We start from the raw sequence: 57671 nt of genomic DNA, 5'->3' as shown, positions 1-57671 counted from the left end.
ATGTCGCCTACACCAACCCGTTCCCGCCGACGCTCGCCGCGGACAACCGGATCGCCCTGGTGCCGTGGCGGATGACCGGCACCCATCTGGGCCCGATCGACCCGCCCGGTTTCGGCCCGACCGGCAAGCGAATCGACCTGCTGGTCATCGACGCGTGGCAGTTCCGCTCCGGGCTGATCTGGCGCAGCCAGGCCACCTGGGACCTGACCGAGATGCTGCTGCAACTGGGTCTGATGCCGCCGCGCGGGAGCGCCGCCGAGCGCGCGATGGCACGCGCCCAGCGGTTGCGGTCCCGGCTGCCGTTCTGACCGGTACCCGGCTACGCGGGGTTCAGTCGCCGAACTTTTCGGCGAAGCGCTCCACCGCGAGTAGGACCGAGGCGCCGACGGTCTCCAGTTCGGCGCCCATACCGACGAGAAGATTCACGATCGCGGGCACCAGTACTTCGAGTAGGCCGTCGTCGCCCAGGTGGCCGGCCATCTCCAACTGGACGAAGCCGAACAGTCCCATCCACAGCTGCGCCGCGGCCGAACGGACGTCGGGCGTGTTGATCAGTCCGGCGTCCTGTGCGCGCTGTACCGCGCCGACCACGTGGTCGAAGGTCTCCGCGTAGTGCTCGAACTCCGAATCGTGCCCGGCCACGAGGACATTGCCGCGGTTGATCTTCATGTCGATGCGCGTGCCGGTGCCGAACATCAGCTGGAACAGCTCCGGCCTGCGCTGGGCCTCGTCCCGGAACACCAGGCCGAGCACGAGCAGATCGGTGATCGGCTCCTCGCTCACCCCGGCCGCGTTCATCCGCTCGGCCAGCTGGGCGAATCCGGCGGAGCCCGCCGCCCGGATCAGCCCGGGCATGCCGCCGAAGTTGGAATACACCGCCATCGTGGAGACCCCGCACATGCGCGACACGCGGCGGACGGTGAGTGCGTGCAAACCCTCGGTCGACACCACCTCGACGGTCGCGTCGATCAGGCGATCGCGCAGCGCGGTGTTCATCGTGTCCGTCCCGGCCGGGCGCACGGCTAGTTCAGTTGTTCCGGCAGTTTGCTTGCTCATCGCTTCCGTTTCCCCAGCACGGTCACGCCGTGACGCATAGATCCGCTAGTGCGCTGTCTTCGGGAAGGCGGTACCGCCGCGCGGGCGCCCCGGCCCCCGGTCTCGGGGCGGTGAATCGCGGCCGGAATGGTCGGCCGTGGCTCGGCAGTGCCGCGGCGGCGATGTCTATTTCGATCGATGCACCATCGATTCGCTCGGTCCGGAAAGCTGATCGTGGTTCATCGCGCACAGAAATCTCCGTTCTTGCCGCACGAACGGGCGGGCAGAGCATGAGGGGGAGCCGCGTTCGCGGGCTACGAAGAGCAGGCGCACTCGCCGGGAGATGCGTGTCGGAGGTGGGTGTCGTCACCGAAACTCTATGTGATACAGCGTAACATCCACAGGCGAACGGCCAAATGTTCTGCGTTGTTTCCGCATTCGCTGCGCGGCGCTCGACTGTGGCATCCGGTGACCGAAGTGGCAAACTTCTGGATGCGGCGATAATGTCGCAAAGCGGACAAATGGGGCCGCTGCCGATTCTCCAGCCGCACGGTCGTGAAGACGCGGCAACGGTATGCTTCGGCGGGGACAGTTTCGTGGGTGGGGAGGCCGGCCGATGTCGTCATCGATCTCGGGAATCATCGCGTGGCCGGTCATCGGTTTCGTCGCCGCTGTGCTCGCGGGCCGGTGGTTGCTGGTCCGCGACACCATCGTCGACAAACTGCTGAACAAGCTGTTCTTCTGGGGCTTGCTGAGTCTGCTGCTGTATCGCTGCACCATGACCCCCGGCATCGCGAGCCTCGCCCATCAGCTCTCGCTCGGCTGCACGGTGATGGCGTCGATGTGCCTGCAAGGGATCGTCCGCATCTGGGCCTTCGATGAGGACCCGGCGGCGGTACGGCGCAGGCACCGCGTCTGCCGCGTGCTCGCGGCCGCGGCCACCGGCGCGATGCTGCTGGCGGGCACGGCGGCCCGGCAGGAAGGCAGACTCGTCGACCTGACCCTGAACGCCGAGGGATTGGTGGTGTGGACCGCCTTCGGTCTGCCGCTGCTGGTGAACGTCTCGCTGCTGGCCCGCATGTGCCTGCGTGAGCTGCGGGCGGGCGGCATCGGCATGGCGGAGAAGCTGGTGTGCGCCCTGATGATCTGGGCGGCAACACTTTTCGGTGTGAACCTGGTGCTGTCGACGGTGCGGGCGGTCACCGGATGGCAGCGCTGGGGTACGCATCTTATCCGGATCGAAGCGACGGTCACCATCTGTCTGGCGGTCGACGCGACGGTGATCGCCATTCCGCTGATCCGGTCGCTGCTGGCCACGGCGGAACTCGATCGAGCAGGACGATCGTGCCGCAGATTGCGCCCGCTGTGGCGGGATCTCACCACCGCGGTCCCGGAGATCGTGCTGCGGCCGGCTGCGGGCGAGCGGGCCGACCCGGGGACCCAGCTGTTGCGGATGACGGTGGAGATCCAGGACGCGCTGCTGCATCTGGGCCGCTACGCCCCGGCACACGGGGCATCGGCCGAGTCGGGATGTCCGATGATCCACTACGCGCAGCAATTGGCGTGCGCGGCGGTCGCGCGCCAGGAGGGTTCGGCGCCGCTCGGATCGATCTCGGCCCGGCTGCCGGTGCCCGCGGCGGATTTCGACGCCGAGCTACGGCAACTGCTCGATCTGGCCCGCGTGTGGCCCGCTGCCCGCGCGGCGGCGGGCGAGCGGGCAGCGGTGGCCGTCGGCTAGAGCACCGCTTGGGTCTGGGTGACCTTCGCGACCAGCTTGTCCGCGTCGTCCCGGATCACCGTCTCCACCACGATGAACGAGCGTCCGGCATGCAACGGCGTCGCCGACGCGATGGCATGCCCGGAGCGAACCGCGCGCAGGAAATTCGTCTTCGATTCCACCGTGGTGGTGCCCTGCTTGCCTTCCGGCAGGTTCAGGAACGCACAGACCGCGCCGGTGGCGTCGGCGAGCGACATCAGCACCCCGCCGTGCAGCATGCCGCCCAGCGTGCACAGCGATTCGTCCCAGGCCAGGCGGCTGCGGACCAGCTCGGGGCCGTGTTCGAGCACCTCGACGCCGAGGCGTTCGGTGAACGGCATGGTCTGGTGGAACAGCTTGGTGCCGGTCTCATCGATCATGGCCGTGATCTTGCCCGCCGCCGGTCGCGGAGTCGATTACCACGCGGGTAATCATCGGCCTGCCCGTTGCCGGATGGAGACCTGCGCATCGGTTCCGTATCGGTCCGTGGTCGGTGAAACGCGGCGACGGCTGGTGGGTATCAGCTCATGAACCCGATGAACAGGAGAAACGCGATGACCGGACTCCAGCCGTTCTATCGGCAAGTGCAGGCCCACTACGACCTCTCCGACGAGTTCTACGCGCTGTTCCTCGACCCCACCATGACCTACAGCTGCGCCTACTTCGAGCGACCCGACATGACGCTCGAGCAAGCGCAGCGCGCGAAGATCGATCTGGCGCTCGGCAAGCTCGACCTGCGGCCGGGGATGACCCTGCTGGACGTCGGGTGCGGGTGGGGTTCGACCATGCTGCGTGCCGCCACCGCCTACGGCGCGCAGGTCGTGGGGCTGACGCTCAGCCGCCACCAGTGCGAGTACGTCGCGGACAAGATCGAACGCGAGCGCGTCGCGGGCGCGCAGGTGCGGTTGCAGGGCTGGGAGGAATACGACGGCGAAGCCGATCGCATCGTCAGTATCGGCGCCTTCGAGCACTTCCGGCGTTCCCGCTACGAGACATTCTTCGAACGATGTCACCGGATGCTGCCGCCGGACGGCAGGATGCTACTGCACACGATCGTCGCGTACACGCTGAAAGACCTGCGGCGCATGGGCATTCCCGTGACGCGGGAAGACGCGCTGTTCCACATCTTCATCAAGCGGGAGATCTTCCCCGGCGGACAGCTGCCGCACCCCGCCGAGGTGACGCGCCTGGCCGGCCGCGCTGGGCTGGGCACGGAGAAGATCCAGGAGCTGCGGCCGCACTACGCGCACACCCTCGACTGCTGGGCCGAGGCGTTGCGGGCGCACCGGGACCGGGCGATCGCCCTCGCGTCCGAAGAGGTCTATCAGCGGTACCTGAAGTATCTGACCGGGTGCGCGCGGCAATTCCGCGAGGGCCGCATCGACGTCATGCAGTTCACGCTGGTCAAGTGAGCGGCGGCCGGTTCAGCTCAGCCGTGCCACCAGGGCGTCGGGCAGGTGGGGGAGCGCGAGATCGATCAGCCGCCAGGGCCACCCGGGCACACACGCTCGTCGCTGCTCCTTCTCGATGGCGGAGACCATCGATGCGACGCCTTTGTCCAGGGGCGCGACCATCCGCGCGTCACCCGCCTTGGCCGCCATGTCGGTGGCGATGAAACCCGGCAACAACGTGGTCACGGCGATCGGCGACCGCGCCAATTCGGTGGCCAGTGCGGCACCGAGCGCGGCGAGGCCCGCCTTGCTCGCCGAATAGGCCGCCTTCTTGCCGGGAAGCCCACGCACCGCGCTCATCGATGCGACGAGCACCAGGTGGCCGGCCTGCTGCGCGCGGAAGATCTCCAGCGCCGCCTCCGCCTGCGCCAGCGCGCTGACGAAGTTCGTCGTCGCCGTCGCGAGGTTCGCGTCGGCCCGCCCGCTGCCGATCGGCGCTCCCTTGCCGATACCGGCGTTGACGATCACGCGATCCAGGCCGCCGAGTTCGTCGCGCAGCTCGGCGAAGACGATCGGCACCGCGGCGTGGTCGTCCACGTCGAGGGCGCGTACCGCGACGGTGACTTCCGGGTGCGCCGCCACCAGCTCGTCGCGCAGCGCCGTGAGTGCGTCCAGCCTGCGGGCGCACAGCGCGAGATCGCGGCCCTTTCCCGCGAAGTCGCGCGCCATGGCTGCCCCGAGGCCCGCGCTCGCGCCGGTGATCAGAATCCTCTTCCGCGTCATGCGGCTGACCCTAGCTTCTGTTGAACGTGAGTCAATACGCCGCCCGTCGGGATGCGCCGCTCGGTCAGCCGCCGAACGAGCCGGTCGGCGGCGGTGTCGGCAGCAACCGCCACGGCCCGCAGTTCTCGGTCTTGAACCCCACGTCGGTCGGCTTGATCTGCACCCGGACCGGACCGAGCCGGGTGTAGTTGTTCGCGACGATGTACTGCATGTTCGTGTTGTCGCCCTCCACCTTCCACAGCCTGCGCCAATCGCACGCGTAGGCCGGGTCGGGGGTGCCGGGCGCCTCCCAGATTCCGGGCACGATGTCGACGCCGACCAAGTAGACGCCGTCGTGCGTCATGGTGTTCGCGGGCTCGGCCGCCGCCGTCCCCGCGGCGAGCAGAGTCACCGCGCAGCTCATGGCTCCCGCGACGAGGAGTGCGCTTGCACGCATACCGGTTCTCCTTGACTTGTACTACCGCCGCGTCCACGGTCGTCGTGCTCCCCGCGCCCGCGGCCGACCCGGGAGATCCCCGCATCTCCGCGGCAAGGAATACCAGAACCGACCGAGCGGTGTGCGTGGAATCCGGTAATCCGGCGCGGAATGTCGTCTCGGACATACCCGGTCGCGGCGCGGTGGGACGAGGGAACGAACGGGTCGAGTTCCGTCCTGCTTCGCCGACGGGTTGGCCGACGATCTCCCGGGCCGCAGTTACCAACCGTCCATCTCCGCCCTATCGTGCGGGGATTACCGAACAAATCGAGCGTGACCATGACTCTCGGCAAGTCGCCGACAATTTCCGCGTGCCGTTCGGTGTGGCGCAGAGCCGGATGCATTACGCTCTGCTACCTCTGCGCAAACTGACCGAGCGAGCCGGACGGCCGGGCGTCGCGCATGCTGTAACACTTCGATCACGCAACTTGCGTTGCTGATACACATGTTGCCAGAGTTGACTACTGGGTTTGGTGTTACAAGTGGGAAGGGAGGGGTGCTCCGTCCCGGAGCACCGACCGCACTATGAAGCCAAGCATCATCAAGGCAGGGATCTGTACCGCCGTCACAGCCGCGGTGACGGTGACGCTGTCCGGGTTGCTCCCGGCCACCGCACAGGCGGCTCCGTCGGCGCTGGATATGTCGCAAAAGCTCGCGGGCAAGACCGTTTTCCTCGACCCAGGACACCAGGGGTCGAACCATTCCCAAGATTTGGCGAGACAGGTCAGCGATGGCCGCGGCGGCACCAAGGACTGCCAGACCACCGGCATGACCACGATGAACGGCGTTCCCGAGCACACCATCACCTGGAACGTCGCCCAGGTCGTCAAGACGTCGCTGGAGACACTCGGCGCGCACGTCGTGCTGAGCCGCCAGGACGACATGAACTGGGGCGGCTGCGTCGACGACCGGGCCCGCGCGGCGAGCCAGTCCGGCGCGGACGTCGCCGTGAGCATCCACGCCGACAGCGCGCCCGCACAGGATCGCGGGTTCCATCTGATCGTTCCGGAGCTGCCGATCCCGAATCCGATCGTCGATCAGGTCCAATCGGGAGCGGGCCTCGCCGCGTCGAAGTCGGTGCGCGACGCGTACCGCGACGCGGGCTTCCCGCCCGCCAACTACGGCGGCGTCGTGGACGGTCTGCAGACCCGCAGCGACATCGCCGGGCCCGCGCTGACCACCGTTCCGCTCGTCTTCCTCGAGATGGGCAACGGCGCCAACCCCGAGGACGCGGCGCTGCTGGAAACACCGGACGGGCAGCTCAAGCACGCCATCGCGCTGACCACCGGAGTGGTCGGTTACCTGCTCGGCGCACCGCAGCCGGGTATCTCACCGGATCAGCAGGCGAGCCAAACCACTCCGCAGGGCACGTCGCTCGACCGTCCCGCGGTGGCTCCGGGAGCGCCGCAGGGCCAGACGAATCCGGGTACTCCCCAGGCGCAGACGAACCCGGTGGTGCCGCAGGCGCAGACGATTCCGGCGGTGCCGCAGAGTTCGACGACTCCCGGTGTGCCGCAGAGTCCGGCGGCCCCCGCGGTGCCGCAGGCGCAGCCCGCTCCGAACACCTCGACGCCGAAGCCCGGCACCGCGACACCGCAGTCGTCGGGCACGCCCGCGGCACCGAATGCGCCGGGCGCCTCCGGAACCCAGTCGCCGGGCACGCCGAACGCGCAGCAGTCACCCGGGACCGCCGGGGGCAACGCTTCGATCATGGAGTTGCTGATGCCGTTGGCGAAGATGCTGGGCCTGGACGACAACGCGATCACCACGGAGCTGATCAACCTCGGCTACAGCCTGGCGGGCATGCTGCTGGGCTCCTCGAAATAGTCCGCACACCGAACCCGCCGGACGCCATCCTCCCCACCTCGAGGGTGGCGTCCGGTCTTTCCCGCGGCGCACTAGGGTGAGCGGAATGGCTGACCGGATTCCTGTTGTGCTCGTCGCGGGGTTTCTCGGTTCCGGAAAGACCACGCTGCTCAATCACTTGCTGCGGGACAACCGGGGAACGCGGATCGGGGTGGTGGTCAACGACTTCGGGGCGATCAACATCGATTCGATGCTGGTCGCCGGGCAGGTGGACGCCATGGTCTCGCTCGGCAACGGGTGCGTGTGCTGCGCGGTCGACGTCACCGAGCTGGACGAGTTGTTCACTCGGCTCACCCAGCCGAAGGCCGGAATCGACGTGATCGTCGTGGAAGCCAGCGGCTTGGCCGAGCCGCGCAGCCTCATCCGGATGGTGGTCGGCAGCGACAATCCGCGCCTGCGCTACGGCGGCCTGGTCGAGGTGGTCGACGCCGAAGAGTTCCGGCGCAGCAGTACCCGCCACCCGGAGCTGCGCACGCATCTGCGGCTGGCCGATCTGGTCGTGGTCAACAAGGCCGACCGGGTTGCGCCCGAGCAACTCGAACGGCTGCGCGAGGACGTCGCGGCGCTGGTCGGTTCGGTGCCGGTGTACGCGACCACCTACGGCCGGATCGATCCCGGGCTGCTGTTCGACCAACCGCACCGCACCCGCCCGCTGGTGGCCGAGCAGCTGAGCTTCGACGAACTGCTCGTCGAGCACGACCACGACGATGACGCCGGGCACCGTCACCTGCACGACGACTACGCCAGCGTGTCGTTCACCAGCGAACGCGCGCTGGACCCGCGCAAGTTGATCGGCTTCCTGGAGGACCCGCCGCCGGGCTTGTTCCGGGCCAAGGGGTTCGCCGCCTTCGGGGTGGCCGACGAACGCAGGAAGTTCGTCCTGCACATGGTCGGCCGCCACATCGTCTTCGAGCCGGGCGGCTGGTCGCGCGGCGAAGCGCGGGGCGCGCAGCTGGTGCTCATCGGTGCAGGCCTGCGCACCGACACGGCCCTGGAGCGGCTGCACGACACCGTGCACGACGCCGCCGAACCACTCGACGCGCAGAGCATGCTCGGCGTGTGGCGCTATACACCGCACTGAACGCGCCAGATTGGCGCGTTTGTTCGCGACATGTCGCGTTCGGTGCTGGTGACAGAGCAGTCTTTTCATGAGACTGAATGCGTGTCCGCCGGTCCGCGGGCACTGGGAGCGTACTGCCGCCCGCGGCGCCGCTCGGCAGCCCATCCGTGACCGACCGAATCGTTCTGCGACCGATGGGAGTTTCCCGTGTCAGATTCCATGGAGAGCGCCACCGCGTACGTCATCGAGGCGCTGGAGGCCAAGGGCACCGCCACCCGCGAGGACTTCGACGTTCCCGCGATCGTCGCCGAGACCCACGCGATCGCCAACAGCTGGGATTTCCGTGCGATCGAGGACGCGACGTTCTGGTCGATCGCCGCGCGTTTCATCAGGCCGTGAACGTCCGCTCCACCCACTCGGCGCGATACGCGGGGGTGGCCAGCGACCACCGCCGGGCCGCCCGCCGCATCGATCCCGGGTCGGAGTAACCGAGAACCTCGGCCTGGCGCGACGGGCTCAACGGGCCGGTGGCCGTCGCGGCGATCAGCCGCGCGCCGCGTGCCCGATCCAGTTCCGCGCGCCAAGTGGTGCCCGCCTCTCGCAACCGCCGCTGGAGGGTGCGAGGGCTGGTGGCCAGCCTGCGCGCCACCCGCTCGAGGGACGCGTCGCCCTCGTCCAGGCAGTCCGCCAGCGCGGCCGCGACACGCTCCGGCCAGGCGGTGGCCAGCGGCGGCGGTGGCGGAAGGGCAGCGGCCAACGGCCGCAGGATGCCGGCCAGCACCGGATCACTGGTGGTCAGCGGCAGATCCATATCCGAGGCGCGGAAGGTCATGGCGTCCACCGGCGCGTCGAACTCGATCGCGGTGGTGCGGAATACCTCGACGAAGGTGTGGGTCTTGGCGGGCGCGCGCTGGCGCAGCGAGACCCGCAACGGGGCCAGCGGTTCGCGCACTACGCGCCGCGCGCGGCTGAGCACCGCACACAGGCCCCACAGCTGAGTGAGATCCCTGCCCCGGCCTTCCCCGTCGATCATGTCGAGATAGAGGGTGACTTCGTCGTCGTTCTCCGCGACCAGGTCGAACCGATGGTTGGTGGTCACCGCCGTGACGTACGGCCCACAGGTCGCCAATCCGGCGCCCAGCGTCGGGGCCGAGGAGAACAGGTAGTCGTAGAGACCCAGGCAGGTGAGTTCGTAGCGGCGCGCCACATTCAGGGCGACGTCCGGATCGCCGAGTTCGTGTTCACCGATCTCCCACAGCCGGGAGAACGTCTGGCTGGGCAGGTGCACGTCGTCGCCCGCCATGGTCCACTCCGGCAACCCGGATTCCCGGAGCAGCTGGTCGCGGTCGACGCCGGCCGCGATGAGCTGCGAGATGACGAACCGGTGGAGCAAGACCTGGTCGGTTCCCACGCCGACACGCTATCCCGGTCGTGTTGATTCGTCATGAGATTCATGTGACGGTCAGGTCACCCGCAGGCGTTCACCCATTCGGACAGGCCGTCGGCGAACAACTGGCGTTTCCAGATCGGGACTTCGTGCTTGATCCGATCCACCAGTTCCGAGCAGGCCGCGAACGCCGCGCCCCGATGCGCCGCCGCCACCGCGACGACGATCGCGCGGTCACCGATGCCGAGCGAGCCGACGCGATGCACGGCCGCGACCGGCAAACCGTGCGCGGCGGCCAGTTCCGCGCAGACGGTGCGCAGGAAGCGTTCCGCCTGCGGGTGCGCGGAGTATTCCAGGGCCGAAACGGCCTGCCCGCCATCATGGTCGCGGACCTTCCCGGTGAACACCACGACCGCGCCGTAGTGCGGTCCGCAGACCGCCTCCTCGACCTCCGCTGGGTCGAGCGGCTGGTCGCTGATCCGGGCGAGCCGGACCGTAGCCTCAGCCGTTGTCATGACTTCCACCTCCGGCGACTTGTGCGAGCAGATGATCCAGCAGCGGTTCCAGCACCGCGATGCCGTCGCGAACGCCACCCGGCGATCCCGGCAGATTCACCACCACCGAGCGCCCGGCCAGCCCCGCCACGCCGCGGCTCAGGGCCGCCAGCGGGAATTTCGCCGTGCCTCGCTGCCGGATCGCCTCCGCCACACCGGGGAGTTCGCGGTCGAGCAAGGCGAGGGTGGCCTCCGGGGTCCCGTCGGTGGGGGACGCACCGGTCCCGCCGGTGCTGATGACGAGCGCCGGTTCGAAGCGCAACGCGTCGGCCAGGCCGAATTCGATCTCGGCGTCGGCGTAGATCAGCGGGCCCCGCACCGAGAAGCCGAGTCCGGCCAGCCAGTCCGCGAGCACCGGACCGGTGGTGTCCTCGCGGGTCCCCGCCGCCACGCCGGTCGACGCGACCAGCACCGCGGCCGACCGTGGCTCCTCGTCGAGTTCCGGCTCGGCGTACTCAGAGATCTCCGGCTCGGTATCCGCGTCCTCGGGGGACAGGTCTTCCTCGGCGGAAGGCGGGATCGGACCTTCGTCGGCCGGGCGCTCCCAATGTCCGCGCTTGCCGCCTTCTTTGGTGAGCAGCCGCACGTCGGTGAGCGTCGCCGCGGGGTCGACCGCCTTCACCATGTCGTGCAGGGTGAGCCCGGCGACCGCGACCGCGGTGAGCGCCTCCATCTCCACACCCGTTGGCCCCTTGGTCTTCGCGGTGGCCTCGATGGTGATGGCGGTGTCGGTGAAACCGAACTCCACTCGCACCGACGACAGCGCCAGCTGATGGCACAGCGGGATCAGTTCGGAGGTCTTCTTCGCCCCCGAGATGCCCGCGATGCGTGCGGTGGACAGCACATCCGCCTTCGGCAGGTCATCGGCCCGCACCAGCGCGACCACCTCGGCCGTGGTGCGCAACTCGCCTGCCGCGACGGCGATCCGGGTGGTGTCGCTCTTCGCGCTCACATCCACCATGCGGGCGCGGCCTTCCTGGTCGACATGGGACAGCTCGCTCATAAGGACCACACTCGCACAAGCGCCCCGGCGGGCAGCGCGGTGACCTCGGCGGGCACATCGATCAGCACCTCGGCCCACGCCATGGCCGCCACGAGATGCGACCCGGGACCGGACACCACCTCGACCGCCCGGGGGTGCCGGTGCGCGGGCGATTCCCCCGGATGGGCGCGGATGAGTCTGCCGCGCAGGAATTGCCGTTTCCCCTCCGGCGAGCGCGGCACGGCGTCGGCCAAGGGAAGCTCGTAGGTGTCCACCTCGGGCAGACCGGCGAGACGCCGCAGGATCGGGCGGGCGAACACCTCGAACGACACCATCGTGCTGACCGGATTGCCGGGGAAGCTGAGCACCGGCACGCCGTCGACCACGGTAAGTCCCTGCGGGCCGCCCGGTTGCATCGCGACCGAGCCGAACCGCCCGCCCATCGGCTCCAGCACGTCCTTGACCACCTCGAAGTCGCCCTTGGACACGCCGCCGGAGGTGAACACCACATCGGCGTTCTCGGTCGCCGCCGACAGCAGCGCGCGGAAGCGCGCCGGATCGTCGGTGCTGTGCGCCACCGAGACGACATCGACGCCGTTCGCCGCGAGCGCCGCGGCGAGGGCGACGCCGTTGGAGTTGTAGATCTGCCCGGGACGCAGCGGCTTTCCGGCCGCGACCAGCTCGTCGCCGGTGGTGATCACCGCGGCGCGCACCGCCCGGAAGACCGCCACCGCGGGCAGGCCGACGGCGGCGAGGGCGGCGACATGCCGGGGGGCGAGCATGGTTCCCGCCCGCACGAGCAGATCTCCGGTCCGGACGTCCGTTCCCGGTTCCCGCACGAATTCGCCTGCGCTGCGCCCGCGTTCGATGGTCACCGTGCCGTCGCCCACGTGGGTGTCCTCCACCGGCACGACGCAGTCCGCGCCGGGCGGGATCGGCGCACCGGTCATCACCTTCATCGCGGCGCCCGTCGGCAGCGGCGTGCGGCCCGCCGCGCCCGCCGCGACCACACCGGTCAAGGGCAGGGTGACCGGGGCGACCAGCACCGATTCGGCGCGCACCGCGTAGCCGTCCATCGCGGAGTTCCGGAACACCGGCAGCTCGATCGGCGAGCGGACATCCTCGGCCGACTGCCTGCCCAGCGCCCGCGGCACCGGGACGGACTCGACCGTGCGCGCGGCCAGTGGCCGCAGTAGCTGTTCGATGCTGTCGCGGTAGTCGTCGACGGGCCTGGCCGAGACGCCGGCGGGCCGAGGGTTCATGCGAGTCAGCCTAATGGGTGCGGTCGGACGTAGTCCGTCCTCAGCCTGCGCATGGCCGGAGCGAAGGCGGAGGAGCCTGCGCATGGCCGGAGCGAAGGCGGAGGAGCCTGCGCATGGCCGGAGCGAAGGCGGAGGTACGCCTAACGCCCGATCCGGGCGGTTTTCCGCCTCCGTCGCCGCGCGCCGGTCCGTGCGCAGGTCGCCCGGCGTCGCGCTCGTCCCCGGCGCGGGCCTCACCGCCGATTCGCGGCCGTGGTGAGCCCGAAGTGAGCATTCCGCCCGCAGCCGAATCGGGACAGGCGGTCATAATGGACGTGTGACTCTGGTCGAGATCGGGATTCCCGCGGTGCGTTCCGGGCGTCCCTCGCTCGCCGGCCGTCCCGACACCCCCTACTTGCTGGATCGTTTCGGACGCGTCGCCCGCGACCTACGCGTATCCATCACCGAGAAGTGTTCGCTGCGCTGCACCTATTGCATGCCGGAGGAGGGGCTGCCGGAGATTCCCCGGCACGAACTGCTCACGGTGGACGAGATCGTGCGTCTGGTCCGCCTCGCGGTGCGCGAGCTGGGGGTGCGTGAGGTCCGCTTCACCGGGGGCGAGCCGCTGATGCGCCGCGAGCTGGAACAGATCATCGCGGGCTGTCACGCCGAGGTGCCGCACATCCCGCTGGCCATGACGACCAACGGCATCGGGCTCGAGCACCGCGCGTTCGGCCTCGCCGCCGCGGGACTGCACCGGGTGAACGTGTCGCTGGACACCGTGGACCGGGCCGGTTTCGCGCGGCTGACGCGCCGCGACCGCCTCGAATCGGTGTTCGCGGGTGTCCGCGCCGCTCGTGCCGCCGGACTGGCGCCGATCAAGGTCAACGCCGTCTTGATGCGCGAGACCCTCTCCGGTGCATCGGATCTCCTGCGCTGGTGCTTGGACGAGGGTTGCGAACTGCGTTTCATCGAGGAGATGCCGCTCGACGCCGACCACGAGTGGGCCCGCGCCAACATGGTCACCGCCGCCGAGCTGCTCGACGTGCTGGGCGCCCGGTTCGGGCTCACCGAGGCCGGCCGCGCCGATCCGTCGGCCCCGGCGGAGAAGTGGCTGGTCGACGGCGGCCCCGGCACCGTGGGCATCATCGCCACCGTGACCCGCAAGTTCTGCGACACCTGCGACCGCACCCGGCTCACCGCGGACGGCATGCTGCGCTCCTGCCTGTTCAGCGACCAGGAATTCGACCTGCGCCAGGTGCTGCGCTCCGGTGCGGGCGACGACGAGGTCGCGACCCTCTGGCGCGGCGCGATGTGGAACAAATGGGCAGGTCACGGCATCGACGCCGAGGGCTTCGTCCCCCCGGAGCGGACGATGGGAGCCATCGGTGGTTGAGATCCGCTATTTCGCCGCGATCGCCGACGCCGTCGGCAAGGACAGCGAAACCCTCGACCTCCCGGACGGAGCGACGGTGGCCGACCTGCGCGCCGCCCTGTCCGCGGCCTACGGTCCGGACCTGGACAAGATGCTGTCGGTGTGCGCCTATCTGATCGGTGACGAGCTCACCCGTGATCCCGCCGCCGCGCTGAGCCCGCGCGTCGACGTCCTGCCTCCCTTCGCCGGGGGATAGCCCGGCGACGCGTCCGCACCGGCGGGCACGCCGCCGCGGCCGATGGCTTCAGCAGCGGCGGTTCCCGGCGCGCCGTCTCGCGCCGGGTGAGTCGGCCCGGGTTCTCAGCGCCACCAGGTGTCCAGCGGAGTCACCGGGACGCTGCGCTTGTGCCGGGTGTCGCGGAAGATGCCTTCCAGCCGCTCGGCGACCTCGGGGGTCACCTCCTTGCCTTCCAGGTAGTCATCGATCTCGCTGTAGCGCAGGCCGAGCGCCTCCTCGTCGGGCAGGGCGGGGCGGTCGTCCTCCAGGTCGGCGGTGGGCACCTTGGACCAGATACTGGCGGGTGCGCCCAGCTCTTGGAGCAGGGCGGCGCCCTGGCGCTTGGTGAGACCGGTGAGCGGGGTGAGGTCGACACCGCCGTCGCCGTACTTGGTGAAGAATCCGGTGACCGCCTCGGCCGCGTGGTCGGTGCCGATCACGAGCAGATTCTCCTGCCCGGCCAGCGCGTACTGGAGCACCATGCGTTCGCGCGCTTTGATGTTGCCGCGCACGAAGTCCCGCAGCTGGTCCACCTGCAACGCCGACGCCGCCTCCGCGGCCGCGGCGCTCGCGCTGGGCCGGATGTTCACCACGACCTGCCGGTCGGGCCGGACGAAGGCCATGGCGGTGAGCGCGTCGGCCTCGTCGGCCTGCACGCCGTGGGGCAGCCGGACGGCGAGGAAGGTCGCGTCCACGCCGTCGGCGCGCAGTTCCTCGACCGCGAGCTGGCACAGCCTGCCCGCGAGAGCACTGTCCTGTCCACCGCTGATGCCGAGAACGAAACCACGTGCGGGAGTGGCGTTCAGATAATCCCTGAGGAAATCGACCCGGCGGCGGATCTCTTCCTTCGGTTCGATCGTGGGCTGGACGCCCAATTCACTGATGATCTGTTCGCGCAGGTTCCCCATGGCGCCCGAGTGTACTGGCGATTCAGCGGGTGACAACGCGCCGGACGACGTCCTCCCAGTTGTCGCCGATCTGCTCGCGGGTATAGCCGAGCACGTGCATCTGGTGCATGACCAGCGCGGCGCCCAGCATCGCCAGCAGCCAGTCGGCGACGAGCGGGACATCCCCGGGCACGTCGGCCTGCCGCAACAGCATCGCGACGTGAGCGCGCAGCAATCCGTAGGGCGCACCGGAATACCGGTCACCCGCCTCGCCGAGTTCGGCCGCGCGGTGCAGTTCGCCTTCCACTTCGATGTCGAGGAGCCTGGCCCGCCCGAAGGCGACCAGTCGTTCCACCGGAGGCGCGCCCGGGCCGAGCGGCGGCGGGCCGAAGATGAACGACTCCTGGTACTTCTGCTCGGAGTGGTCCAGCAGGGCGAGCATCAGGCCGGATCTGCTGCCGAACCGGCGGAACACCGTGCCCTTGCCGACCCCGGCGCGTTTCGCCAGCGCGTCCATGGTGAGACTGTCCACGCCGTGCTCACGCACCAGCTGTTGCGCCGCGTCCAGCAGCAGCCGGCGATTGCGCGCGGCGTCGGCGCGCTCGGCGGGCTCCGAGGTGCCGGGCAGCGGGGCACCGACGTCGAGCAGTCGACGGGAGCCATCGGAGGTCGAGTGGGGTGTGGGGTAGTTCACAGCGCTCACGCAGGCTCCGCGGGAAGTAATCGGACCATGGTCCGGTTAGTGTGTGGTGAACGTACGGACACCATCTAATTCAGTACACCAGGAGTGTTCATGAGCCAGACCCGCATTCTCGCACTCGTCGGCAGCCTGCGCGCCGCCTCGGTCAATCGGCGGCTGGCCGAGGCTGCGGCCAACACCGCGCCCGAGGGCGTCGAGGTCACCCTCTACGACGGACTCGCCGACATCCCGTTCTACAACGAGGACATCGACGTCCCCGGCTCGGTTCCGGCGGCGGCACAGGCGCTGCGCGACGCGGTCGCCGAGGCCGACGGCCTGCTGGTGGTCACGCCGGAGTACAACGGCACGCTGTCGGCGGTGCTGAAGAACGCGATCGACTGGGCCTCTCGCCCGTACGGCGCCGGCGCCATCAAGGGCAAGCCCACCGCTGTGGTGAGTGCGTCGATCAGCCCGAACGCGGCGCAGTGGGCGCACGGCGACGCCGTCAAGGCGCTCGGCGTGGCGGGCGCGCGAGTGGTCGAGTCCGCGCACCTGCACTTCGGTGTCATCGGCGAGCGTTTCGGCGCTACGCATCCGCGCGACGACGCCGAGGCGTTCACCCAGCTGGCCGGCACCGTGCGCGAACTGGTCGAGGCCACGCGGGGCGAATTCGCGTCGGTGTAAGCTCCATCTCCGGTCTTCGACGAGGGTCATCGCTGCGGGCGCAGCGGTGGCCCTCTTCGTTTGCCGGTGAGTTTGCTGAAAGTATGCTGACGTGTCGAACAGTGATCTGCGCCACTGTTTGATCCGGGGGTGAATCGAGCGTCCTGGTACTTCTCTCGATGGAATTTCATCAATGTGACTCGCTACATGTCGTGTTGTAGGAATCTGTCGGCCACTAGGTGTAGTGTCTTCGCTACTGGAAGACGGTGAGAGGCCCCACCCGGTAGGAGTCGGTCACGAGTGGCTGATCAGGGGATTCGAGTCCGGCTCCAGAAGTTTGCGCAGCATACGTCGATCGTGTATTGCAACGGATCTCAGGCTGTGGATCAGGCACAAGGAGAGAGGGACATCAATGACCGTCACCGTGTACACCAAGCCCGCTTGCGTCCAGTGCAACGCCACCTACAAGGCCCTCGACAAGGCCGGGGTGGACTACGAGGTCATCGACATCTCGGAGAACGACGAGGCGCGTGACTACGTCATGGCCCTGGGGTACCTGCAGGCGCCGGTCGTGGTGGCCGGAGACGATCACTGGTCGGGTTTCCGGCCCGACCGCATCAAGTCGCTCGCGACCGTGGCGGCCTGACCCTCCACCGCATCCGAGGTGCGAGTGCCGGGCGGTCCGCCGCGGCACTCCCGAGAAGAGGAAGGCGACCATGCCGGAGACGACGGCGCTGGTCTACTTCTCCAGCGCTTCGGAGAACACGCATCGTTTCGTCGAGAAGCTGGGGCTCCCGGCGACTCGCATACCACTGCACACCGCCGACTCGCTGCGCGTAGACGAACCGTACGTGCTGATCGTCCCCACCTATGGGGGCGGTCGGCACGTGCTGGGGGGCGATCGTTCCGACAAGGATTTCGTGCCGCGGCAGGTCGCGAAGTTCCTCAACGATCCGCACAACCGGGCGCTGCTGCGTGGCGTCATCGCGGCGGGCAACACGAACTTCGGCGACACCTTCTGCTATGCGGGCGAACTGATCGCGCGCAAGTGCGGCGTGCCGTACCTGTATCGCTTCGAACTCATGGGAACCGCTGAGGACGTCGAACGCGTCCGAGAGGGATTGGGATTGTTTTGGCAACAGCAACGACAGCACCGGCCGGAAAAACAGCTCGCTTAGAGCAGCCCCCGGTCCGTGGCGGCGACGCGGGCGAGGTCCTCGACTACCACGCCCTCAACGCGATGCTGAACCTGTACGGCCCGAACGGGGAGATCCAGTTCGACAAGGACCGTGAGGCCGCCCACCAGTACTTCTTGCAGCACGTCAATCAGAACACCGTCTTCTTCCACAATCTGGACGAGAAGCTGGACTACCTGATCGACGAGAACTACTACGAGGCGGAGGTGCTGGAGCAGTACAGCCGCCCGTTCATCAAGAATCTGTTCAAACAGGCGTACGCCAAGAAGTTCCGGTTCCCCACCTTCCTCGGCGCCTTCAAGTACTACACCTCGTACACGCTGAAGACCTTCGACGGCAAGCGCTACCTGGAGCGGTTCGAGGACCGGGTGTGCATGGTCGCGCTCACCCTCGCCGCCGGTGACGAGGCGCTGGCGGGCCGGCTGGTCGACGAGATCATCGACGGCCGTTTCCAGCCCGCCACCCCGACCTTCCTGAACTCGGGCAAGAAGCAGCGCGGCGAGCCGGTGTCGTGTTTCCCTGCGGGTACGCCGGTGGACACGATCGACGGTCCCCGCGCCATCGAGACGCTGCAGCCGGGCGACCGGGTCTTGTCCCACGACGGTTCCTATCGTGCGGTCGAAGCGTTGATCGAGAATCCCAACGATCAAGCGCTGGTCGCGATTTCGCACTTCGGCCACAAGGAGCCGATCCGGTGCACTCCCGAGCATCCGATCCTGGTGTGGACCATCCGTGAGGTCGACACGCTCATCGACGCGGACGGCGCCGACCCGTTCAACGGTTTCGTGTGGCTGGCCGCGCGGGACGTGCAGCCGACCGACTACATCGTGACGACCGCGCCGCTGGGACAGCGGGACCGGCGTGTATTCGACCTTATGGATCACGTCGGCGAAGGTGTGTACGAAGAGGTCGACGGGCTGATCCAGAAGGTGAACACCGACGCGAAGCACCGCAACAAGCAGCGCCATAACCAGCGTTTCGTCGCAGTCAACCGCTTCGTCGAGGAGTCCTACGAGCTCGGCCTGATCCTCGGCTGGTATGTGGCCGAAGGTCACGTGTCCAAGCGGTCTACCGACGTGAGCGTGCCCAACGGTGTACATTTCACCCTCGGCGCGCATGAGGTCGACTACCACGTCGAACTCGGCATGGCATTCAAGCAGGTATTCGGGGTCGACCTGTCCTTGCACACCAACCACTCCGATCACTCCACGCGGATGGTGTGCAACAGCAAGGTCGTCGCATCATTGCTGTTGTCATTGGCCGGGACCGGCTATGGTAACAAACGATTGGACGGTGATGTGCTCACCGCCGACGAGGACTTCCAACGCGGCCTGCTGGCCGGGCTGTTCCGCGGCGATGGTTGCAGCACCTCGGGCGGCATGATGCTCGACCTGGTCAACCCCGAGCTCATCGACCAGGTGCAGCTGATCCTGCGCCGCCTCGGCATCGTGTCGGTCGTCCGTAGCTACGTCAACCGAGCGGGCAATGTGACCGGCCAGGTTTTCGTGCCCGGCCTGCCGGGAAACAACGAGGACTTCATCTTCGACATCGGCAAGAACCTGTACAACTACGTCGGCCGCAAGGGCACAAAGCGTGCGACGTATCAGGTCGTGCACGGCCGGCAGGTATACGGTGTGCGCGCTGTCGAGCGCACCACCGAGACCCCGGAGAAGGTGTACAACCTCCACGTCGAGGACACCCACACCTACTCGATCCGCGGTACGGTCGTCCACAATTGCTTCCTCCTTCGCATAGAGGACAACATGGAGTCCATCGGGCGCTCCATCAACTCCGCGCTGCAGCTGTCCAAGCGCGGCGGCGGTGTCGCGCTGCTGCTGAGCAACATTCGCGAGCACGGCGCGCCGATCAAGAAGATCGAGAACCAGAGTTCGGGCGTCATCCCGATCATGAAGCTGCTCGAGGACTCGTTCTCCTACGCCAACCAGCTCGGCGCGCGCCAGGGCGCGGGCGCGGTCTACCTGCACGCCCATCACCCGGACATCTACCGGTTCCTGGACACCAAGCGGGAGAACGCGGACGAGAAGATCCGCATCAAGACGCTCTCGCTCGGCGTGGTCATCCCGGACATCACCTTCGAGCTGGCCAAGAAGAACGAGGACATGTACCTGTTCTCGCCCTATGACGTGGAGCGCATCTACGGCAAGCCGTTCGCCGACATCGACGTCACCGAGAAGTACCACGAGATGGTCGACGACAAGCGCATCCGCAAGTCGAAGATCAAGGCGCGCGAGTTCTTCCAGACCATCGCCGAGCTGCAGTTCGAGTCGGGCTACCCGTACATCATGTTCGAGGACACGGTGAACCGGGCCAACCCGATCGCGGGCAAGATCACCCACTCCAATCTGTGCTCGGAGATCTTGCAGGTCTCCACGCCGTCGGAGTTCAACGACGACCTGTCCTACGCCAAGATCGGCAAGGACATCTCCTGCAACCTCGGCTCGCTGAACATCGCCAAGACGATGGACTCGCCCGACTTCGCGCAGACCATCGAGGTGTCCATCCGGGCGCTGACCGCCGTGTCGGACCAGACCCACATCTACTCGGTGCCGTCCATCGAGCAGGGCAACAACTCCTCGCACGCCATCGGCCTCGGGCAGATGAACCTGCACGGCTACCTGGCGCGCGAACACATCCACTACGGGTCCGAAGAGGGCATCGACTTCACCAACATCTACTTCTACACCGTGGTCTACCACGCGATCCGGGCGTCGAACCGGATCGCGATCGAGCGCGGCTCGTACTTCGGCGGCTTCCCCGAATCGAAGTACGCCAGCGGCGAGTACTTCGACAAGTACACCGATCAGGTGTGGGAGCCGAAGACCGATCGCGTCCGGCAGTTGTTCGCCGACGCGGGCGTGCACATCCCGACCCAGGACGACTGGCGTGAGCTGAAGGCCTCGGTCATGGAGCACGGCATCTACAACCAGAACCTGCAGGCGGTCCCGCCGACCGGGTCGATCTCCTACATCAACCACTCCACCAGCTCCATCCACCCGGTGGCGTCGAAGATCGAGATCCGCAAGGAAGGCAAGATCGGGCGCGTCTACTACCCGGCGCCTTACATGACCAACGACAACCTCGAGTACTACGAGGACGCCTACGAGATCGGCTACGAGAAGATCATCGACACCTACGCCGCGGCCACCCAGCACGTGGACCAGGGCCTGTCGCTGACGCTGTTCTTCAAGGACTCCGCCACCACCCGCGATCTCAACCGCGCCCAGATCTACGCCTGGCGCAAGGGCATCAAGACCCTCTACTACATCCGGCTGCGCCAGATGGCACTCGAGGGAACCGAAGTCGAGGGTTGCGTCTCCTGCATGCTGTGATCCCGTAGCGAACAGGGTGGCTTCCCACTGGGGGCCACCCTGTTTCGCGTTCTCCGGCCACCGAGGTGTTCCCACTCCGGGCTTCCGTCGCGGTGCGGTGCCCAGCCCGCGCCTGGAATATGCTGGCGCAGAGGCGATCCGGTAGTGATGGGAACGACAATGACCGATCTCGGCGGCGACGGTAAGCCGCTCCGTCCGATTCACGACGCGAGCGTGCCGAGCAGCGCGCGAATATACGACTACGTGCTGGGCGGCAAAGACCACTATCAGGTGGATCGGGACGCGGCCGAGAAGGTGATCGCGGCCTTTCCCACCACCCGGGTCGCGGCGCGGCAGAACCGGCTCTTCATGCACCGTGCGGTGAACGCGCTCACCGCGATGGGCGTGACCCAGTTCCTCGACATCGGCACCGGCATCCCCACCGAGCCGAACCTGCACCAAGTGGCGCAGGCGCCGACGCCGGAAGCGCGGGTGGTCTACGTGGACAACGACCCGATCGTGTTGACCCACGCCCGCGCCTTGCTCACCGGTACGCCGGAGGGTCGCACCGCCTACGTCGACGCCGACCTGAAAGATGCCGCGGCGATCCTGTCCGCCCCCGAACTCCTCGACACCCTGGACCTGAAGCGTCCGGTGGCGCTGAGCCTGGTCGCCGTGCTGCATTTCCTGGACGACGAACAAGACCCCTACGGCATCGTCGAGACGTTGATGGGCGCCCTCGCGCCGGGTTCGTTCCTGGTGGTCACGCACATTACCGCCGACCTCGAACCCGAGATGATGACCGACGCGCTCAACGTGTACCGGCAGAGCGGGGTCTATGCCCAGACCCGCACGCGGGACGAATTCGCCCGGTTCTTCGTCGGGTTGGAACTACTGGACCCGGGAATTGTCGTCTCCAACCAATGGCGCCCCCAGGCCGAGTCACCATCCTGGCTTGACTCGCAAGTGAACTGCTGGAGCGCTGTCGGCCGGAAGGGGTGAATCCGGCCGGGCCGGGCGTCCATCACAAACCGGATGCCATCTGTGATGGATGGATGTGTTTTGGCGTCCCCTGACAGGGGTGGATCGGCTCAGTGACGTTCCGACGAAAAATATTTCGAGCACAAGCCTCGCGTCAACAGTCAGTTGACAGAACGATCAACGGCTGAGAACATGGCAGCCATCGCCACATGTGGGGGTATAAATTGCTGGGGGTGAGGTCGGATTACGTGACGCCGTGGGCCTGTGCATGATATGGGTGGTGTTGGCAGTAGAAAAGGATTTGGTGACGTTTCAGTGGTCTGCAACCGCTGTTCCGGGCGTCGGAGAGGGACACTATATGGTTTCGGATCTTTACTCGTATGGCGATGATCCGAGTTTACTGGACAGAAGTGATGCCGCCGATAGGAATTCTTTTCAGCCGCCGCAGAAGTCTTCCTTGGTGAAGGTGGAGATAGGTGGCGATCGCCTGCCTACGAGAATCGCGCTCGCTCGCGGTTGGAAACAAGCCTTCGACGCGTCGCAATACGGTCGGTCCATCATGGATGCGTATCAATACGCACGCTATGAATTGATGATGCGTTATGTCGACTCCGGCACTGTACCGGAGTCGACTCTCCCATCTCTGCGTGATGTCACACCTATGCTGTTGCAGGCGCGCACTTACGAAGAATATCGCGACTTGTATGATCGGCTGTATTCAGAACCAACTTTTACCGTTTACGGTCCCGGATACAATGAATATGATGAGCCCGCATTGACGGTAACCGCGACGCTCTCCGAGCTCGTTTCCGTTGAGATCGATCCGAACTGGGCCGGAGCAATCGATTCGAACTTCATTGCTCAGGACATCGTCGAATGCTGTGAGCAGATCAGAGCTAAGAAGCCCAGATGGGTCAGAGATATTTATTTGGACCAAGAATCTGATCGTGAATTGGCGGCTCGCCTCGTCAGGCATGAACAGCGATTGCTGAGGAACGAGTTCTGATGGCTGATGGCATGAAGGCGGAGTTGGACCGTCTGGAGAATGCATCGAAGGCTTGGATAAACGATGTGGCTCCCGGGTTACGCAAGGCGGCTGCATCGATCGAGGACCTGAAGTACTCATCGCTGCAATTCGGTCCACTCTTCATTTTGGCCTGGGAAAACTACAGTAGAGCTGCCGCGTACATTCAGGACCGTCTCAATGAAGCCGCTCCCGCTGCTGAACAGATCGGTAGCGCGCTGCACAGGGCAGTGGTCAGCTTCGATGAGCAGCAGGTCGAACAGAAGCAGAGCTTGGAGAAGCTCGCGGGAGAAATGGACTTCTCGATCTGATGGGCGCAAATCCGACGATAGATCAATTGACGGCAATTAGTGATGAGTTCACCAGAAAAGTAGATGAAGTAAAGAAGTTGCCGGGAAAGTTGAACGACAAGTTCGATGACCTCAAATGGATTCTTCCCGGGGCCTACATCGCGTTGACCGATACAAGGGATGCGATGCAACAGGATTTGAAGACCCTGATCTCGAAGCTCGGTGAAGCAGTCGAGGGGCAAGCTGCTCCGATATTGTTCGTGGGATATGCGGCAAAATGGCAACAAGTCGGCGCTGCCGTATCTGCTGTCAACAATATCCAGAACAAGCCGGACGTGAATCTAGAAGGCTACTGGGACGGCAGCGCCTACAAGGCGTTCAAGGCATCGCAAACGTATCAGTCGGCGGCCATGTCCAAGGCGACAGAAATGTGCGAGCAGGTGCATGAGCAGCTTCTGACTATTGCGGAGGAAGGGAGGATACTGTACAAGCAGATCATCGACAAGCTGGGAACATTGCTCGCTAACGCCGCTGTTGCCATTGGCGAATCCGCAACCGCTGTCGGGCTGGTCTGGTCGATAAACAATTTCAATGATGCGATAGTCACCGCTGTTGAGCTCGTCGTCGAGGCAATGACCAGCTTCCTCGAGTTGCAGGCAAAGGCGATGATCGCCTCGAACGAGCTCGCGAATATCATCAATCATCCGGCTGGATTTTTTCCAGATGCCGAAGGAAAAGATCGCTGGCCCAGTCCACAGACCGATGGGTACGATAGTAAAGACGACGACTGGAAACTGGACGGGGACAGCTGAGATGCATCGTTCTGCTGGATATCGGGTGCTGAGAGCCGCAGTGGTCGCGGTTATCGCGGCCGGGTTCTCGGTAACGGTTGGTTGCGGCTCTGAAAAAGTAGGGAACCCAACGGCGAAGACGAGCTCCCCCGTCGCGACTACAACAGCGCCGACCGCATGCGTCGAAGTCCCCGTGTGGGATTATCGGAAAGATGATGAGAAGAAGTTGACGGCGAGATTGGTGGAACTGGCGCTTCCGGCAGGAGTCTGCTTTTTCGCGGTGGATACAACCGACCTGGCGGAGCAGCCCGGTAAAATCTCGGTCCGAGTCGACCTCACCGTGCCGAATTCAATCGGTCCCGAAGATCTACGGGCGGTCGCCACCGATATCGCCCATCTTGTGAAACAAGACGAAGTCTCGCAGCGGACGGCTGTCCTGAGGGTTACTAACTGGGGATTTGCAAAGCCGAAGTATCGAGACCACCTCTTCGACGAGAACTTCCTGCTCCACCCGTGGGACGGCACGCCGTCCCGGCAGGCTGAGATGGCGCTGTGGAAAGTTTTCGAACAAAATTGACTGCGCATTGCGAGGTGGCTGGCCACAATGTACCGGACAGCCACCTCGGCGTGACGAGTCGAATGACTACGACGCCGACAAAGCCGGGAGCACTTCGCGTTCGAAGAGTTCGATGCCGGAGGTGTCGTAGGCGGATTCGGGGAAATTGAAGATGGCGTAGCCGAGGCCGAGGTCGGCGACTCGGCGCAGGTTCTCGGTGATCTGCTCGGGAGTGCCGGTGGCGGCGCCGCTGTTGTACAGCTGTTCGAAGTAGGACTTCGCCGCGTCTTCGCCGATGACGGGCGTGAGGCGGGCTTTCAGCGCCGCGAGGCGATCCTCTACTTCGGCCTGGGTCGAGCCGATGACGACGTTGAAGTTCGAACTGCGGACGATGGCGTCGAAGTCGGTGCCGACGTCGGCGCAGTGGGCGCGCAGCACCTCGGATTTGTGGGTGAACTCCTCGGGGTTACCGCTGAAGTTGGTGTACTGGGCGTATTGCGCGGCGATGCGCAGCGTCTTCTTCTCGCCGCCGCCCGCGATCCACAGCGGAATACCGTTCTCCTGCAACGGCAGCGGACGGACGATCGCGCCGTCGACCTGGTAGTACTTGCCGTCGAGGTTGGCCGAACCCGTGGTCCAGGCCTGCCGGAAGATCTGCACACCCTCGTCCAGGCGGCCCAGCCTTTCGCCCGCGGACGGGAAACCGTAGCCGTAGGCGCGCCACTCGTGTTCGTACCAGCCACCGCCGATGCCCATCTCGACGCGGCCGCCCGAGATCAGGTCGACCGTCGCGGCCACCTTGGCCAGGTAGGCCGGGTTGCGGTAGCTGATAGCGGTACACATCTGGCCGAGGCGGATGCGTGCGGTGGTGGCGGCGAACGCCGACATCAGCGTCCATGCCTCGTGCGTCGCCTCCTCGGTGGGGACCGGGACGGTGTGGAAGTGGTCGTACACCCACAGCGATTCCCACGCCGGGTTCGCATCGGCGCGCTGGGCGAGGTCTCGCATCACCCCCCACTGGTCCGCCGGGTCGATGCCCACCAGATCGAGCCGCCAACCCTGCGGAATGAAGATGCCGAAGCGCACGAATATCTCCTTCGTGTGTACCCGAACCACCGCGGCGAGCGCCGCGCTTTCCTACCTCACTGTTCCCACTTCGCCGCACTCCGGCAACCGTTCGGCGCTCGACGCACCGAATTCGGGCCACCTGCGGCGCTGTCTCGATCGCACTACCACCAGATCGTCGCGAGCCGGTTCACCGAACTCGCCACGGCGTCGATGCCCCATGCGGTCGCCCCTGGCCAGGTGGGCGTGCGGCGTACGACACGCGGCCACGCCGATAACCGCGCAACGAAGTCCGAGGGTCCCATCCGCTGACCGATTGGTCACTCTGTGCAGCGTCGATGGTGGCCGCAGGGACGGCGACCCCGATACCGGCTGACTTGCTCGAATACTGCCGAGACGCGAGGTCGGCCGAGTGCTTGCCGAAACCCGGCCGACCTCGCGTGTCCGGACCCTAGGCGCCGGTGAACTTCTCTCCCGAGATCGCCTTGGACGGCGCACCGTCGACGCCGACGGGAATGTCACCCTCGAGTGTGGTGCGGTACAGCACGCGGGTGACGTCGCGGTGGTCGAGGTCGCTCGGTGCGAGGTGCGCGGTGGCGCGGTTGTCCCAGAACGCGAGGCTGCCCTTCGCCCAGCGGAACCGGACGGTGTAGGCCGGGTTGGTCACCTCGTCGAACAGCAGCTTCAGCAGTGCGTCGCTCTGGTTCGGCCGGAGCCCGACGATGCGGGTGGTGAAGCCGGGGTTCACGAACAGTGCCCGCTCGCCGGTCACCGGATGCACCCGGACGACCGGATGCTCCGTGATCAGCGGCGCGGCCGCGACCTTCTTCGCGTAGTCGCTGTCGGAGTCCCAGGCCGGCCTGCTGCCGCCGAAGCGGTGCTCGGCGCGCAGCCCTTCGACGAATCGCTTGAGCGACTCGGGCAGGTTCTCGTAGGCGGCGACGAGGTTCGTCCAGCCGGTGTCGCCACCCTGCGCCGGGGCGATCTCGGCGCGCAGGATCGAGGCGGCGGGCGGGTTGATCAGCGCGGAGACATCGGTGTGCCAGTGGTTGGTGTAGCTGAATTTCCGCACACCGAACCGCTTCTCGTACAACCGGCTGTCGACCGCGAGGATCTCCGGGTGCTCCGTCGGCGCGTCGTCGTCGTACGGGTGCGACGGCGTGACCGCGCCGAACCGGCGGGAGAAGGCGATCTGCTGCGCGTGATCGATGTGCTGATCGCGGAAGAACAACACCTTGTAGGTGTGCAGCGCGTCGGTGATGGCCGCGACCTGCTGGTCGGTCAGCGGTTCGCGGAGATCGACGCCGGAGACGTCGGCGCCGATGTAACCGGCGACGGGCGCGACGTGCACCGGGTTGCCGGTGACGGTCGAGAGGGGGGTTTCGTGGACAGCGGTCATCGGAAGAACTCGTTTCGGATCAGAGGATCGGGCCGGTGGCAACCGGAGGGGCGGGACGTGCGGCAAGGCGACAAGCGCTGCCGCATACCCGCATGAAGTCCACGACGCGCCGTTTGGTCAGCGCCCGCACGGCGACTGTCTTCCGGATATGAGACGGGTGGCCATGGTTCAGGCGTTCGCTGGGGCGCGCCACCGCGACAGGCGGCGTTCCAGGGCGACCAGTACGCCGTTGAAGCCGAGGCCGAGCAGCGAGATGGCGAGGATTCCCGCATACATGTTCGGGATCGCGAAGTTCTGCTGCGCTGCGGTGATCAGATAGCCGAGCCCGGCCCTGGCCCCGAACATCTCGGCGGCCAGCAGCACGAGGATCGAACTGGCGGCGGCCATCCGCAGACCCGTGAAGATGGACGGCAGCGCCGCGGGCAGGATCACCTTCTGGAACAGACGTAACGGCGAGAAGCCCAGGGAAGCGGCGGATTTGACCAGTAGCGGGTCGACGGTGCGCACGCCGGTGATGGTGTTCAGCAGAATCGGGAAGAAGCTCGCGTAGACGACGATGGCCACCTTCGAGGTTTCGCCGATCCCCAGGATCAGCAGGAAGACGGGGAGCAACGCCAGCGCCGCGGTGTTGCGGAACAGTTCGAGGATCGGGTTCAGGAAGTCGGCCACCGGCTTGTACCAGGCGATCGCGATGCCCACCGGGATGCCCGCGACCAGCGCGAGGGAATACCCGGCCAGGGAACGATTCAGGCTCGCGGAGATGTGCGTCCACATCTCTCCGCTCGCCACCAGGTCGGCGAACGCCTGGGCCACCACCGAGAACGGCGGCAGGAACACCTCGTCCACCAGCCCGAGCGTGGGGGCGAGTTGCCACAGCAGCAAGAACAGTGCGATCACGACCGTCGGTTTGAATACCCGCCAGGCGAGCCGGCCCACCGCCCGCAGGGCCTGCGTCACGGCGGTGGGCGCGGGCTCGGCCCGCCGCACCGGGGCGGGCCGGGTGGGCTGGACCGCGCGTTCCCGAACCGGCCGCTCGCTCAGCTGAATGGCACTAGACATGAGCCGTCCTCTCGGTGGTGGATTCGATATCGGCCGGGTCGGTAAGGGATTTCAGTTCCAGGCTCGCGGCGCGTTGGACCTCGCTGTGCAGCAGCGTCCAGATCTCGTGGCGGTAGTCCCGGAAGCGCTGGGAGGAGCGGATGTCGTCGTCGGTGCCCCGGTCGAGCTCGACGTCGACGATGGCCTTGATCCGGCCGGGCCGTGAGGTCAGCACGGCCACACGCTGGCCGAGGTATACCGCCTCATCGATGCCGTGGGTGATGAACAGGACGGTCTTGCCGGTGGCGCGCCAGATGCGCAACAGTTCGTCCTGCAACGATTCCCTGGTCTGCGCGTCGAGCGCGGCGAACGGCTCGTCCATCAGCAGCACCTCGGGATCGAATGCGAGACTGCGCGCGATCGCGACGCGCTGCTTCATGCCGCCGGACAGTTCGTGCGGGTAGCGGTCGCCGAAACCGGAGAGCCCGACCAGTTCCAAGTAGTGGTCGGCCAGCTCGCGCCGCGTCCTGCGGCGCAAACCCTTGGCCTCCAAGCCGAATTCGATATTGGACCGGGCCGTGCGCCAGGGCAGCAGGGCGTACTGCTGGAAGACGATGCCGCGGTCCAGGCCCGGTCCGGTGATCGGTTTCCCGTCCAGCAGGATCTCACCGGAGGTGGGCTTGCTCAGCCCGCCGAGCAGGTCCAGCAGCGTCGACTTGCCCGAGCCGCTCGGCCCGACCAGGACCAGGAACTCGCCTTCACGCAGTTCCAGCGAGATGTCCTCGAGCGCGGTGAACCGCTCCTGGGAGCCGCGCACCGCGAACTGCTTGCGCACTCCGGTGAGCGCTAGTTTCGTAGCCGTGGTCATTTCGCGGCCACCACCTCTCCGGTCGGTCCCGCCTCCGGCGTGAATTTGCCGTTGGCGTACGGGTTGAACTTGTTGGTGAACAGGTCCGCGGCCTTCAACTTGCCGTTGGGCAGTTCGCCGTTGCGCACCAGCCAATCGATCCAGATCTGCAGTTCCTTGTCGGCGACCACCGCGCCGGGCACCGGGATCCCGGGGCTGAGCCAGTACGGCACCAGGTTGGTGTTCTCGTTGCGGCCGCGCTTGCCGATGATCTGGACGAACCGCTCACGCACCTGATCGCGCGGAGTCACCTGTAGCCAGCGGACAGCGCGCGCGGTGCCCTGCACGAAGTCCTCCACCGCTTCGGGGTTCTTGGCGATGTAGTCGTTGCGGAAGACGTAGGTGCCGTAGTCGAACGTGCCGAAGATGGCCTTGTCGGTGTACAGCGGGTGGATACCGCCGCGCTGGAGGGCGGTGTCGCGGAAGACGCTGCCCAGGGCGCCGACGTCGACCTGTCCTTTGCGCAGCGCGTCCTCGGTGTTGGCAGGCGGTACGACTACCAACTGCACCTGCTTGATCTCGTCGTCGGTCAGACCTTGCTGATGCAGCCACTCCCTGGTGATGAATTCGTGGTGCGCGCCGAGCGTGTTGACCGCGACCTTCTTGCCGATCAGATCGCGTGCCGAGGTGAGGCCGGAGTCGTCGCGCACGTAGTAACCGGTGAACGACTGCTCGTCCGCGCCATAGGAACTGAGCACCGAGGTGACCTTCGCCCCGCCCGCGATCAGTTTCACCACCGCGCCGTTGAACGCGCTGCCGAACTCGACCTGGTTCGTCGCCGCCGCCTGGATATTGGCCGGACCGCTGGTGGTGTCGCCTTCCCAGTGCAGGCTGATCTTCGTGAAGTAGCCGAGGTCGTCGGCCAGTTCGACGGGGCTCACCTGTCCGGTGGCGCCTTGGTAGCGCAGCACGGTCTTGCCGTCGGCGGTCTTGGCGGTGGTGGACTCGCCGCATCCGGTGAGCACGGATAGACCGGTGAGCACCGCCACGGCGGCTGTGAGAGCGCGGGCGACGCGCCGGGAGGAGGGAGAGAGAAGCATTGTTGTTCTTTCGAAGAGAAGACGCCGTGCAGTTCGATGCCAGGCGTCCGGCGACACCACAGCGGAGCGATGCGGCGGTGGACGACCGCGCGGGATTCGGCGGGGAACCGATGCCGCGCTACTTCAGTGGCGACAGATTCCGTGCGGAACGCGCATGAAGTCGACCGCGCGACGGCGGATCAAGGCTGTTGCTGTCGACACTTCGAGACTTCCGTGAGCTGTATATCGGTGCGGGACAGGCGCGGTGACTTCCGACGCCCGCTTGGGAAACACTGTCCCGGTTCCCAAGCATGGGAGCAACAGTTCGACGCCCCCTGCGTATAACCCTGTCGTCCGGGCATCGAGCGGCACAGCCGATTCCGATCGGCGTGGAGCGGCTTGGGTCACAGTGCGCTGTCGTAAGGTGATCATCGTCCCCGAAGCCATGTAAGCTGCACGAGGACGTTTCCGGTCCGCGAGATGTTGATCCGAATGGTGCGGATATCCGAGATCCGCGGCGACGACGAGAGGGAGGTGGGGTAGCGATGCGCAGCGAACCTCCCAGTCGAAGGCCGCGCGGCGCCGCCCCTTCGCATTCCTGATCAGGTCGCGACGGCAGGGGCCGGCGCCCGCGGTGTGAATTTCGCGCTCTCCGTTCACTCACGCATGTGCTGAGGTCCTCTCATGTCGCAGACCGACATCATCGAAGTACGTCCGACGCTGTCCGAATCCCTCCAGGACATCGTCGATACCCGTCGCGTGGACGCCGCGCTGGACTGGCTCGGCAACCATCCGCCGCACGTCATCGCCGATCAGCTCGCCCGCATGGACGCGGTGCGAGCCGGGATGGCGTTCCGCCTGCTCGACAAAGACCTGGCGCTGGCCGTCTTCGAGGAACTCGAGCCGGTGGACCAGCAGCAGATCCTGCAAGGACTGCGCGATCAGAGCTTCCGTGACCTGGTCGAGGGCATGGCGCCCGACGACCGCGCCCGCATGCTGCGCGAGGCGCCCGCCAAGGTGGCCAAGAAGGCGCTGGCCGGGCTGAGCCCGCGGGAGCGGCGGATGACCGCGAGCCTGCTCGGCTACCCGGAGGGCTCCGCCGGTCAGTTCATGACGCCGGAGGTGGTGGCGCTGCCGCGTGACCTCACGGTGGCCGAAGCGCTCGGCATGGTGCGCGCCAAGGGCGGCAACGCCGAGACGGTGTACACGCTGCCGGTGGTCGATACGGGCAGGCGGCTGACCGGCATCGTCGAACTGCGCGAATTGGTGCTCAGCAAGCCCGAGACCATGGTGTCGGAGCTGGTCGTCACCGAACCGGCCTTCGCGCGCGCCACCGATTCCGCGGAGAAGGCCGCCCGCCTGATGCGCGAGACCAACGACATCAACCTGCCGGTGGTGGACAGCGAGGACCGGCTGGTCGGGCTGCTCACCATCGACGACGCGGTCGAGGTGATCGAGGCCGCCGACAGCGAGGACGTGGCGTTGCAGGCGGGATCGGCGCCGTGGGAGGGCCACTACATGGCCGCCGGGGTGTTCCAGCTGGCCCGCTATCGCGCGCTGTGGCTGCTGCTGTTGCTCTTCGCCGCGACGCTGACGGTGAGCGTGACCGACTTCTTCGAGGGCACCTTGCAGCAGGCGGCGCATCTGGCGCTGTTCATCCCGCTGCTGATCGGCGCGGGCGGGAACGCGGGCGCGCAGGCCGCCACCGCCTGCGTGCGCGCGGTAGCGGTCGGCGAGGTCAAGGCGTCGGACCTGTTGAAGGTGATCTGGCGGGAATGCCGGGTCGGCCTGGTACTCGGCTCGCTGCTGGCCTCGGTGGGCTTGGCGATCGGCGCCCTGTTCGTGGGTCCGCGCATCGCCCTGGTCGTCGGCATCACCCTGGTCCTGATCTGCGGCTGGGCCGCCACCATCGGCGGCACCATGCCACTGCTGGCCAAGAAATTGCGCATCGACCCCGCGGTGGTCTCCGCGCCGATGGTCACCACCCTGGTGGACGCCACCGGCCTGATCATCTACTTCACGACGGCCAAGCTGGTCCTGGGAATCTGAGGTCGGCGATCGAGGGGCCGACCACCTCGAGCCCGGCTCCGCGGTCGCGTCGCCGGGCTCGGTCGGCTCAGAACTCCCAGTCCTCGTCCTCGGTGTTGACCGCCTTGCCGATGACGTAGCTCGAGCCCGAACCGGAGAAGAAGTCGTGGTTCTCGTCGGCGTTGGGGGACAGGGCCGAGAGGATGGCGGGGTTGACCTCGGTTTCGTCCTTGGGGAACAGGCCCTCGTAGCCGAGGTTCATCAGCGCCTTGTTGGCGTTGTAGCGCAGGAACTTCTTGACGTCCTCGGTGAGGCCGACCTCGTCGTAGAGGTCCTGGGTGTAGTCGACCTCGTTGTCGTAGAGCTCGAACAGCAGCTCGAAGGTGTAGTTCTTGAGTTCGTCGCGCTCGGCCTGGGTGACCAGCTCCAAGCTCTTCTGGTACTTGTAGCCGATGTAGTAGCCGTGGACCGCTTCGTCCCGGATGATCAGGCGGATCATGTCGGCGGTGTTGGTGAGTTTGGCCCGCGACGACCAGTGCATCGGCAGGTAGAAGCCGGAGTAGAACAGGAAGCTCTCCAGCAGCGTGGAGGCGACCTTGCGCTTGAGCGGATCGTCGCCGTTGTAGTACGACAGCACGATCTCGGCCTTGCGCTGGAGGTTGCGGTTCTCCTCCGACCAGCGGAACGCCTCATCGATCTCGCGGGTGGAGCACAGCGTGGAGAAGATCGAGCTGTAGCTCTTGGCGTGCACCGACTCCATGAACGCGATGTTGGTCAGCACCGCCTCTTCGTGCGGGGTCAGCGCGTCCGGGATGAGGCTCACCGCGCCGACGGTGCCCTGGATGGTGTCCAGCAGGGTCAGGCCGGTGAAGACCCGCATGGTCAGCTGCTTCTCGTCGGCGGTCAGGGTGTTCCACGACGGGATGTCGTTGGAGACCGGCACCTTCTCCGGCAGCCAGAAGTTGCCGGTCAGCCGGTCCCAGACCTCGGCGTCCTTTTCGTCGGGCACCCGATTCCAGTTGATGGCCGACACCCGATCGATCAGTTTCATCCTGCCTCCACGCCTTTCCCGAGCACGCTGCCGTCACGGAATGCCTACCCTCGGAACACTACTCCTAGTGGCTGACATGTCCGCGTAGCACAACACCTTGTGTCGCCGCGACACGCGTCCTCCGTGCGGAAGAACGCCAGGGCGCGCCGCGCGCGGCCCCCTATTGTGCGGTACGCGCCTTCTGGCGCCTACATCGGCACCGGTGGGTCCGATTGCTCGCTGAAAGTTTGCCAACAGGTGTCGCAAGAGGCGGGGGCGACGGGCTGACGACGCGGCACACCAGGTGTGGATGCCTGCTTCCGCTCGGCCGCGAAAGCGTTGCCGGGCTCGCTGATCCTTCGTTTCCCCGGTGCGCCGGGACGGCGGCAGTGCCGCAAGTCACCGCCGCCCGGGGACCGAGCCGCTTCGAGGCGCGGTGGTCTACCTGCCCCGATCCGATCATCCGAGCGGCTCCACCTGGCCCGGCATGGTGTGACTACCGGTTCCGGGCGTTGGTGATCGCCGTGGACGTCGTGGTCATCCGGGGCCGACCAACGCCCGGCCGGAGAGCCCCTGGCGGACGGGCGCGGGACCGATCGCTACCGCGGAGGCCGACCGCCGGGTGCGCCGCCGCCGGGCGGCCGCCCACCGGGCTGCGCGGAACCGTTGCCCGACTGCGTGTTCTGCGATTTCTCGGCGACGCCCACGGTGAGCGAGACGCGCAGCCCGGAGGACGGCGCGCCCGTCACGGTCGCCAGTTCGGCGTCCCAGCCGTCGCCGAAGACGCCGTCCGAGGCGAGCGAGACCTCCGCCAGATTGGTGACGCTGCGCGCGTAACCGGAGTCGTGGGCGAACACCGCCTCGCAGGTGTCATGGGGTAGCGCGATCTGCGAGGTCAGCCGCGCGTTCTGGCCCGCGACCGCGGTCTCCAGCGAGTCGTAGACCTCGAAATGGATGTGCGGCCACCGGCCCGAGTAGCAGGCCGGGAAGATCGAGGTGAAGCTCACCTTGCCGTCGGCGCCGGCCACCTGCACGCCGCGCAGGTAGTTCTGCTCGGTGACACCGGTGCTGTAGAGCGAATAGTTGCCGTCCCGGTCGCAGTGCCACACGTACACCGCCATGCCCGCCCCCGCCGCGCCGCTGTTCGCCAGATCGCGCAGCGTGAGTTCGAGCGTCATCGGAACGCCCTGCGCGACGCCGGAGTACGAGCCGAACGAGCCGGTGATGTCGCTGCGCACCACGCCGGACTCGATGAGGACGTTGGGTCCGTTCGACCCGTCGCCCGGATACGGTCCCGCGGTTTCCTGCGGAGCGGCGGTGACGCCGCCGGATTGCGCGGTGGTCGCCGACGCGGTCCCGGCCGTACCGGTCGTCGTGTCGTTCGATCCCGAGGCGCAGCCCGCCGCGACCGCCGCCGCGCCCGCGGTCGCCCCGAAGAAGAGCAGGGCGCGGCGCCGGGACACCATCACCTTCATATCGTGTGTGAGGCCGAGATCGTGCTCGTGCACCTCATCGCGCCGTGCGCCCACCGTCTGTCCTTTCGTTCGCCGACATCGTTCTGCACGACGTTAGGAACGGGCGCTGCTGTCCGGCTGGGTTCGTGCTGGGAGTTCGCTGTGAGCCGGGGTTCAGCGCCTGCTCGCCCGGCGGTAGCCGATGGTCGCGGGCACCGCGAACAGGATGATCGCGCCGATCGACCACACGACGGTGAGGGTGAGCGGGCGTGCGAGCGGTCCGCCGAAGGCGAGCGCGCGCATGGCGTCGACCCCCACCGACAGGGGCTGGTTGCGCACCACCGGCTGCACCCACTTGGGGAAGGCGGCCAGCGGAACGAAGCCGGTGCTGAAGAACATCATCAGGGATGTGAGGATCGTGATGCCCTCCACCAGCGTCGATTTCGCGGTGAACACGGCGACCGAGGTGACGACGGTGGCGAAGGCAAGGCCGAAGAGCACCGGGACGAACAGGAAGACGATCGCCGCGGGGACGCCCTGGTGGAAGCGGAACCCGAGCACCGAGCCCACCAGCACGACGGCGAGAGTGCAGGCGAAGATGCGGCAGCCCTCGGCGAGCACCCGCGAGGCCAGGCCGGAGGCGCGGTGCACGGGCAATACCCAGAAGCGCGCGAGCAGGCCCGCGTCGCGTTCGCGGCCGAGTAGCACGCCCCCCGCTACCGCGCCGGACAGCGCGCCCACCAGGGCGACCATGGGCACCGAGCCGTACAGCGCGCTCTCGCCGGTGAACTTCCGGATCTGCCCGCCGATCACGGTGTTGAGCATGATCAGCAGCAGGCACGGGATGATCAGCGTCTCCAGCAGGGTGACCGGATTGCGTGCCCAGCGCAGCAGCAGGCGCTGGGTCTGGATCAGCGTGTGCGCGATCAGCGCAGACACCGACATTTCCGAGCCGGTCCACGACTCCTGCCTGTGATCGGCCAGCAGCGCCATCACGCCCTCCTCGAGCTCAGCCGCAGCGACAGCGGGACGCAGATGATCAGGATGACGAGCGCCCACGCCACCGGCGGTCCCAGCAGCGACAAGCTCACCTGGCCCGCGTTCGGTCCGCGGTCACCGGCGAACGCCCGCAGACCGATGGCCCACTGCGACACCGGCTGGTTGCGCACGAACGGCTGCACCCATGCCGGGAACTGGTCGGCGGGCGCGATGCCGGTGGACAGCATGCCGAAGATCAACGGCGGCAGTACCAGTGCCTGCGCGGTCGCCTCCGGGTTGCGCGACACGGTGCCGATCACGTCTCCGGCCCAGATCAGCGCGAGCCCGATGAGCAACGAGAACAGTACGAACCCGATCGTGTGCGCGGCGCCGAGGTAGAAGCGGAAGCCGATGACGTGGCCGCAGATCAACGCGGTGATCAACGCGATGACCAAGCGGAAGATGTTGCTGGACAGGCGCGCCGCGACCGGCACCAGCGGGCCGATCGGCATCGCTCCGAAACGCCGGTTGAGCCCGGCGACCGAATCGGTGGCGGCGCGGAAGGCCGCCGAGACGGCGGTGAACGCGGCGGCCTGCAGGATCACCAGCGGCATCATGTACTGCGCGTAACTGCTGAAGCCGGTGCCGATCACGGTCATGATGATCTTCAGCGGAATGTAGAAGCTGGCGGTGAACGTCGCGGGCGCCAGCACCGAGGTGAGCACCTCGCCGCTGCGTACCGAGGGCACGACCAGCCGGCTGGTCAGCACCCACCACTGCTGCGGCCGCAGCGGCGCGGCGCGGGTCTGGCTGAGCCAGGTCGCCGCCGTCACGACACGACCTCCCGTTGCGCGATCTCCGCCGTCGTCGCCAGATGCCCGGTCAGCTGGAGGAAGACGTCGTCGAGCGAGGGGCGGCGCAGTGCGACGTCAACGAGGTCGAACCCGGCGCTGTCGAGTCGGCGCAGCGCCTCCAGCAGTGTCTTCGCGCCGTCGGGCGCGGGTATGGCGATCCGATCGGAATCCGGACCCAGCGCGTCCCGATTCTCCTGCGGCAGCAGCGGACCCAGGGCCGCGGCGATGGCGGGCAGGTCACGCAGGTTCAGCGGCACGACCTCGCAGTAGCTGCCGCCGGTGCGCGACTTCAGCTCGTCGGCGGTGCCCTGGGCGATCACCACGCCGTGATCGATGACGATGATCCGATCGCTGAGCGCGTCGGCTTCCTCCAGGTACTGGGTGGTGAGCAGGGTGGTGATGCCCGCCTTCTTGAAGCCGGAGACCAGATCCCACACGCCTTGCCTGCTGCGCGGATCCAGCCCGGTGGTCGGCTCGTCCAGGAACACCACGTCGGGCCGGACGACCAGACCGCAGGCGATGTCGATGCGCCTGCGCATACCGCCGGAGTAGGTGCCCACCCGGCGGCCCGCCGCGCGTTCGAGATCGAACTCGGCCAGCAGTTCGTCCGCGCGGGCGCGGGCGGCCCGCTTGCGCAAGCCCATCAGCCTGCCGAACATCACCAGGTTCTCGTAGCCGCTGAGCATGTCGTCCAGCGCGGCGTACTGCCCGGTCAGCATGATGCTGCGGCGCACCGCCGCGGGATCGTCCACCACGTCGTACCCGGCGACCGTGGCCCGGCCGCGGTCCGGCCGGATCAGTGTCGAGAGGATGTTCACCGTGGTGGTCTTGCCCGCGCCGTTCGGTCCGAGGATGCCGAGCACCTCGCCCGGCTCGGCCGCGAAATCGACCCCCCGCAATGCCTTGACCGCGCCGAAGGATTTCTCGATCCCCTCGACGACGACGCCTTGATCGGAATTCATCCTCGGCCTCCCAGATGTGCATCGAGCACGCGCGCGATGACCGGCAGCACCTGCGGCGCCGTCAGTTCGTCGTGGGTGACCTCGATGTCGTGATTGATGATGTCGCCGGTCACGTACGGCCGCCAGCCGTCGGGACCGAAGATGTCGGAGGTGTCGACGGTCGCGCTGAAGTACACGATGTCGCCGTCGTACACGGGTCGGCGGTATCCGGTTCTGGTCCGGGCGGCGGCGTTGTAGGACCCGGCCATCCGCTCCAGCGTGGCGGCGTCGATCAGCGAGACCCCGCCGAGTTTTTCGCGGATCAGCTCCGCCGCCTGCTGCGCGGTGGCGTCCGCCGGTACGTCGTGGATGCCGAACACCGCGCCGAAGCTGTTCACGAACGAGCCCGCGGTGAGCCGCTCGATGCTGTCGCCGTCGATGTCGGCGGTGTCGGCGTCCAGCAGCGCGACCACGCCGACCTCGGCTCCCTCGGCCTTCAGCCGCACGGCCGCCGCGTGGGCGATCAGGCCGCCGAACGACCAGCCGAGCAGGTGGTACGGCCCTTCGGGTTGCAGCGTCCGGATCTCCCGCACGTAGCGGTCGGCGAACTCCTCGATCGAGTGCGCGGGCGGTTCCTGGCCGCCGAGGTCGGGTGCTTGCAGCCCGTAGATCGGGCGGCCGGGCGCGAGCGCGTCGGCGAATCCCAGGTAGGTCCACGACATTCCGGACGACGGGTGGATGCAGAACAGCGCGGGTTGCTCGCCGCCGAGCCGGATCGGCAGCACCACGTCCAGACCGAGACCGCCCGCTGGCGGAACAGCCGGCGCCGCGGTGGCGGCGGTGGCCGCCGCTTCCTCCTCGGCGGCGGTCCGTGCCGCCGGGGTCAGGGCGAATCGAGCCGCCGCGCGCAATGCGCCGATCCACAGATCGGCCAGCTCGGCGACGTCGTCCTGGTCGAGCAGGGTGGACGGGAAGCCGAAGCTCGCGCGCAGCCGGTCTCCGATGACGACGGCGTTGACATCGATCGCCGATTGCAGGGGTACGCCGGGATCTTCGGCCACGTGCACGTCGCCGAGTTCGTCGGTCGGCAGCCAGCCCAGCCCCTCGAGCCCGGCCGGGATGTCGCCGGTGGAGTATCGGCCGAGATAGTTGAAGCCGACCCGCCCCGGCAGGCGTTCCGGGAGCTGCCGCGCGGTCTCGGCGTTGAGATAGCGCAGCAAGCCGAAACCGATGCCTTTGTCCGGCACCGCCAGCAGTTGGTGCTTGACGGCGCGGATCGCCGCGCCCAGCGCGGGGCCGCCGGCCAGCGCGTCATCGATGTCGATTCCGGCCAGGTCCAAGCGCACCGGGTAGATGCTGGTGAACCAGCCGATGGTGCGGGAGAGGTCGGCGCCGGGCACCACTTCCTCCTGGCGGCCGTGCCCTTCCAGGCGCACCAGCGCCGAGGGGTCGCAGGCCCGCCAGCGCACCAGCGCCAGCGCCAAGGTGGCCAGCAGCGCGTCGTTGACGCTGCCCTGGAACAAGCCGGGCAGGGTGGTGAGCAGCGCGTTGGTGACTTCCGCTGACACCTCCCGCTCGACCATGCGCAGTGCGGCGGTCCGGTCCACGGCGGGATCGAGTTCCCGGCCGCCGATCACCGGGTCGGGTGCGGCGAGCACGTCGCGCCAGTAGGCCAGTTCGGCGGTCCGCTGCGGTGAGCGCGCCTCGTCGGCCAGCGCGTGGGCCCACCGGCGCATCGAGGTGCCGGTCTCCGCGAGCACGGGGATGTTCCCGGCCGACACCTGGGCCCACGCGGCCACCAGGTCCGGCACCAGGATGCGCCAGGACACGCCGTCGATCGCCAAGTGGTGCGCCAGCACGATCAGCCGGCCCGATCCGGTGCGCGCGCCGGCGTCGCCCACCGGGTCCAGCCAGATGAATTGCAGCACCGTGCCCTCGGCGGGATCGAGCCGGTCCGCGGCGGCGTCCAGCTCGGTCATGGCGAACTCGTGCAGTTCGATCGGGTCGAGGGTGGTGAACTCGATGCGGTGCAGCAGCGCGTCCACGTCGACCGATCCGGGCGGGCTTACCAGCAGGCGCGGCCCGGCCTCGCCGTCGGTCACCAGCCGGACGCGCAGCATGTCGTGCCGGTCCACCGCTGCGGTGAGCACCGCGATGATCTGCGCGCGCTCGATACCCACCGGCAGTTCCAGGACCGCGGTCTGGGCGAAGCGATCGTAGTTCCCGCCGCGCTCCAGCATGTAGTGCGTGATCGGCGGGAGCGGCAGCTCGCCGACACCGCCGCCGGGCAGTTCGTCCAGGGTCACCGCGGTGCCCGCCGCGTCGGCGGCCGCGGCCAATGCCGCCACCGTGCGGTGCTCGAACACCTGCAGCGGAGTGCAGGTGATGCCCTGCTGCTTGGCGCGCGACACCAGCTGGATCGCCAGGATGCTGTCCCCGCCGAGCGCGAAGAACGAATCGTCGGCGCCGACACGCGCCTCCCCGAGCAGTTCGCCGAAGATCGCGGCCAGCTGCTGTTCGGTCGGCGTTTCCGGCGCACGGTACGCGGTGCGGTCGGCGAGGAACTCCGGTTCCGGCAGCGCCTTGCGGTCCAGCTTGCCGACCGCGTTGAGCGGGATCTCGTCCAGCACGACGAATGCCGTCGGCACCATGTAGCCGGGCAGGATATCGGCGGCGAAGGCGCGCACCTTCGCCACGTCGAGCTCGTATCCGGGTGCGCGGACCAGGTAGGCGGCCAGCGCGGTCGCGCCGGTGGGGCCGGGCACGCCGAGCGTCACCGCGAAGTCCACGCCCTCGGCCCGGCCGAGCACCGCGTCGATCTCGCCGAGCTCGATGCGCTGTCCGCGCACCTTGACCTGGAAGTCGGTGCGGCCCAGGTACTCCAGTTCCGGGCCCGCGTCGCCGCGGATCCAGCGCACCAGGTCGCCGGTGCGGTACATCCGTTCACCCGGCGCGCCGAACGGGTCGGCCACGAAGCGGGCGGCGGTCAGCCCCGTCCGCGCGTGGTAGCCGCGTGCCAGCGCCGGTCCGGCGAGATACAGCTCGCCCGCCACGCCGAAGGGGACCGGTCGCAGCCGATCGTCGAGAACCAGCACTTCCGCGCCTTGCACCGGCGTGCCGATGGACACCGGGGCGCCCACCTCCAGTGGCGCCGAACCCGTCGCCCAGATGGTCGACTCGGTGGGGCCGTACAGGTTGACCATGCTGCGCCCGGTCGCCCAGCGTTCGACCAGTTCGGCTCCGACCGCCTCGCCTGCCACCGAGAGCACCCGGACGCTGGTCACCTCGGTGGGATCCAGGGTGGCCAGCGCGGACGGGGTGATCACCAGGTGGGTGACCTGCTCGGTGTCGATCAGCTCGGCCAGCGCGCTGCCGCCGAACACCTCCGGCGGTGCGACCACCGACGCGCCGCCGGAGCCGAACGCCATGAGTGCCTCGAACACCGACGCGTCGAAACTCGGCGACGCCACCTGCAACACCCGGGAGTGTTCGTCCACACCGAGCGAAGCCTGTTGCGCCGCGACGAGATCGGAGATACCGCGATGGGAGACCGAGACGCCTTTCGGCGTGCCCGTGGAGCCGGAGGTGTAGATCATCCATGCCGCGTTGTCCGGCCGGACGGGTGCGGGCAGCTCGCGCTCGCGCAGCGGCAGGCTGCTCGCGGCGCTCCAGCGTTCGACGACGGCGAGGTCGTCGAGCACCAGCCAGTCCGTGCTGTCGGGCAGCATCGGCCGGAACGCGGCCAGGGTCAGGCCCAGTGCCGCGCCGGAGTCGGTGAGCATGTGGTCGATGCGCTCGACCGGGTGCTTCGGATCGACCGGAAGGAACGCCGCGCCCGCCTTCGCCGCGGCCCACATCCCGGTGAGCAGATCCGCGGAGCGTGGCAGACCCAGCGCGACAACGGTTTCCGGCCCGGCGCCCGACCCGAGCAGGACGCGGGCCAGGCGGTTGGCGTGCGCGTCGATCTCGGCGTAGGTGGTGATGTGCCCGCCGACCACGAGGGCGACGCGATCCGGGTACCGCCGCGCGGTCTCGCTCAGCAGGTCCGGCAGGGTCACGGCCGCGCCGGACGCGGGCCCGCGCACGGGCACCAGCGTGGCGAGTTCGGCCTCGTCGAGGATGTCGATATCGGCGATGCGGACGTCGGGCCGGGAAAGCACCGTCGTGAGCACGCGCCGCCACCGGGCGGCGAAGGCGGCCGTCGTCGCCTCGTCGAACAGATCGGTGGCGTAGGTCAGCACGGCGTCGATGCCCGCCGGACCGCTGTCGGCGAAGCGCTCGCGCAGATCCAGGGTCAGGTCGAACTGGGAGGCGTCGCGCTCGAAGTCCTCCACCTCGAACCGCAGGCCGGGCAGTTCCAGCACCGGTTCGACGAAGTTCTGCAGCGACAGCGAGACCTGGAACAGCGGGTGGTGCGCGGTCGATCGGGCCGGATCCAGCACCTGGACCAGCCGCTCGAACGGCACATCCGCGTTGGCGAAGGCGTCGAGGTCCGCGGACCGCACCGTGTCCAGGAACGTCGCGAAGCCCGCTGCCGGATCGACCGGGGTGCGCAGCGCGAGAGTGTTGACGAACATGCCGACGAGCTGGTCGAGCGCCTCCTCGCCGCGTCCGGCGACCGGGGTGCCGATCAGCACGTCGTCGGTGCCGCCGAGGCGCGCGAGCAGGACCGCGAGCGCGGCGTGCACGACCATGAACGGGCTGACGCCGTGCGCGGCGGCGAAATCCACCAGCGCCCGGTGCGTCTCGCCGTCGACGGTGAAGCAGAAGTCGGCGCTGTGCATGGTCTGTACCGCCGGGCGCGGCCGGTCGGCGGGCAGTTCCAGCACATCGGGCGCGCCCGCCAAGGTCTCACGCCAGAAGCCGATCTGGTGGGCCGCCAGCGACTCCGGGTCGGTCTCGTCGCCGAGCACCTCGCGGTGCCAGAGCGCGAAATCGGCGTATTGCACCGGCAGCGGAACGCGGATGGCGTGCCCGCCGCAGGCCCGCTCGGAGTAGGCGGCGACCAGGTCGGCGGCCAGCGGCGCCATCGACGCGCCGTCCGCGCTGATGTGGTGCACCACCAGCACGACGACGTGCACCGGCGCAGTGGCGGCCGAGATGTCCTCGGGGCCCGCGGTATAGCTCGACGTCACCGGCGCCGTCCCGGCTACGGGCCCGGACGAGACCGGCGCTTCACCCATGGCGGGAGCCGACGACACCGGTGCCGCACTCGCGGCGGGCTCGGCGCCCCCGTGGATCCGGAACAGGCCCACCCGCAGCGGCGGCTGGGCGGCCAGATCGAAGCCGGTTCCCGCCAGCTCGGTGATCCGCCCGCGCAGCGCGTCGCCGTCCTCGGTGTCGACCACCGGCATGGCGGGCACGGCCACGTCCGCACCCACCACCACCTGACGCGGCCCCTCCGCATCCGCCGGGTACAGCGTGCGCAGGCTCTCGTGCCGGTCGACCACGTCGACGAGCGCGGCGCGCAACGCCTCGACGTCCAGTTCGCCGGTGAGCCGCAGCGCCACCGCGATGTTGTAGGCGGGTGAGGCCGGATCCATCCGGTTGAGCACCCACATGCGCTGCTGCGCGGGGGACAGCGGAACCCGATCCGGCCGGATGCGCGGGGCGAGGGCGAACCGGCCGGGCGCCGCGCCGGTGGCGGGTACCACCCGGGCGGACAGCTGGGCCACGGTCGGCGCGTCGAACAGATCGCGCAGCGCGATCCGCGACCCGAGCGCCGCGTTCACCCGCGCCACCACCTTCGTCGCGCTCAGCGAGTTGCCGCCGAGTTCGAAGAACGACTGGTCGGCGCCGACGCGCTCGCGGTCGAGCACCTCGCCGAACACCGCGGCCACCGCCTCCTCGACCGGCGTGCTGGGCGCGAGGTAGGGCCGGTGGCTCTCCGCGAAGTCCGGCACCGGAAGGGCTTTGCGATCGAGTTTGCCGACCGGGGTGAGCGGGATCGAGTCCAGCACGATGAGGTAGCCCGGCACCATGTAGCCGGGCAGTTCGGCGGCCACCTGCGCGCGCAGCCGCTCGACGTCCAGTCGCACGCCCTCGGCGGGCAGCACGTAGGAGACCAGCACGGTGGTCCCGGCCGGGCCGGGGCGCCCGATGGTCACCGCGTACTCGACCTCGTCGTCGCGGGAGAGCACCGCGTCGATCTCGCCCAGCTCGATGCGCAGGCCACGGATCTTGACCTGGAAGTCGCTGCGGCCCAGATATTCCAGCTCGTACCCGCCGTCGTCCTCGACCCAGCGCACCATGTCGCCGGTGCGGTACATCCGCTCGCCGGGTTCGCCGAAGGGGTCGGCGACGAACCTGCTCGCGGTCATCTCGAACCGGTTGAAGTAGCCACGCGCCAGCGCCGGCCCCGCCAGGTACAGCTCACCGGGCACTCCCACCGGCACCGGACGCAGCCAGGCGTCCAGCACCACGGTGGCGGCGCCGCGGATGGGTCCGCCGATCGTGATCGGCTCGCCGGTGCGGAGTTCGCCTGGCCCGGTGGCCCAGATGCTGAATTCGGTGGGGCCGTACAGGTTCACCATGCGCCTGCCCGGTGACCACCGCTCGATCAGCTCCGGCGTCGCCGCCTCGCCCGCGACCGCGAGCACGCGCAGGTGTTCCAGGCCGGTGGGTTCCATGGTGGCCAGCGCCGAGGGCGTGATCACCGCGTGGGTGACGCGCTGGGCGCGCAGCAGGGTTTCCAGTTCCGTCCCGCCGTAGACGTCCGGCGGCGACACCACCAGCCTGCCGCCCGCGCCGTGGGCGATGAGCAGCTCGAACACCGAGGCGTCGAAGCTGGGTGAGGCCACCTGGAGCACGCTGGCGGTGGGCTCCAGCCCGAGCGTCTCACGTTGCGCGGCGACGAGATTCGCGATGCCGCGGTGGCTGAGCAGCACGGCCTTCGGTTTGCCGGTGGAGCCGGAGGTGTAGATCAGGTACGCCGTCTGGTCCAGATCGATCGGCCCGCCGCGCTCCTCGTCGGTGATCGGCGCTTCGGAGACCGTCATCACCCGCCGGATGGTGTTGAGGTCGTCGAGCAGCAGCCAGTCGATCGTGCCGGGCAGCGTCTCGCCGGTGGCGGTGACCGTCACGCCGATCGGGGCCTTGGAGTCGCTGAGCATGTGCTCGATGCGTTCCACCGGGTAGTTCGGGTCCAGCGGAGCGAAGGCCGCGCCGGTCTTGGCCAGCGCCCACACGGCGATCACCGATTCCAGCGAGCGCGTCAGCGCCAGCACGACGAACACCTCGCGCCCGACCCCGCGGCGCAGCAGCACCCGGGCGTAGCGGTTGGACCACGCGTCGAGCTCGCCGTAGGACATGGTGAGCTCACCGGCGGTGATCGCGATCGCGTCCGGATCGATTCTCGCGCCCGCGCTGAGCAGTTCGGGCAGGGTGGCCTGCGGCACCGACTCCGGGCCGCGCACCGGCACCAGCGCGGCGCGCTCGGCGTCGTCGCAGTACTGCAGTTGGGAGACCAGCGCGCGCGGGTTGTCCCCGAGTTGGGTCAGCAGCCGGACGAAGCGATCCAGCAGCGGACGCGCCTGCTGCTCCGGAAGCTGGCCGGCCATGTACTTCAGCGTGATCCGCAGCGTGTCACGGCCGTCGTCGCCGCGCAGCGGGATCACCATCAGATTCAGCGGATACGGCGTCGCGTCGGTGCCTTCCACGTCGAGCACCCGCATGCCCGCGATGTCCAGCGCCTGCGACAGCGCTTCGCGATCGATGGGATAGGACTCGAACACCGTGAGTGTGTCGAACAATTCGGCCAAGCCCACCGCCTGATGGATGGCGGCCAGCCCGACGTGCTGATGGTCCATCAGGCGCGCCTGCTCGGACTGCACGCGGGCGAGCAGGTCGGCCACTTTCTCCGCCGGATCGAGCCGCACCCGCACCGGCAGCGTGTTGATGAACAGGCCGACCATCTCCTCGACCCCGCCCAGTTCCGGCGGACGCCCCGAGACGGTGCCGCCGAACACCACGTCGGTGCGGCCGGTGAGCATGGCCAGCAGCATCGCCCACGCGGCCTGCACCAGGGTGTTCACCGTCGCGCCCGCCTCCCGGCCCGCCGTCTCCAGCCGAGCGACGGTGTCGCGGGACAGGTCGACGGAGAGCATTCCGGTTTCGGTCGATTCGATCCCGGCGAGGGTGGGCACCGCGCGGGTCGGTGTGTCGATGCCGGCCAGCGAATCGGTCCACGCCGCGAGGGATTCGGCGTCGTCCCTGGTCGCCAGCCAGGTCAGGAACTCGCGGTAGGAATGCGCGGGCGGCAGGGCCGCGGTGTCACCGTCGGTGACGTAGAGGGTGAGCAGTTCGCGCACGAGCAGCGGCGTCGACCACCCGTCCAGCACCAAGTGGTGGTTGGTGAGCACGAAACGGTAGGTGTCGGGGGCGATCCGGATGAGCGTGCAGCGCAGCAGCGGGGGACGGGTGAGTTCGAACCGGGTGCGGGCATCCAGTGCGACCAACCGTTCGAGTTCCCCGGCGCGTTCCTCCGCATCGGCGATGCCGGTGAGATCCGCTTCCCGCCAGTCGATTTCGGCGTCGGCCAGGACGAGCTGACGGGGGCCGTCCTCGGTCTCGGCGAAGGCGACGCGCAGGTTCTCGTGCCGGGTCACCAAAGCCTGTGCGGCGCGGCGCAACCGGGCCGCGTCGACGGTGCCCGCCAGGGTGAGCAGCGACTGCACCGTGTAGCCGTCGGCGGTGTCGGAGTCGTACAACGCGTGGAACAGTAAGCCATATTGCAGCGGCGAGAGCGGCCACACGTCGACGAGGTCGGGGTAGTCGCGCTCCCAGGCATCGATCTGCGCCTGGGTGACGGCGACCAGGTCGAAGTCCGATGGCGTGCGTCCGCCCGCGTTCGCGGATCCGGCGTGCCCGGCCAGCGCGCCGAGCGCCTGCCCCCACAGCGCGGCGAGTTCGCCGAGATCTGCCTCGTCGAAAAGTCGTCCGGCGTAGGCCCAGGTCACCTCGAGGCCCGCGTCGGTGAGCACGGCGTTGATGTCCACCGCGGCGGCCAGCGGCGCGCGGTCGTCCTGGGTGGCGGCGAACCGGCGCGGCAGCCACGGTTCCGCCTCTCCGCCGGTGGACGCGCGGCCCAGGTAGTTGAAGCTGATCTGGGGGGTGGGCGCGTCCGCGAGCGCCGCCGCGGTCTCCGGGACCAGGTGACGCAACATGCCGTACCCGATCCCCTTGTCCGGCAGGGTGCGCAGCTGTTCCTTGGTCGCCTTGATCGCGGCGCCCGCCGCGGCCCCGCCCGCGAACGCGTCCGCCACGTCGATGCCGGTCAGGTCGATCGCGGCGGGGTAGACGCTGGTGAACCAGCCCACCGTGCGCGCGACATCCGCGCCCGGCACCACGGTCTCCGAGCGGCCGTGACCCTCCAGCGTGAACAGCGTGGAGGTACGTCCGCGCCACCGCGCGAGCGCCAGCGCGAGTCCGGCCAGCAGCACGTCGTCGGCGCCGCAGTGGAACCGGTCGGGCGCGGTGCTGAGCACCGTGTGCGCGACATCCGGCGGCACGACGGTGGACAGATGCGCCATGGTGCCCACCACATCGAGGGCCGGGTCCATCGGCGCCGACCCGAGCGCGGGGTCGGGCGTGGCCAGAACGCGTTGCCACAGCGGCAACTCGCCCGCGCGGGTAGCCGCGTGCTCGCGCTGCCCGTGCGCCCAGCGCCGGAAGGAGGTGCCGACCGGCGCGAGCTCGCCGCCCAGCGCGGCGGTGGCCAGATCCGGCAGCAGGATGCGCCAGGAGACGCCGTCGGTGACCAGATGGTGCAGCACCAGCCACAGCAGCGGCGCCGCGCCCGCGCGGTCGATCCACACGAAACGGGCGACAACGCCCGCCTCCGGGTCGAGGTGGTCGGCGGCGCGCTGCAACGCATGCTCGCAGGTCGCCTCGGTATCCGTGCCCGCGGTCACGACCTCCAGCAGGGCGCCCGCGTTCACCGCACCGGCTTCGGCGACCACCCAGCTCCAACCGTCGCCGGTGTTGCGCAGCGTCGAACGCAACAGGTCGTGCCGATCGAGCAGTGCTTGGAGCGCCATGACGAGACCGGCGTGCTCGGTGCCCGGGGGCAGCTCGATCAGCACCGCCTGGGCGAAGCGCCGCCAGGTGTCACCGGCCTCGAGCATCGCGTGCACGATCGGCGTGAGTTCCACCTCGCCCACCCCGCCGCCGGGCAGTTCGTGCACCACCGCGCTCGGGACTTCGGTGGCCACCGCGGCCAGCGCCGCGACGGTCTTGCGTTCGAAGACATCCCGCGCGCCGAATCCGAGTCCGGCCGCCTTCGCCCGCGACACGAGCTGGATCGAGACGATGCTGTCGCCGCCCAGCGCGAAGAAGCTCTCGTCGACACCCACCGATTCCAGGCCGAGCACCTCCGCGAACAGTGCGGCGAGCGTCTCCTCCTTCGGCGTGGACGGCGGCCTGCTCGTCGTCGTGCGCGCGCCGAATTCCGGTGCGGGCAGCGCCTTGCGGTCCACCTTGCCCAGCGGCGTGAGCGGCAGTTCGTCCAGCACCATGACCACGGCGGGAACCATGTAGGCCGGAAGCGATTCCCCGGCGGCGGCTTTCAGCGCGTCGGGATGCGGCTGCGCTCCCGGCTTCGGCAGCACATACGACACCAGCGCGGTGGCGCCCGAACCGGTTTCGACGCCGAGGGTGAGCGCGAAGTCCACGTCGGGATGCCGCTGGAGGGCGGCGTCGATCTCGCCGAGTTCGATGCGGAACCCGCGCACCTTCACCTGGAAGTCGCTGCGTCCCTGGTACTCCAGTTCGACGCGCCCGTCGTTGTACACCCAGCGCACGAGGTCGCCGGTGCGGTACATGCGCTCGCCGATCGCGTACGGATTCGCGACGAAACGATCGGCGGTCAGCCCGTTGCGCCGGTGGTAGCCGCGGGCCACCCGGGGTCCGGCGAGGTAGAGCTCACCGGTGGTGCCCGGCGGCAGCGGACGCAGCCACGGGTCGAGGACCACGGCCGCTACGCCGCCGGCCAGACCGCCGATGGTGACCGGGCCGTCCGGTGTCAGCGGGGCGCTGAGCGTCACGGTGATGGTGGTCTCGGTGGGGCCGTAGCCGTTCAGCAGGGTGCGGCCCGACCACTTCGTGACGAGTTCGGGCGGGCATGCGTCACCGCCGACGATCACGGTGCGCAGCTCGGGCAGGGTCGCCGGATCGAGCGATCCCACGACGGCCGGGGTCACGTTGAGGTGGGTGACGTGGTGGGCACGCAGCACCCGGGCCAGCTCCTCGCCCGCGTACGCCGCGGGCGGCACCACGGCCAGCGTCGCGCCCGCGGCGAGCGTCACCAGGATTTCCTCGATCGAGATGTCGAAACTCGGCGATACGGCGTGGGCCACAACGGAACTCGCGTCGACGCCGAATCCGGCGCCGGAACTCGCCACCAGGTCGGCCAGCCCTCGGTGCGGCACGGCCACGCCTTTGGGAAGCCCCGTGGAGCCGGAGGTGTAGATGATGTAGGCGACCTGGTCGGGCTGCACCGCGGTCAGCCGCTCGGCATCGGTCAACGGCGCTGCGTCCCGCTCGGCCACTTTCCGCTCGGTGTTCTCGTCATCGAGGACCAGCCAGGACACCCTGCCCGGCAACGCCTTTCGGGCGGACGAGATCGTGATGCCCGCGACGACTCCGCTGTCGCCGACCATGTGCTCGATCCGGTCGGCCGGATAGGTCGGATCGATCGGCACGAAGGCCGCGCCGGTCTTGACCACCGCGATCGTCGCCAGGACCGACCGGAGGGACCGCGGGATAGAGATCGCCACCGTGCGCTCGGGGCCGGCGCCCGCGGCGATCAGCACCCGGGCCAGCCGGTTGGTGTAGTCGTCCACCTGCCGGTAGGTCAGCGCGGTCTCGTCTTCCACGAGCGCGGTCGCCAGCGGGTCACGGGCCGCGCCATCGGCGAGGATGCCCGGCAGTGTCCGTGCCGTCTCGCCGAGCGGCCCGCGAGCGGGAGCGAAGTCGGCGCGCTCGTCGTCGGCCAGCACCGACACCCCGGCCAGCGGCGCGTCCGGCCCCGCGGCCAGGAAGCGGTGCAGGAACGACAGGAAACGGCGATGCTGCCCGGTCAGCTCGGCGTCGGAGTAGAGGTTGCCGTTGGCCTGGAAGTCGATGTGCGTGCTCTCGCCGCCGACGCCCGGATACAGGTTGACGAACAGGTCGTCGATCAACCCGGAGGTCAGCACGTGCAGTCGTCCGGTGACCTGGCCGAGCTGGATCCTGGTATCGACCATCATCAGGTTCACCGTGGGGCCGAACGACCCGGCCTCGTCCATCGGCCAGCCCAGATCCCGGAAGATGTCCTCCTGCCGGTAGCGCTGGCGTCGCAGTGCCCCGGTCAGCTCACCCTGGGCCGCACGGATCACGTCGCCGACCGTGGTGGCCGGCGTCAGCCGCAGCCGCAGGGGGACGACATTGGCGATCATGCCGCCGGAACGCCGCAGCGTCGCGGTGGTGCGCGCGGAGACCGGCAGGCTCAGCACGACCTCCGGCGAGCCGGTCATCGCGGACAGGTACGCGCCGAACGCGGCGACCACGGTCGGCGCGACACCGGAGGAGAGCTGCTCGGCGACGGCGTCCAGCAGTCGCGCGGTCTCCGCGGGCAGCGCGCCCGCGACCCGGCTCGGATGCCCGTTCACGCCCGCGGTGCGACCGGCCAGACTCACCGGATCGGCCATCCCGTCCAGATGCGCGAGCCAGTGCTCCCGGTCCGTGCCGAACCGCTCCGAGCTGCGGTAGGCCAGCTCGGCCTCGACGATCTTGCGCAGGTCCTCGGCCTTCGCCGGTGGCGCTTCGCGGCCCTCCACGGCGGCGTTGTACAGCTCGCCGGTGCGCTGCACCATGGTCAGCGCGCCCATGCCGTCGAGCACGATGTGGTGGATGCGCGAGTACCAGAACCAGCGCTGCGCGCCGACGCGCAACATCGCGATCCGCACCAGCCGGTCGCGGGTCAACTCCAGCGGGGCCTCGTACTCCGCACGCATCCACGCGCGCGCGGCCGCTTCCGGATCGGGCTCGGAGCGGAAGTCGATCGTTTCCAGGCTGTCGTCGAGGGTGGTGTCGACGAACTGGAACGGATGCCCCTCCACTTCGATCAGGCGGAGGTAGCCGGTGCCGAACTCGCGCCCGGCCTGCCGCGCCGAGCGCGCCAGCAGGTCGAGATCGATCGGTCCGTTCAGTTCGACGTACTGGGCGATGGAGATCGGAGTGTCACCGGCGACGTGCTGGGCGAACCAGATGCCACGCTGGGCCGCCGACAGGGCGAAGGCCCCGTCGGGGAGCGCTGTGTCCGAATCTTTCACCGAAAGGGAAGGCTGTTGCATGAAGTGTCCTACGTTCTGACCGTGGTCGGGCTACCCGGCGAGGACCGCCCGCAGCCACCGCGGTACCGGTAGTACCTGCCGCCGCACAGCACGCGGCACCTCAATTCTGGACCGGCGTGGTCGGCGCTGCGGGGGTATTGGGCACACTGCGCGACCCGAACATCGCTGTTCGGGTCGTGTTCGGAGGGGTATGCCCGCTCAGGCGGCGGCCGGCAGAAGATCCAGGTCGGCCGCGCGCAGCGGCGCGGCGGAACTGGTCAGGTAGCGCTGCAGGGTGGAGCGCTCGTCCAGCACCAGCCAGGTGATCCGGTCCGCGTGCTCGGGCTGCTGGTCCTTGGTGGTGATGCCCACCGGGGTGCCGAGCGCGTAGGAGCCGTCATCGGTGACCGGGACGGTGATGGCGCCGATCTTGGTGGCGGCCCGCTCGGCCACCACGGCCTCGATCGGCTGGTCGATCGCCACCGCGATACGGGTGCCCGGCCCCGCGCCGATGCGCAGCAGCAGCCGGGCCAGGCGGTTGGACCAGCGATCGAGCTCGGCGTAGGTGAGGTCGCAATCGGCGGTGGACACCACGACCGCCTGCGGGTCGACTTCGGCGACGGGCTGTGCGATCGGCAGGGCGTACAGGTTGTCGGCGAGCGAATCGGTCAGCGTGTGCATGTCGTGTCCTCGAGAGTCGATTGAGAGGTTCTTGGCGTACCTCTGAATCTCGTCCTCGAAGGGTCTTTCCGACAGCAACCCCAGCGCTGGTCCGCGCACTCCCAGGGTGGGGGAAACCGCACCCAAGGTGGTGGTGAGGTCAGTCGGTCACGTAGCCGTTCAGCGTATTGCGCAGATCGGTGAGCAAGGCGCGGGCGGCGGTGAGGCCATCGCCGTGCCAGACGCTGTCCTCCACGGCGAACACCCGGCGATCGGTGGCGGCGCCGAGTTCCTTCCACTCGTCGGTGCGCAGCACCGCTTCGGCGTGCTTCTTGCCCTGCGGGCCCGCGAGGATCACGTAGATCAGGTCGCCCTCCACCTTCGTGGCGAACGCGTCCTCGTGCACGTCGAACGAAGCGCCGCGCTGAGCCGCGGGACGCTGCACGCCCGCGTCGGCGAGCACTTGGCCGGAGAAGCTGTCGCCGCCCTGCACCCGCTGGGCGTCGGCGGTGAACCGGACGACCGACGCCTGGGTCTGGCCCGCCGCCAGCGCCACACCGGTGTCGCGCGCCTCGGTGCGGTAGTTCTGCAATGCGGTCTCCGCCGCGCCGCGACGTCCCAAACCGGCCGCGAACGCCGCGAATTCAGCCTGCCAGCTGTCGTTCGAGCCGACCAGCACCGTCGGGGCGATCGCCTGTAGCGCCGCGAAACTCGCCGACTGCGTGGGGATCTCGCCCAGGATCAGGTCGGGGTGCAGGCTCGCGATCCGCGCCGGGTCGGGCTGCGCGGCGGTGCCGACGGCGGGGATCTTCAGCACGCCGGTGCCGAGGTAGTCCGGCTGCGGACCGGGCCCGTCCATCGTCACCGTGCCCACGACTCGCTCCCACAGACCGAGTGCGCAGACCGCGTCCAGCGCGGAAGTGCTGAGCACGACGACGCGCTGCGGGTCGGCGGGCACCTCGGAGACGCCCGCCGCATGGGTGACGCTGCGGGTGGCCTCGCCCGCCGGATCCGGCGCGCTCGGCAGCGCGCATGCCCGGGTGGTGTCGCGCTCGAGTCCCACCACGCCCGCGCCCGCGATATTGGTGGTGGTGCGCACGATGGACGCGGCGTCGTCGGTGGTGCCGCCGCACCCGGCCACGAGGAGCGCGGCGCACCCTGCCACGACCGCCCGGAACCGGTGACCGCCCGCGCCGCTGCGGGACCGGGCCGCGCGAATTCGGCCGCGTACATGCAAAACGTCGCTCACCGGCATGCGAGTGAGGGTACATGTCGGCGCCGGTCGTCCCATGGGTGAGGTCGGAGCCGTGGACGTCCGCGCACCGGCGTTCGGTGTGCACCGGGTTGGACCGCCCACGGCCCGAAATCGAATGGGATCAGGCTCGATTGCCGCCGATGCTGAAGCGTGCGCCGGTGGCGTCGGTGACGGCGGACATGCGGCCGTAGGGGGTGTCCTCGGGCGGGGAGAGCACCGAGCCGCCGAGTTCGACGAGGCGTTCGACGGACTTGTCGACGTCGTCGGCGCCGAAGTAGACCGTCCACCCCGCGGGGGCGCCCTCGGGCAGGAATGCCGAGGCGTCCATGACCCCGCCCAGCATCGGGCTCTCGGCGTGGATGGTGGAGTAACGGAACTCCGGAGCGTCGGAGATGGTGAAGACGTCCGACCAGCCGAAGACTTCCCGGTAGAACGCCAGCGAGGCGTCGTAGGCGCGGGTGTGCAGCTCGAACCAGGACGGCGCGCCCGTGTGGTCGCGCCACTGGCCGCCCGACACCAGACCCATGGTCTCGAACCCGGGGAACGTCCCGGCCTGCCAGATGCCGACGCCCGCGCCGCCGACGTCGCCGAGCACGGCCATCGTGCCCAGGTCGCCGACCGTCATCGGCGGCACCACCAGCGACGCCCCCGCCGCGCTCGCCGCATCGGCGGTGACCTGCGCGTCGGGAGCGGCCAGATACACCGTCCACTGCTCCGGGCTGTCGGTGTCGCCGGGCATCCTGGCCATCGCGCCCGCCACCGCGCGCCCGTCCTTGCGGAAGGTGACGTACCCGCCGAACTCCTCGCCCGCGCTCTCGGCGGTCCAGTCGAACAGGTCGCGGTAGAACGCGATACTGCGATCGAGGTCGGAGGTGTACAGATCCACCCAGCAGGGGTCGCCGGGCTTGCGGCCATTCGGTGTCGTCATCGCTGGTCTCCTGGTCGAGAGGGAAGTCGTGTCACCGATACAGACGGCCGTCGCCCACGGAACTCATCGGTGCCACGGAAGGCCCCGGCCCGCCGCGTACGCTGTGCAGGAGCAAGCGGCGGCCGCTCGAACGCGGCCACGAGAGCGCCGCGAACAGGCCGCGCCGTAGGTGCCGCCGAACAAATACGACAGAGAGTAGGACCCGTTCGGTCGGCTCGGGAGGCGCGGGTTTACGATTCGAAGAGCGCAAGCGAACTGTCGTCTGTCCCGACATAGGGATGGATGCGATCAGCGGAGCCTGCGGAGCGAATTGAAGGCACCTTTCAGGAGGATCAGTGACTGCCGTAGAGCCCCAGCCAGTCCCTCAGTTGGAAGCGACTCGGCCTTATCCGGCTCGGACCGGGCCGAAGGGCTCGTTCATCTACAAGATGGTCACCACCACGGACCCCAAGGTCCTGGGTGTCATGTACCTGACCACGTCGATGGGCTTCTTCCTCATCGGTGGCCTGATGGCCCTGCTGATGCGCGGTGAGCTGGCCCGGCCGGGCCTGCAGTTCCTCTCCACCGAGCAGTTCAACCAGCTGTTCACCATGCACGGCACGATCATGCTGCTGTTCTACGCGACCGCGATCGTGTTCGGCTTCGCCAACATCATCCTTCCGCTGCAGATCGGCGCCCCCGACGTCGCCTTCCCGCGCCTGAACGCCTTCAGCTACTGGCTGTACGCGTTCGGTGCCAGCATGGCGACCGCGGGCTTCATCACCCCGGGCGGCGCGGCGGACTTCGGCTGGACGGCGTACGTGCCGCTCACCGACATCCTGCACTCGCCCGGCGTCGGCACCGACCTGTGGATCCTGGGCCTGGCGGTGTCCGGTCTGGGCACCATCCTCGGTGGCGTGAACATGCTGACCACCGTGGTCTGCCTGCGCGCTCCCGGTATGACCATGTTCCGGATGCCGATCTTCACCTGGAACATCGCCGTCACCAGCGTCCTGGTGCTGCTGGCCTTCCCGCTGCTGACCGCCGCGCTGTTCGGCCTCGCCTACGACCGCCACCTGGGTGGCCACATCTACGACCCCGCGACCGGCGGCATCCTGCTCTACCAGCACCTGTTCTGGTTCTTCGGCCACCCCGAGGTGTACATCATCGCGCTGCCGTTCTTCGGCATCGTCTCGGAGATCTTCCCGGTCTTCTCGCGTAAGCCGATCTTCGGTTACACCACGCTGGTCTACGCCACGCTGGGTATCGCCGCGCTGTCCATCGCGGTGTGGGCGCACCACATGTACGCGACCGGCGCGGTGCTGCTGCCGTACTTCTCGTTCATGACCTTCCTCATCGCGGTCCCGACCGGTGTGAAGTTCTTCAACTGGATCGGCACCATGTGGCGCGGTCAGCTGACCTTCGAGTCGCCGATGCTGTTCTCCATCGGCTTCATCGTCACCTTCCTCTTCGGTGGTCTGTCCGGCGTCATCCTGGCCAGCCCGCCGCTGGACTTCCACGTCACCGACTCGTACTTCGTCGTGGCGCACTTCCACTACGTGCTGTTCGGCACCATCGTGTTCGCCACCTACGCGGGCATCTACTTCTGGTTCCCGAAGATGACCGGCCGGATGCTGGACGAGCGCCTGGCGAAGTGGCACTTCTGGACGACCTTCATCGGCTTCCACACCACCTTCCTGGTGCAGCACTGGCTGGGCGCCGAGGGCATGCCGCGCCGCTACGCCGACTACCTGCCCGGCGACGGCTTCACGACGCTGAACACGATCTCCACGATCGGCGCCTTCGTGCTCGGCGCGTCGATGCTGCCGTTCCTGTGGAACGTCTTCAAGAGCTACCGCTACGGCGAGGTGGTCACCGTGGACGACCCGTGGGGCTACGGCAACTCCCTCGAGTGGGCCACCACCTGCCCGCCGCCGCGGCACAACTTCTACGAGCTGCCGCGCATCCGCTCCGAGCGCCCCGCGTTCGAGCTGCACTACCCGCACATGGTCGAGCGCATGCGCGCCGAGGCCCACGTGGGCTGGGGCGCGGGTAAGCACGCGACCGAGCTGCACGAGCCGAACGCCCTGGCGAAGTAGGGCGTTTCCGCGCCGGGGCAACGCACGGGCGACGTCCGGCCCCGCCGTAGGATTCATCGCGACGAGTGTGCACCCGCTGGTCATCAGCGGGTGCACACTCGTTTGTGGAGATCGTTTGTGGAGATCAGTACGCACCGTGCGTTGCGACAACGACGTCCAGCACAGCGACGGCGAACATCGAACATGGAGCGCATCAGTTGGCCGACACCACCGTCCTCGTCACCGTCACCGGACCCGACCGCCCCGGTGTGACCTCCGTGCTGCTCGCGGCCATGTCCCGGCACCACGTGAGCCTGCTGGACGTGGAGCAGGTCGTGATCAGGGGCAGGCTGACCCTGGGCGTCCTGGTCACCTGCCCGACCGACGCCGAGGCGTTGCAGGACGAACTCGAAGAGGCCATGAACACCGTCGGCATGCACGTCGACGTGGAGGTGGACGCGGCGATCGGCAGGCAGCCGATGTCCACGCACGCGGTGGTGATCCTCGGGAGCCCGGTCACCGCCCGGGCGTTCAGCGCGGTGTCACGGCAACTGGCCGTCCTGGGCGCCAATATCGACACCATTCGCGGTATCGCCGACTACCCGGTGACCGGCATGGAGTTGCTGGTCACCGCGACCGACTCCGGCCCGGACACCGACTCGCGGCTGCGCACGGCGCTGGCCGAGGTCGCCGTGGCCGAGCAGGTGGACGTCGCCGTGGAGCGGGCCGGGCTGGCCCGCCGGGGCAAGCGGCTGATCGTGTTCGACGTCGACTCGACGCTGATCCAGGGCGAGGTCATCGAGATGCTCGCGGCGCACGCGGGCGTGGAGGACGAGGTCCGCAAGGTCACCGAAGCCGCGATGCGCGGGGAGATCGACTTCGCCGAATCGCTGCGGCAGCGGGTCGCGACGCTGGCCGGGCTGGACGAGACGGTGATCGAGGAAGTGGCCGACCGGATCGAGCTGACCCCTGGCGCACGCACCACCATTCGCACCCTGCGCCGGATCGGTTTCCGCTGCGGCGTGGTGTCGGGCGGCTTCCGGCAGGTGATCGAGCCGCTGGCGCACGAACTGGAACTGGACTTCGTGCAGGCGAACACGCTCGAGGTCATCGACGGCAAGCTGACCGGCCGCGTCGTCGGCGAGATCGTCGACCGCGCGGCCAAGGCGACCGCGCTGCGCAAGTTCGCGGCCGAGGCCGGGGTGCCGATGGAACAGACCGTCGCCGTGGGTGACGGCGCCAACGACATCGACATGCTCAACGCCGCCGGGCTCGGGGTCGCCTTCAACGCCAAGCCCGCGCTGCGCGAGGTCGCCGACGCCGCGCTCTCGCATCCGTACCTGGACGCCGTCCTGTTCATCCTCGGGGTCACCCGGCACGAGGTGGAGGCCGCCGACGCCAGGGACGGTCTGCTGCGCCGCGTTCCGCTGGGGTGAGCGGTCCGGAACCGAGCACTCGGACGACTGGCGGCCTGCCGCTGCGCGGATCGCCGATCGGTAGGCTCGCCGCGAGTTGATCATTCGCCGATCGGAGGACAGGTGCGCAAGTCCCTGCTGGTGCTGCTGCTCTGCTCGGTGGTTGCGGGCTGCGGCAACGACTCGCGCGAGACCCATCCCGCCGAGGACGCGAAACCTGTTGTGCGGGTTGGTGATGCCGACGACGGGCAGCAGCGGCGGCTGCTGGTCGGACAGCGTCTCGTGGTCGCCCTGCCTGCCAACCCGTCGACCGGATACTCCTGGAGTGTCGCGCAGAGGGATTCGTCCGCGGTCCGGCAGGACGGCGAGGCGGATTACGAACCCGATCCGGCCGTGCCGGTCGCGCCGGGCGCGGGTGGCACCGCCGTATGGAACTTCGTGGGTGTCGCGGCGGGTGTGACCGCGTTGAAGATGGAGTACACGCGTCCGTGGGACCAGGGCTTGGCACCGGCACGGACGTTTTCGTTGACGATCGAGGTGCAGTGATGACGCGCATTCCGGAATGCGGCGCCGAAGTCGGGCGCGGCGCAGAGAATTCCACGGCCGACCCGCTCGCCGCGGCGACATCGGATATCGCGGCATTCCATGCCCGGCATGCGGAACTGGCGCGCGGCTACCACGGCGCGGGCGATCCGGACGACCCCGCCATGGTGCAAGCGATGCAGATGGTCCTGCACCTGCCCAAGGCCGATCCG

General features: G+C 68.3%; 44 protein-coding genes and 4 pseudogenes (1 of these 48 running past the window's edge). 24 read left to right on the top strand and 24 right to left on the bottom strand.

The genetic code is table 11. From position 1 onward, the window contains the following. Window positions 1-308, top strand: partial view of an ester cyclase gene (locus ON29_RS33955; protein ID WP_157172847.1) — the 3' portion only. The gene continues 241 nt to the left of window position 1, outside the view; 308 of the gene's 549 nt are visible here — the last part of the coding sequence; its start codon lies beyond the left edge, outside the window; the stop codon is at window positions 306-308. A 22-nt stretch (window positions 309-330) separates the two neighbouring features. Here ON29_RS33955 and ON29_RS21085 read toward each other — a convergent pair whose 3' ends face one another. Continuing rightward, entirely contained in the window at window positions 331-1056 is a 726-nt protein-coding gene (locus tag ON29_RS21085; protein ID WP_083863931.1) for a TetR/AcrR family transcriptional regulator, read from the bottom strand. Window positions 1057-1651: 595 nt separating this feature from the next. Between ON29_RS21085 and ON29_RS21080 the strand changes: the two genes are divergently transcribed. Further along, complete coding sequence (locus ON29_RS21080; protein WP_040868759.1) at window positions 1652-2773, top strand: MAB_1171c family putative transporter; 1122 nt, start codon at window positions 1652-1654, stop codon at window positions 2771-2773. Here the strand turns inward: ON29_RS21080 and ON29_RS21075 are convergent. Then, a complete protein-coding gene (locus ON29_RS21075) occupies window positions 2770-3171 on the bottom strand; it encodes a PaaI family thioesterase (RefSeq protein WP_040868757.1) in 402 nt (133 codons plus the stop codon). The two genes, ON29_RS21080 and ON29_RS21075, sit on opposite strands and share 4 nt — an antisense overlap. A 174-nt stretch (window positions 3172-3345) precedes the next feature. Between ON29_RS21075 and ON29_RS21070 the strand changes: the two genes are divergently transcribed. Further along, a complete protein-coding gene (locus ON29_RS21070) occupies window positions 3346-4203 on the top strand; it encodes a cyclopropane mycolic acid synthase family methyltransferase (protein WP_085994924.1) in 858 nt (285 codons plus the stop codon). 12 nt (window positions 4204-4215) lie between these two features. Here ON29_RS21070 and ON29_RS21065 read toward each other — a convergent pair whose 3' ends face one another. Both ON29_RS21065 and ON29_RS21060 read right to left on the bottom strand, forming a co-directional pair. After that, entirely contained in the window at window positions 4216-4965 is a 750-nt protein-coding gene (locus tag ON29_RS21065; protein WP_040868753.1) for an SDR family oxidoreductase, read from the bottom strand. A gap of 64 nt (window positions 4966-5029) precedes the next feature. Beyond that, window positions 5030-5401, bottom strand: a complete 372-nt coding sequence (locus ON29_RS21060) for an Rv1352/Rv1906c domain-containing protein (protein ID WP_040868751.1) — start codon at window positions 5399-5401, stop codon at window positions 5030-5032. Window positions 5402-5965: 564 nt separating this feature from the next. Here ON29_RS21060 and ON29_RS21055 point away from each other — a divergent pair. From ON29_RS21055 to ON29_RS21045, 3 genes are all read left to right on the top strand, one after another. Continuing rightward, window positions 5966-7267 (top strand): N-acetylmuramoyl-L-alanine amidase, encoded by a 1302-nt coding sequence (locus tag ON29_RS21055; protein WP_040868749.1) that lies wholly within the window; start codon window positions 5966-5968, stop codon window positions 7265-7267. Window positions 7268-7352: 85 nt separating this feature from the next. Then, on the top strand, window positions 7353-8387 hold the full coding sequence (locus ON29_RS21050; protein WP_040868747.1) for a CobW family GTP-binding protein: 1035 nt from the start codon (window positions 7353-7355) through the stop codon (window positions 8385-8387). A gap of 186 nt (window positions 8388-8573) precedes the next feature. Further along, window positions 8574-8765, top strand: coding sequence for a hypothetical protein (locus ON29_RS21045; protein ID WP_040868744.1), 192 nt, complete (start codon window positions 8574-8576; stop codon window positions 8763-8765). On the opposite strand, the gene ON29_RS21040 is transcribed toward ON29_RS21045, so the two are convergent. The 4 genes from ON29_RS21040 to ON29_RS21025 are packed head-to-tail and all read right to left on the bottom strand — an operon-like array spanning window position 8755 to window position 12551. Further along, entirely contained in the window at window positions 8755-9777 is a 1023-nt protein-coding gene (locus tag ON29_RS21040) for an AraC family transcriptional regulator (RefSeq protein ID WP_040868742.1), read from the bottom strand. The genes ON29_RS21045 and ON29_RS21040 overlap by 11 nt on opposite strands. A gap of 56 nt (window positions 9778-9833) precedes the next feature. Next, a complete protein-coding gene (locus ON29_RS21035; protein WP_040868740.1) occupies window positions 9834-10268 on the bottom strand; it encodes a molybdenum cofactor biosynthesis protein MoaE in 435 nt (144 codons plus the stop codon). After that, window positions 10255-11310, bottom strand: coding sequence for a bifunctional molybdenum cofactor biosynthesis protein MoaC/MoaB (moaCB, locus tag ON29_RS21030; protein ID WP_040868738.1), 1056 nt, complete (start codon window positions 11308-11310; stop codon window positions 10255-10257). Before moaCB ends, ON29_RS21035 begins: the two co-directional genes overlap by 14 nt. Further along, a complete protein-coding gene (locus tag ON29_RS21025; protein ID WP_040868736.1) occupies window positions 11307-12551 on the bottom strand; it encodes a molybdopterin molybdotransferase MoeA in 1245 nt (414 codons plus the stop codon). The genes moaCB and ON29_RS21025 overlap by 4 nt, the downstream gene beginning before the upstream one ends. A gap of 316 nt (window positions 12552-12867) precedes the next feature. Here ON29_RS21025 and moaA point away from each other — a divergent pair, with 316 nt between their 5' ends. Both moaA and ON29_RS21015 read left to right on the top strand, forming a co-directional pair. Further along, window positions 12868-13926 (top strand): GTP 3',8-cyclase MoaA, encoded by a 1059-nt coding sequence (gene moaA, locus ON29_RS21020; protein ID WP_040868735.1) that lies wholly within the window; start codon window positions 12868-12870, stop codon window positions 13924-13926. Further along, window positions 13919-14161, top strand: a complete 243-nt coding sequence (locus tag ON29_RS21015; RefSeq protein ID WP_040868734.1) for a MoaD/ThiS family protein — start codon at window positions 13919-13921, stop codon at window positions 14159-14161. Before moaA ends, ON29_RS21015 begins: the two co-directional genes overlap by 8 nt. Window positions 14162-14265: 104 nt before the next feature. Here ON29_RS21015 and nadE read toward each other — a convergent pair whose 3' ends face one another. Together nadE and ON29_RS21005 are read right to left on the bottom strand one after the other, a co-directional pair. After that, the gene (gene nadE / locus ON29_RS21010; RefSeq protein WP_040868732.1) at window positions 14266-15090 is read right to left on the bottom strand and encodes an NAD(+) synthase; all 825 of its coding nucleotides are present in this window, start codon (window positions 15088-15090) and stop codon (window positions 14266-14268) included. A 22-nt stretch (window positions 15091-15112) separates the two neighbouring features. Then, window positions 15113-15718 (bottom strand): TetR/AcrR family transcriptional regulator, encoded by a 606-nt coding sequence (locus tag ON29_RS21005; RefSeq protein ID WP_040869007.1) that lies wholly within the window; start codon window positions 15716-15718, stop codon window positions 15113-15115. Window positions 15719-15862: 144 nt separating this feature from the next. On the opposite strand from ON29_RS21005, the gene ON29_RS21000 reads away from it, so the two are divergent. The 11 genes and pseudogenes from ON29_RS21000 (at window position 15863) to ON29_RS20965 (ending at window position 24599) form a co-directional block, all read left to right on the top strand. Beyond that, on the top strand, window positions 15863-16432 hold the full coding sequence (locus ON29_RS21000; protein ID WP_040869006.1) for an NAD(P)H-dependent oxidoreductase: 570 nt from the start codon (window positions 15863-15865) through the stop codon (window positions 16430-16432). Between the two features lie 391 nt (window positions 16433-16823). Beyond that, window positions 16824-17057 carry a redoxin NrdH gene (locus ON29_RS20995; RefSeq protein ID WP_039799742.1) on the top strand — a complete coding sequence of 78 codons (234 nt, stop codon included), beginning with the start codon at window positions 16824-16826 and terminating at the stop codon, window positions 17055-17057. Between the two features lie 70 nt (window positions 17058-17127). Next, window positions 17128-17589: a class Ib ribonucleoside-diphosphate reductase assembly flavoprotein NrdI gene (nrdI, locus tag ON29_RS20990; RefSeq protein WP_040868730.1), complete on the top strand. Its 462-nt coding sequence runs from the start codon at window positions 17128-17130 to the stop codon at window positions 17587-17589. A 62-nt stretch (window positions 17590-17651) separates the two neighbouring features. Continuing rightward, a pseudogene (locus ON29_RS37670) lies at window positions 17652-18125 on the top strand (ribonucleotide reductase N-terminal alpha domain-containing protein); the annotation flags it as partial. After that, window positions 18114-19316, top strand: a pseudogene (locus ON29_RS37665) (LAGLIDADG family homing endonuclease); the annotation flags it as partial. The pseudogenes ON29_RS37670 and ON29_RS37665, both read left to right, overlap by 12 nt. A gap of 24 nt (window positions 19317-19340) precedes the next feature. Beyond that, window positions 19341-20957: pseudogene (gene nrdE, locus ON29_RS37660) on the top strand (class 1b ribonucleoside-diphosphate reductase subunit alpha); the annotation flags it as partial. 159 nt (window positions 20958-21116) lie between these two features. Next, window positions 21117-21938 (top strand): SAM-dependent methyltransferase, encoded by an 822-nt coding sequence (locus ON29_RS20980; protein ID WP_040868727.1) that lies wholly within the window; start codon window positions 21117-21119, stop codon window positions 21936-21938. A gap of 259 nt (window positions 21939-22197) precedes the next feature. Continuing rightward, a complete protein-coding gene (locus ON29_RS36010) occupies window positions 22198-22923 on the top strand; it encodes a hypothetical protein (protein ID WP_157172846.1) in 726 nt (241 codons plus the stop codon). After that, the gene (locus ON29_RS20975; RefSeq protein WP_040868726.1) at window positions 22923-23252 is read left to right on the top strand and encodes a hypothetical protein; all 330 of its coding nucleotides are present in this window, start codon (window positions 22923-22925) and stop codon (window positions 23250-23252) included. Before ON29_RS36010 ends, ON29_RS20975 begins: the two co-directional genes overlap by 1 nt. Next, window positions 23252-24043, top strand: a complete 792-nt coding sequence (locus tag ON29_RS20970; RefSeq protein WP_040868724.1) for a hypothetical protein — start codon at window positions 23252-23254, stop codon at window positions 24041-24043. Before ON29_RS20975 ends, ON29_RS20970 begins: the two co-directional genes overlap by 1 nt. A gap of 1 nt (window position 24044) precedes the next feature. Then, window positions 24045-24599 carry a hypothetical protein gene (locus ON29_RS20965; protein WP_157172845.1) on the top strand — a complete coding sequence of 185 codons (555 nt, stop codon included), beginning with the start codon at window positions 24045-24047 and terminating at the stop codon, window positions 24597-24599. 66 nt (window positions 24600-24665) lie between these two features. Here the strand turns inward: ON29_RS20965 and ON29_RS20960 are convergent, their stop codons facing one another. The 5 genes from ON29_RS20960 to ON29_RS20940 form a co-directional block, all read right to left on the bottom strand. Then, window positions 24666-25664 (bottom strand): LLM class F420-dependent oxidoreductase, encoded by a 999-nt coding sequence (locus ON29_RS20960; RefSeq protein WP_040868721.1) that lies wholly within the window; start codon window positions 25662-25664, stop codon window positions 24666-24668. A 430-nt stretch (window positions 25665-26094) separates the two neighbouring features. Then, window positions 26095-27042: a TauD/TfdA dioxygenase family protein gene (locus ON29_RS20955; protein WP_040868719.1), complete on the bottom strand. Its 948-nt coding sequence runs from the start codon at window positions 27040-27042 to the stop codon at window positions 26095-26097. A 168-nt stretch (window positions 27043-27210) separates the two neighbouring features. Continuing rightward, window positions 27211-28101: an ABC transporter permease gene (locus tag ON29_RS20950; protein ID WP_040868717.1), complete on the bottom strand. Its 891-nt coding sequence runs from the start codon at window positions 28099-28101 to the stop codon at window positions 27211-27213. Continuing rightward, window positions 28094-28948, bottom strand: coding sequence for an ABC transporter ATP-binding protein (locus tag ON29_RS20945; protein WP_040868716.1), 855 nt, complete (start codon window positions 28946-28948; stop codon window positions 28094-28096). The genes ON29_RS20950 and ON29_RS20945 overlap by 8 nt, the downstream gene beginning before the upstream one ends. Next, entirely contained in the window at window positions 28945-30027 is a 1083-nt protein-coding gene (locus ON29_RS20940; protein ID WP_040868715.1) for an ABC transporter substrate-binding protein, read from the bottom strand. Before ON29_RS20940 ends, ON29_RS20945 begins: the two co-directional genes overlap by 4 nt. Window positions 30028-30690: 663 nt before the next feature. Here ON29_RS20940 and mgtE point away from each other — a divergent pair. Then, window positions 30691-32055: a magnesium transporter gene (gene mgtE, locus ON29_RS20935; RefSeq protein WP_040868714.1), complete on the top strand. Its 1365-nt coding sequence runs from the start codon at window positions 30691-30693 to the stop codon at window positions 32053-32055. 67 nt (window positions 32056-32122) lie between these two features. On the opposite strand, the gene nrdF is transcribed toward mgtE, so the two are convergent. The 9 genes from nrdF to ON29_RS20890 form a co-directional block, all read right to left on the bottom strand. Continuing rightward, window positions 32123-33085, bottom strand: coding sequence for a class 1b ribonucleoside-diphosphate reductase subunit beta (gene nrdF, locus ON29_RS20930; protein ID WP_040868713.1), 963 nt, complete (start codon window positions 33083-33085; stop codon window positions 32123-32125). A gap of 578 nt (window positions 33086-33663) precedes the next feature. Then, complete coding sequence (locus ON29_RS20925; RefSeq protein WP_157172855.1) at window positions 33664-34539, bottom strand: dioxygenase family protein; 876 nt, start codon at window positions 34537-34539, stop codon at window positions 33664-33666. A 153-nt stretch (window positions 34540-34692) separates the two neighbouring features. Then, the gene (locus tag ON29_RS20920) at window positions 34693-35511 is read right to left on the bottom strand and encodes an ABC transporter permease (RefSeq protein WP_040868709.1); all 819 of its coding nucleotides are present in this window, start codon (window positions 35509-35511) and stop codon (window positions 34693-34695) included. Next, window positions 35511-36329, bottom strand: coding sequence for an ABC-2 transporter permease (locus ON29_RS20915; RefSeq protein WP_040868707.1), 819 nt, complete (start codon window positions 36327-36329; stop codon window positions 35511-35513). The genes ON29_RS20920 and ON29_RS20915 overlap by 1 nt, the downstream gene beginning before the upstream one ends. Beyond that, window positions 36326-37312, bottom strand: coding sequence for an ATP-binding cassette domain-containing protein (locus ON29_RS20910; protein ID WP_040868705.1), 987 nt, complete (start codon window positions 37310-37312; stop codon window positions 36326-36328). Before ON29_RS20910 ends, ON29_RS20915 begins: the two co-directional genes overlap by 4 nt. Further along, on the bottom strand, window positions 37309-50622 hold the full coding sequence (locus ON29_RS20905; protein ID WP_040868703.1) for a non-ribosomal peptide synthetase: 13314 nt from the start codon (window positions 50620-50622) through the stop codon (window positions 37309-37311). The genes ON29_RS20910 and ON29_RS20905 overlap by 4 nt, the downstream gene beginning before the upstream one ends. Window positions 50623-50820: 198 nt before the next feature. Beyond that, window positions 50821-51282 carry an AMP-binding protein gene (locus ON29_RS20900; protein ID WP_040868701.1) on the bottom strand — a complete coding sequence of 154 codons (462 nt, stop codon included), beginning with the start codon at window positions 51280-51282 and terminating at the stop codon, window positions 50821-50823. A gap of 139 nt (window positions 51283-51421) precedes the next feature. After that, window positions 51422-52516, bottom strand: a complete 1095-nt coding sequence (locus ON29_RS20895) for an ABC transporter substrate-binding protein (RefSeq protein ID WP_040868698.1) — start codon at window positions 52514-52516, stop codon at window positions 51422-51424. A gap of 121 nt (window positions 52517-52637) precedes the next feature. Beyond that, complete coding sequence (locus ON29_RS20890) at window positions 52638-53444, bottom strand: VOC family protein (RefSeq protein ID WP_040868696.1); 807 nt, start codon at window positions 53442-53444, stop codon at window positions 52638-52640. A gap of 335 nt (window positions 53445-53779) precedes the next feature. Here ON29_RS20890 and ctaD point away from each other — a divergent pair, with 335 nt between their 5' ends. From ctaD to ON29_RS37195, 4 genes and pseudogenes are all read left to right on the top strand, one after another. Further along, on the top strand, window positions 53780-55522 hold the full coding sequence (gene ctaD / locus ON29_RS20885; protein WP_083863925.1) for an aa3-type cytochrome oxidase subunit I: 1743 nt from the start codon (window positions 53780-53782) through the stop codon (window positions 55520-55522). Window positions 55523-55719: 197 nt separating this feature from the next. Next, window positions 55720-56937 (top strand): phosphoserine phosphatase SerB, encoded by a 1218-nt coding sequence (gene serB, locus ON29_RS20880; protein WP_040868692.1) that lies wholly within the window; start codon window positions 55720-55722, stop codon window positions 56935-56937. Window positions 56938-57039: 102 nt separating this feature from the next. Continuing rightward, window positions 57040-57462, top strand: coding sequence for a protease inhibitor I42 family protein (locus ON29_RS20875; protein WP_040868690.1), 423 nt, complete (start codon window positions 57040-57042; stop codon window positions 57460-57462). Then, a pseudogene (locus tag ON29_RS37195) lies at window positions 57462-57671 on the top strand (peptidyl-tRNA hydrolase); the annotation flags it as partial. The gene ON29_RS20875 and the pseudogene ON29_RS37195, both read left to right, overlap by 1 nt.

It is taken from the genome of Nocardia exalbida NBRC 100660 (assembly GCF_000308575.1).
Classification (GTDB): Bacteria; Actinomycetota; Actinomycetes; order Mycobacteriales; family Mycobacteriaceae; genus Nocardia; species Nocardia exalbida.
The sequence above is the reverse complement of the archived record's forward strand: the minus strand, read 5'-3'. Positions and strand labels throughout refer to the sequence as shown.

Bases quoted from the DNA above. Each gene is read 5' to 3' on its own strand.
- ON29_RS20970 (WP_040868724.1), top strand. From the start codon at position 23,252: ATGGGCGCAAATCCGACGATAGATCAATTGACGGCAATTAGTGATGAG.
- ON29_RS20925 (WP_157172855.1), bottom strand. From the start codon at position 34,539: ATGAAGGTGATGGTGTCCCGGCGCCGCGCCCTGCTCTTCTTCGGGGCG.
- nrdF (WP_040868713.1), bottom strand. From the start codon at position 33,085: ATGAAACTGATCGATCGGGTGTCGGCCATCAACTGGAATCGGGTGCCC.
- ON29_RS20950 (WP_040868717.1), bottom strand. From the start codon at position 28,101: ATGTCTAGTGCCATTCAGCTGAGCGAGCGGCCGGTTCGGGAACGCGCG.
- ON29_RS20895 (WP_040868698.1), bottom strand. From the start codon at position 52,516: ATGCCGGTGAGCGACGTTTTGCATGTACGCGGCCGAATTCGCGCGGCC.
- ON29_RS20975 (WP_040868726.1), top strand. From the start codon at position 22,923: ATGGCTGATGGCATGAAGGCGGAGTTGGACCGTCTGGAGAATGCATCG.
- ON29_RS21000 (WP_040869006.1), top strand. From the start codon at position 15,863: ATGAGCCAGACCCGCATTCTCGCACTCGTCGGCAGCCTGCGCGCCGCC.
- ON29_RS20955 (WP_040868719.1), bottom strand. From the start codon at position 27,042: ATGACCGCTGTCCACGAAACCCCCCTCTCGACCGTCACCGGCAACCCG.
- ON29_RS20940 (WP_040868715.1), bottom strand. From the start codon at position 30,027: ATGCTTCTCTCTCCCTCCTCCCGGCGCGTCGCCCGCGCTCTCACAGCC.
- ON29_RS20965 (WP_157172845.1), top strand. From the start codon at position 24,045: ATGCATCGTTCTGCTGGATATCGGGTGCTGAGAGCCGCAGTGGTCGCG.
- ON29_RS21055 (WP_040868749.1), top strand. From the start codon at position 5,966: ATGAAGCCAAGCATCATCAAGGCAGGGATCTGTACCGCCGTCACAGCC.
- ON29_RS20995 (WP_039799742.1), top strand. From the start codon at position 16,824: ATGACCGTCACCGTGTACACCAAGCCCGCTTGCGTCCAGTGCAACGCC.
- ON29_RS20890 (WP_040868696.1), bottom strand. From the start codon at position 53,444: ATGACGACACCGAATGGCCGCAAGCCCGGCGACCCCTGCTGGGTGGAT.
- ON29_RS20920 (WP_040868709.1), bottom strand. From the start codon at position 35,511: ATGGCGCTGCTGGCCGATCACAGGCAGGAGTCGTGGACCGGCTCGGAA.
- ON29_RS20980 (WP_040868727.1), top strand. From the start codon at position 21,117: ATGACCGATCTCGGCGGCGACGGTAAGCCGCTCCGTCCGATTCACGAC.
- nadE (WP_040868732.1), bottom strand. From the start codon at position 15,090: ATGGGGAACCTGCGCGAACAGATCATCAGTGAATTGGGCGTCCAGCCC.
- mgtE (WP_040868714.1), top strand. From the start codon at position 30,691: ATGTCGCAGACCGACATCATCGAAGTACGTCCGACGCTGTCCGAATCC.
- ON29_RS21075 (WP_040868757.1), bottom strand. From the start codon at position 3,171: ATGATCGATGAGACCGGCACCAAGCTGTTCCACCAGACCATGCCGTTC.
- ON29_RS20910 (WP_040868705.1), bottom strand. From the start codon at position 37,312: ATGAATTCCGATCAAGGCGTCGTCGTCGAGGGGATCGAGAAATCCTTC.
- ON29_RS21065 (WP_040868753.1), bottom strand. From the start codon at position 4,965: ATGACGCGGAAGAGGATTCTGATCACCGGCGCGAGCGCGGGCCTCGGG.
- nrdI (WP_040868730.1), top strand. From the start codon at position 17,128: ATGCCGGAGACGACGGCGCTGGTCTACTTCTCCAGCGCTTCGGAGAAC.
- ON29_RS21080 (WP_040868759.1), top strand. From the start codon at position 1,652: ATGTCGTCATCGATCTCGGGAATCATCGCGTGGCCGGTCATCGGTTTC.
- ON29_RS20905 (WP_040868703.1), bottom strand. From the start codon at position 50,622: ATGCAACAGCCTTCCCTTTCGGTGAAAGATTCGGACACAGCGCTCCCC.
- ON29_RS20945 (WP_040868716.1), bottom strand. From the start codon at position 28,948: ATGACCACGGCTACGAAACTAGCGCTCACCGGAGTGCGCAAGCAGTTC.
- moaCB (WP_040868738.1), bottom strand. From the start codon at position 11,310: ATGAGCGAGCTGTCCCATGTCGACCAGGAAGGCCGCGCCCGCATGGTG.
- ON29_RS21035 (WP_040868740.1), bottom strand. From the start codon at position 10,268: ATGACAACGGCTGAGGCTACGGTCCGGCTCGCCCGGATCAGCGACCAG.
- ON29_RS21060 (WP_040868751.1), bottom strand. From the start codon at position 5,401: ATGCGTGCAAGCGCACTCCTCGTCGCGGGAGCCATGAGCTGCGCGGTG.
- ON29_RS21025 (WP_040868736.1), bottom strand. From the start codon at position 12,551: ATGAACCCTCGGCCCGCCGGCGTCTCGGCCAGGCCCGTCGACGACTAC.
- ON29_RS21050 (WP_040868747.1), top strand. From the start codon at position 7,353: ATGGCTGACCGGATTCCTGTTGTGCTCGTCGCGGGGTTTCTCGGTTCC.
- ON29_RS21070 (WP_085994924.1), top strand. From the start codon at position 3,346: ATGACCGGACTCCAGCCGTTCTATCGGCAAGTGCAGGCCCACTACGAC.
- ON29_RS21085 (WP_083863931.1), bottom strand. From the start codon at position 1,056: ATGAGCAAGCAAACTGCCGGAACAACTGAACTAGCCGTGCGCCCGGCC.
- ON29_RS20900 (WP_040868701.1), bottom strand. From the start codon at position 51,282: ATGCACACGCTGACCGATTCGCTCGCCGACAACCTGTACGCCCTGCCG.